The following is a 56719-nucleotide window of genomic DNA, read 5'->3' as shown; positions in this document are numbered from 1 at the left end:
CAAAGAACCCGCCCGTCACGGCCCGCAATCCGCCCCTTACTGTCGCCGCCGGAAAGTTCGATCGACATCGCCCGCAGGCAGAGGAGTAGGACCCTGGTATGACGCGGCCGGGAAGTCGTCGTTCCTCAGAACGAGGAGGAACGGTACCGCAGGCGGGAGCGGGGGACGGGGGCTGGCACTACCGTCAAAAGGACACGATTTTCCTAGACTGAGCAGGCGCGGACCCCACCGCGGCGAGGAGACCAGGAAACCCGTCCGTCCGATCCTGAAGGAGCGACCGTGACCGCCACCCCCTACGCGACCGCCGATCCGCCCAAGGCCGGGCCGCCCGCGCCCATCACCAAGGCCGAGCGGTCGCTCGCGCCCGACATCGCGCGCGGCGGCATGCTGCTGTTCATCGCCCTCGCGAACGTCCCGATCCACCTGTGGGGCATGGGCGTCGACAGGTACGGCCACAACACCGGCCAGTCGGCCGCCGACCACATCGCGCTGTTCGTCGAGCAGCTCCTCATCGCCGACCGCTCGCGCCCGATGTTCGCGATCCTCTACGGCTTCGGCATCGCCGTCATGGCCTCGCGCATGTTCGCGCGCGGCATGGAGACCAAGGCCGTCCGCAAGATCCTGCGCCGCCGCTCGTGGTGGCTGCTCGCGTTCGGGTTCCTGCATGCAGTCCTCCTGTTCATGGGCGACATCCTCGCCCCCTACGGCGCCATGGGCCTCATCGCCCTGTTCTTCGTGCACCTCTCCGACAAGTCGCTGAAGAAGTGGCTGTGGGCGAGCATCGCGTACGTGGTGCTCATCGGGAACGTGCTGATGGCGTACGTCTTCACCATCGGCGAGTCGTCCGGGCCGACGCCCGCCGACCCCGGCCTGCCCCCGTACGTGGAGCAGATGATCCTGGGCGCGCTCGCCTCCCCCGTCGGCGTGCTCGCGCTCATCGCGACCGGCACGTTCTTCCCGCTCATCATCGCGGGCATGATGCTCCAGCGCGCGGGCTGGCTGAATCACCCCGAAGACCACCTGCCGCAGCTGAAGCGGGTCTTCCTCTCCGGCATGGCGGTGAACATCCTCTCCTCGCTCCCCGTGGCGCTCATCGCGATCGGCGCCTGGGAGCCCGCGACGCCCATGTGGCGCGCCGCGGTCTACCTGGAGCTCCTCGGCGGGATGTACGCCGGGCTCGGCTACATCTGCGGGTTCGCGCTCCTGGCGCACAAGCTCCGCGGCTACGGCCGCAAGGGCGTCCCCGGGGCGCTCGCCGCGGTCGGCGAGCGGTCGCTCACCAGCTACCTGCTCCAGTCGTTCATCATGGCGCCGCTGCTCACCGCATGGGGCATCGGCCTCGGCGAGGACCTCGGGTACCTGGGGGCGTTCGGGGTCGCGTTCGGCACCTGGGCGGCCACCGTGCTCATCGCGGTGCTCATGGACAAGGCCGGGATGCGCGGGCCGTTCGAGGTGCTCCTGCGGCGCCTCACCTACGGCCGCAAGCGGTCCTGATCCTCGGACCGCGGAGACGCCCCCGTGTCGGATGGCCGACGCGGGGGCGTCCGCGCGTCCGGGCCCGTGACACAATACGGCCGTGCAGATGAGCTGGGCTCCGATCCGAGCGCTGCGGGCCGCCGTGTTCGCAGCGGTCTCGGGCTCGGCGTCGCTCCTGCTGCACCTGTGGAGCGGCGGGCACGCGCCCGGCCCGCTCCAGTCGGCCGCCGCGTTCGCGCTGGTCTTCGCCGCCGCGTACGCCGCCGGAGGCCGCCAGCGCGGCTTCCTCGTCCTCGCGCCGCTGTGCCTCGCGGCCCAGTGGGGCCTGCACGAGCTGTTCCAGGCCGGGGCTGTCGAGGCGCTGCACGTGCACGGCTCGGGTGTGTCTATGTGGCTGGTCCACATCGCCGCGGCCCTGGCGCAGGCGTCATGGCTCGCGCGCGGTGAAGCCGCGACGGCGGCGCTGCTCGACCTGCTGACGCTGTACGCCGCGCGCCTGGTGCGCGTGGCGTCCGCCGAATCCCCGGTCGCGGTGCGGCCGCGGTGGCTCACGCCGCGGACGCGGGCGCCGCGTCCGGCCCCGGTCGCTGCGGCGGCCATCTCGCGGCGGGGTCCGCCGCGGTTCGCTTTCTGATTCCCGTTGTCCCCGAGCGCCGTTCGGCGCTTCCCCCTGCCCTGGGTGCGGTGCGCGCTCCGGGCCGCTCAGAAAGCGAACCATGTCCAGAATTCCGGCTGCCCTGCGGCAGCTGCTGCTCCGGCTGCATTTCTACGCCGGCATATTGATCGCCCCGTTCCTGCTCGTGTCGGCCCTGACGGGGCTGGCGTATGCGCTCTCGTACCCGTTGGAGGACTACCTCTACCAAGATCTGAAGACCGTCGATCCCGGCGGCGAGTCGTTGACGCTCGCGGACCAGGTCGCGGCCGTCTCGGCCGCGCATCCGGACTGGACGGTGACTGCGGTGCGGCCTCCGGCTGAGGCCGGGGACTCGACGGGGGTGCTCGTCGACGACGGCGCGGTCCGCGAGTCGGGCGCGGTCGCGATCGTCTACGTGGACCCGTACACCGGGGAGGTGCTCGGGGACTCGACGACGTACGGGTCGTCGCAGGCCGGGCCGGTGCGCGAGTGGATCTCGACGCTCCACCGCAGCCTGCACCTGGGCGAGCCGGGGCGGCTCTACTCGGAGCTGGCGGCGTCGTGGCTGTGGGTCGTGGCACTGGGCGGGCTGGTCCTGTGGATCGCCCGCAAACGGAGGGACGGCGGTTTCTGGCTGCCGAAGCCGGAGGGCCGGGGCCGCGGGCGGACGCTCGCGTGGCACGGCCCGGTGGGCCTGTGGCTCGTGATCGTGCTGCTGTTCCTGTCGGTGACGGGCCTGACGTGGTCGCGGTACGCCGGAGAGCACGTCTCGGAGCTGCGGGAGGCGCTGGACTGGACGACGCCGTCGCTCACCGTGGCCGAGGGCGGCTCTGATGCGCATGCGGAGCATCAGCATTCAGGTGCTTCGGGGTCGTCGGTGTTCGCGGTGACGCTCCTCGACGGCGTCTACGCTGCGGCGCTCGATGCGGGCATGTCGGGGCCGGTGCAGATCGCGCTGCCGTCGGGTTCGGGCACGGAGTACCTGGTGACGGGCCAGCAGCGGTCATTGCCGTTGCAGCAGGATCAGGTGGTGGTCGACACCGTTTCGGGCGCACCGGAAGTGACGGAGGAGCTGCGGTTCGCGGACTGGCCGGTGATGGCGCAGGCGACGAACGTCGCGATCGCGCTGCACATGGGCCTCCTGTTCGGGCTGGCGAACCAACTGCTGCTCGCAGTGGCGATGATCGCGCTGGTGTGCATGATCGTGTGGGGCTACCGGATGTGGTGGCAGCGGCGCCCGCGCGGCGCGCTCGTCGGCCGCCCGTACCCGCGCGGGGGCCTGCGGCGGCTGCCGTGGCCGCTCATCGCAGTGGTCGTCGCGGTCGCGGCGGGCGTCGGGTGGTTCTTTCCGCTGTTGGGGATCTCGTTGGCGGTCTTCGTGATCGCGGATGTCGCGGTCGGGCTGTGGAAGCGGGCCGAGCGTCCGCCCGCGGACGGCGACGACGAGCCGTCGGTGACGCGTCGGACGGCCCTGGCGACGGCGACCCTCGCGGCCGCGGTCGGCGCGGGCGTCGGAAAGGCCCTCGGATCCGGGGGCCACGACGACGGCGAGGCCGGGCACGAGCACGAGGCGTCGGCCGTGGAGCCGTTCTTCGGGGAGCGGCAGGCGGGGATCGCGACCCCGGCGCAGGCGCACGCGCTGTTCGCGTCGTTCGACCTGGCCGCGACGGACCTCGCCTCGGGCGAGACACTCGATGCGGCCGCGGTCGCGGCGAACCTCGAAGCGCTGCTTCGGGACTGGTCGGCGACGGCCGCGGCGCTGGCGGCGGGCGAGGCGCCGCCGAAAGCCGCGATCGACGGCCCGGACCAGTTCGACGCGGAGGCGGTCGCGGCGGGCCTGGACCCGGCGCGGCTGACGGTGACGTTCGGGATCGGCCCGGCGGCGTTCGCGAAGGCGGGCCTGGAGTCGGCGCGGCCCTCGAAGCTCGCGGAGCTGCCCGAGTTCGACGGCGACAAGTTGAATCCGGCGTGGTCGGGCGGGGACCTGCTGCTCCAGATCTGCGGCGACGACCAGCAGGTGGTGTCGGGCGCGTTCCTGGAGCTGCGCAAGCGCGCGGTCGGCCTGGGGACGCTGCTGTGGATGCAGCAGGGGTTCTCGTCGGCGCCGTCTGGCGGCACGCCGCGGAACCTCATGGGGTTCAAGGACGGCAGCGCGAACCCGGAGGCGGGCGGCGCGCTGTTCGACGAGCGCGTGTGGGCGGTCGATTCGGAGCCGTCGTGGTTCGAGGGCGGCACGTACCAGGTGTTCCGCAAGATCCGGATGCGCCTGCCGGACTGGTCGGTGCTGTCGGCGGAGGACCAGAACCTGACGTTCGGGCGGGACCGGGACTCGGGGGCGCCGCTGAGCGGCGGCGGCGAGCTCGACCACCCGGACTTCGAGGTCCTGGACGCCTCGGGCCTGCCCGCGGTCCCGGCCGATTCGCATGTGGCGGTGGTCCACGACGCGGCGATGGTGCGGCGCGGCTTCAACTACGACTACGGGTTCCTGACCCAGGGCGACGTCAGCTCCGACGCGGCCGGCGACGGGCACCTCGACGGCCACATGCACGCCGAGCACCCGTATGACGCGGGCCTGCTGTTCGTGTCGTTCCAGGCCGACCCGCAGGTGTTCATCGACGCGCAGGAGAAGATGGCGGCCGGGGACCGGCTCACGGAGTTCATCACCGCGGAGGGCTCGGGCGTGTACGCGGTGCCGCCGGGCGCGTCTGACGGCGGCTTCGTCGGCGAGGGTTTGTTCAGGTCGTAGGGAAAAGGGGCGGGCGCCCATTAGCGCCCGCCCCTCTCACGTTCGTGTCACTGCCAGCGCCGACCGGTGAGCAGCTCGTACGCCTCGATGTAGCGCGCGCGGGTGGCCTCGACGATGTCGGCGGGGATCTCGGGGGCCTCGGCGTCGTCAGGCTTCCAGCCGGTGGACCGGGCCCAGTCGCGCACGAACTGCTTGTCGAAGGACGGCTGCGTCTGGCCGGGCTTCCAGCCCTTCGCGTCCCAGAAGCGGGAGGAGTCGGAGGTGAGGACCTCGTCGGCGAGGGTGAGGACGCCGTCCTCGTCGAGGCCGAACTCCAGTTTCGTGTCGGCGATGATGATGCCCTTGTCGAGGGCGATCTCGGCGCCGCGGCGGTACACGTCGAGGGTGAGGTCGCGGACGCGGGAGGCGAGGTCGGGGCCGAGGCGGGCGGCGGTCTGCTCGTACGTCTCGGGCGCGTCGTGCTCGCCGACGTCGGCCTTGGTGGTCGGGGTGTAGACGGGCTCGGGGAGCTTCGAGCCGTCTTCGAGGCCCGCGGGGAGGGCGACGCCGTTGACGGTGCCGGTCGCGCGGTAGTCGTTGAGGACGGACCCGGTGAGGTAGCCGCGGACGACCGCTTCGACCTTGACCATGTCGAGGCGCTTGACGCGGACGGCGCGCCCGGCGAACTCGGTGGGCACGTCGTCGGCCGAGATCACGTGGTTGGGGACGATGTCGGCGAGGCGCTCGAACCACCACAGGCTCAGGGCGGTGAGGAGGGCGCCTTTGCCGGGGATCTCGGTGGGGAGGATGACGTCGTAGACGGAGACGCGGTTGGAGGCGACGAGGATGAGGTCGCCGCGGTCGGCGTAGACGTCGCGGACCTTGCCCTGGTGAATGAGTTCCACTGCTGTCCCCTCATGGTGTGCGCCCCGGCGGTGCCGCGTCGATTACACCAGCGGCGACGTCATCCTACGTTTGACGCGGCGGGCCGCTGTGCCGAGCGACACCTGCCGGTGCGCGGTGTCGCGGCGTAGGCTGGGGCGGTGACTTCCGTACAGCCTGAAGGACGCCGGATGCTGCGCCTCGAAGTGCGCAACGCCCAGACCCCGATCGAGAAGAAACCCTCCTGGATCAAGGTCAAGGCCAAGACCGGACCGGAGTACACCGAGCTGCGGGGCCTCGTCAAGAGCGAGGGGCTGCACACGGTGTGCCAGGAGGCCGGGTGCCCCAACATCTACGAGTGCTGGGAGGACCGCGAGGCGACGTTCCTCATCGGCGGCTCCCAGTGCACGCGGCGCTGCGACTTCTGCCAGATCGACACCGGCAAGCCCGGCCCGCTCGACCGCCTGGAGCCGATGAAGGTCGCCGAGTCGGTCAAGACGATGGGCCTGAAGTACGCCACGGTCACGGGCGTGGCCCGCGACGACCTGGACGACGGCGGGGCGTGGCTCTACGCCGAGACCGTGCGCCAGATCCACGCGGCGATCCCCGGGTGCGGCGTCGAGCTGCTCATCCCGGACTTCAACGCCGAGCCCGACCAGCTCGCCGAGGTGTTCTCCTCGCGTCCGGAGGTGCTCGCGCACAACGTGGAGACGGTGCCGCGGATCTTCAAGCGCATCCGCCCCGCGTTCCGCTACGAGCGGTCGCTCGACGTGATCACGCAGGCCCGCGCGGCCGGCCTGGTCACGAAGTCGAACCTGATCCTCGGCATGGGCGAGACCCGTGAGGAGATCTCGCAGGCCCTGCAGGACCTGCACGCGGCCGGGTGCGAGCTCATCACGATCACGCAGTACCTGCGCCCGACGAAGCGCCACCACCCGGTGGACCGCTGGGTCAAGCCCGAGGAGTTCGTGGAGCTGTCGGCCGAGGCCGAGGAGATCGGCTTCGCGGGCGTCATGAGCGGCCCGCTGGTGCGGTCCTCCTACCGGGCCGGGCGCCTGTACCGACAGGCGATCGAAGCCCGCAGTGAAGCCCACAGCGAAGTGCTCGCGTAACACGCCGGTAGAATCGAGTCCATGGCAAAGCAGCAGGAAAAAGAGACGTTCGGGTCGCGCCTGAAGACGATCGGGATGGCGATCAAGTTCACCAACCAGCGGGACAAGCTGTTCCTGCCGTTGGAGGCCGCCGCGATCCTGCTGCCGTTCGTCATCGTGACCGCGCTGGTCGTGTTCGCGCGGTTCTCGCTGCTGTGGTACATCTCGGCCCTGTTCGTGGCGCTCCTGGCGGGCCTGATCGTGCTGAACATGCGCACGAGCAAGGTCGTGAACGCGGAGGCCGTGGGCAAGCCGGGCGCGGCGTACGCGCTCATCGACGGCATCCGCGGCTGGACCGTGACGCCCGGCGTCGCGGCCCTCTCGGAGACCCAGATGGTGCACCGCGCGGTCGGCAAGGCCGGCGTGGTGCTCCTGGGCGAGGGCGGGCCGAAGACCCGCAAGCTCCTCGGCCAGGAGAAGAAGCGCATCTCGCGGGTCGTCGGCTCCACGCCGGTGTACACGTTCCTCGTCGGCGAGGCCGCGGGCGACGACTTCTCGGTGACCGAGGTCCGCAAGCGCCTCATGAAGCTCCCGAAGAACATCGACTCCAAGGACGCCAACCACATCGCCAAGCGCCTCGACGCCCTCGGCATCGGCATGGCCATCCCGAAGGGCCCCATCCCGACCAGCGTCAACCAGGGCCGCGCCGCCCGCCGCGCGATGCTCCGCGGCCGCTAGCCGCAGCGCTGCCGCCGAACATCGGAACGGCCCGACGGGATCTCCCGTCGGGCCGTTCCGCTACCTGCTGAACGCCATGCCTGTAAGCAATGTCCGGGCACGCGAAGACGGGCCCGCCATTGAGGCGCGGCCCGTCGCTCGCGTGCGCTTATCGGATGCAGGTCAGAAGATGTCGCCGTTGTCGCGGCGGCGGCGCCAGCGCTCTTCCATGCGGGAGGTGAAGCCGCCGGGCTTGGCGTTCTTGGAGCCGCCGGTCGACCGCGTGGTGCCCTTGCCGTCGACGGCCTTGAGCTTCACGTTGGTGCCGCGGCGCTGGGCCCACAGGCCCAGGATGAGGCCGCCGAACATGAGGACCGCACCGATCGGGGCGCCCCACTTGGCGACGTTCCCGCCGGCGATCACCGTGCCGATGACGGCGGCGATGCCGATGACCGTGACGACCCCGGCCAGGATGAGCCTGCGCCGGGTCACGTGCGCCGGGTCGTGGGCGCGCACCGCATTGGCGAACTGCGGGTCTTCAGACAAGGACTGCTCGATTTGCTCGAACAGACGTTGCTCGTGGTCGGAGAGCGGCACGACACTCCTCCTGCACTAGTCTCGACGGAGCCTGTCGAGGCCCCGGTGCTTGATAGTCCAAGTCTACGAGGCTTTCGCCCGAGGCGGAAGGCAGTTCGTCCTTGAATCGGTGCGTTCTGGCCTCGGAACCCCAGGCGGGGACCCCCGGTGCGGCGGCGCTCACCTGCCGGGGTTCCCAGCGTCGCGGGTGTCTACACGCGAGTCACGCCGCGCCAGCCTCCCCGCGGACCCGACGGCCCCCTTCCCGAACTTCTCCCGCGCCTTGTCCATCACCGTTTCGATGTCGCGCCAACCGTGTTCGGGCTCGCCGAGCGCCACTTGGCGGCCGACCGCGGCGGACTCCACAAGGTGGTCGAGCTTCACGCCGATGAGCCGCACCGGCGCCGTCGCGGCCGCGTCGGCCATCTCGCGGGCCGCCTCGTAGATCTCCCGGCCCACGTCCGTGGGCGCCGCGAGCATGCGCGAGCGCGTGATGGTGCGGAAGTCCCCGAACCGGATCTTCACGGTCACCCCGCGCCCGGCCCAGCCCGCCGCCCTCGCCCGCGACGCGACCTTCCGCGACAGCTCCAGCAGCACCGGCCCCCACACGGCGCCGTCGGGCGCGTCGTGCCCGAACGTGGTCTCGTTGCTGATGGACTTCTCGATGCGCTCGGGGCTCACGGGCCGCGGGTCGATGTTCCGGGAAAGCGCGTACAGGTGTTCGGCGCTGGCCGTGCCCACGGACGAGGCGAGACTGTCGACATCGAGCCGCGCCAGGTCCCCCACCGTGCGCATGCCGAGGCGCTGGAGCTTCTCGGCGGTCTTCTCGCCGATCCCCCACACGGCGCGGATCGGCAGCCGGTGCAGGAACTCCAGCTCCGTCTCGACCGGGACGACGCCGAGGCCGTCCGGTTTGACCGCTTCCGAGGCGAGCTTCGACAGGAACTTCGTGGAGGCGATCCCGACGGTGCAGGTGATCCCGTGCTCGGCGCGGACGCGCTCGCGGATCGCGCGGGCGATCTGGACGGGCGAGCCGATGAGGCGGCGGGCCCCGGCGACGTCGAGGAACGCCTCGTCGACCGAGATCGGCTGCACATGGGGCGTGTACTCGCGGAAGACCGCCATGATCTGCCGCGACACCTCCCCGTACGAGGTCGTGGGCGTCATGAACACCCCGTGCGGGCAGCGGCGGCGCGCGATCACCATCGGCAGCGCCGAATGCACCCCGAACTTGCGGGCCTCGTACGACGCGGCGGCGACGACCCCGCGCGGGCCGAGCCCGCCGACGATCACCGGCTTCCCGCGCAGCGACGGGTCGCGCGCGACCTCGACGGACGCGAAGAAAGCGTCCATGTCAACGTGAAGGATTGACACTTCGTCATCGGACAGGTCGGGCCCGATGAAGCGATCGACGTCACTGGTCACAGCCGAATCGTAACCAGCAGGACCGACAGTTCGTTCTTCTCAGTGCTGAGCGCTCCGTCTCCTCGCCGCCGCGAGGATGAGCCCGAAGCTTCCATCTCGATGTGCATGACGCCGAGTTTCGCCCCGCTACCGCGGGGATTTCCGGGTGGCGGGGCGCTCAGCCCGCCCGGTAGGTCCACAGCGGGACGGCCATCTCCGCGGCCGTGAGGCCTCCGTGCTGGCCGATGAGGCGCGCGACGTGCGGCGGCTCGCCTTCGACGCCGACGACCGCGAACGTGCCCTTGCAGGCCACGACCAGGTCGCCGACGCGCTCGCGGGCCGCGTCGGTGACCTTCGGGCCGAACCAGCCGCGGTCGACGGCCTCGTCGCGGTCGATGAGCTCAGCGCGGTCCCCCACCGCGGCGGCCCACGCGGCGCGCACGTCCTCGACCGCGCCCGGCAGCGCGTACAGGTACCGCATTCGGCCGTCGCCGCCGATGACGTCGACCCCTTGGAGCAGGTCGGGCCGCTGGTCGACGTGGAGGCGGTCGGTCACGTTGACCATGCCGTGGTCGGCGGTCACGAACAGGGCCGCGTCCCGCGGGAGGCCGGTGAGGATGCCGTCGATCGCCTCGCTGACCTCGGCGACCGCTTCGAGCCAGTCCGGGGATCCGATGCCGTGGAAGTGCCCGGCCGTGTCGACGTCCGGCAAGTAGGCGTAGACGAGGCTCCGGTCGGCGCGCGCCAGCCCGGCCACCGTGCCCTCGGCAACCTCGCGGGGGCTGATCGCCGGGAGCCAGTCGGCGCCGCGGTAGATCGCGCGGGTCAGGCCGGTGTCGCGGAACGCGCCGTTGGAGACGATCGTGCAGGCCACGCCGTCGGCGCTGGCGCGCTCGAACGCGGTCGGGCCCGGCTGCCAGGCCTCCGGGTCGGGGCTGGAGCCGTCCCAGCGGATGTGGGTGACCAGGTCGCCGGTGTCGGGGACGCGGACGGTGAACCCGATGATGCCGTGCTCGCCGGGAGGGAGGCCGCAGGCGAGGGACGCGAGGCTGATCGGGGTGGAGGAGGGGACGGTCGCGGTGATGGGGGTGAGAGTGCCGAGTTCGCCGTGGTGGACGGCGCCGATGGTGGCGCTGGCTTGGGCGGCCTGGCCGAGGAGGTGGTAGCCGAAGCCGTCGAGGAGGAGGACCGCGATGCGGCGGACGCCGTCGAGCTCGCCGCCCCTGCCGCCGGTGCCGCCGCCGCGCAGGAGGGCCGCGGCGCTGCCCGCTGGCTGCGGAACCCCAAGGGCCGCAAGGGCGGTGGGCATGACATCGGCGAGGGTGCCGGTGCCGTAGGCGGGTCGGGTGTCCGCCAGGTACGGGCTCGAAGGCATGGCAAGAGGCTAGCCGGTTTCGTGTCGTTTCGGCCACAAGCGGGTCCGGTATACCGGAATGGCGGCGCGAGTGGACGAGAACGGGCGGGGACCGTCTAGGACAGGCCCTAGGTCTCGGGGATGTCGAGGCCCGAGCGGTAGGCGATGGCGACGAGGCCGGCGCGGTCGCGGGCGCCGAGCTTCGCGAGGAGCTTGCCCACGTGGGTGCGGACGGTGGCGGGGCTGATGAACAGGCGCTCGCCGATCTCGTCGTTGGGCAGGCCGGTGGCGACCCAGCGGAGGATCTCCTGCTCGCGTTCGGTGAGGTCGCCGAGGTTGGGGTGGGGGCGGGCGCCGCCGGTGCCGCGCTCGGCGTAGGCGTCGATCACCTTGCGGGTGACGTCGGGGCTGAGGAGGGAGTCCCCGGCGGCGGCGAGGCGCACGGCGCGCAGGAGGTCCTCGGGCGGGGCGTCCTTCATGATGAACCCGGCGGCGCCGCCCGCGAGGGCCTCGAAGATGTACTCGTCGATCTCGAAGGTCGTGATCATGACGACGCGGGTGCCGGACAGCGACGGGTCCTTCCCGATGCGGCGCAGCACTTCGAGGCCGTCGAGGCCGGGCATGCGGATGTCGAGGAGGGCGACGTCGGGCTTGATGCGGCGGATGACCTCCCAGGCTTCGCGGCCGTCCTCGGCCTCGGCGGCGACGTGGATGTCGTCCTCGTCCTTGTAGAGGTTGCGCAGGGCCATCCTGATGAGGCTCTGGTCGTCGGCGATCACGAGTTCGATCATCGCGCTTCCTTACGGTCGTAAGGGATGTGGGCTTTCACGGCGAAGCCGCCGCCGGGCCGGGGCGCCGCGGTGAAGGCGCCGCCGCCGGCCTGGACGCGCTCCATCATGCCGGTGACGCCCTGGCCCATCCGGTCGGGGTGGAGGGGGCCGCCGCGGCCGTCGTCGAGGATGTGGACGCGCAGGGCCTCGGGGTCGCAGGCGATCTGGACGACGGCCTTGGTGGCGCCGGAGTGGCGGATGACGTTGGTGAGGGACTCCTGGACGACGCGGTAGGCGGTGGCGGCGACGTTCACGGGGACGGCGGCGGGGTCGCCGGTGAGCTGGTACTCGACGGGCAGGCCGCCTTTGCGCACGCCGTCGACGAGCGCGGCGATGTCGCTGATCGCGCCGGTGGGCCGCAGTTCGGGGGCCTGGCCGCGGCGCAGGGGCGCGAGGGTCGCGCGGAGGTCCTGGAGGGCGAGGTTGGAGGCCTCGCGGATGGCGCGGAGGTTCTCGACGACGCCTTCGGGGGTGCCCGCGTGCTTCTCGGCGGTGTGGAGGGCGACCCCGGCGTTCATGGAGACGACGGCGAGGGAGTGGCCGACGACGTCGTGGATCTCGCGGGCCATCTCGACGCGCTCGTCGGCGCGGTAGCGCTCGCGTTCGGCCTCGCGCTCGCGGGCCCGGGCGCGGCGGGCCTCGCGGGCGATGCGGCCGCCGACGGCAGGGATCGCGAGCCACAGGAGCGCGATGGTGGCGATGAACCACAGGCTGCGGCCGGGTTCGACGGCCTGGTGGAAGGCGACCGTGTAGACGTAGAGGACGCCGAGCGCGATGGCGAGGGCGCGTACTGACCTGGTGAACGCGTAGAAGAACACGGCGACGGCCGGGAGCATGAACACCGGGCCGGGCGGCAGGTCGAGGTACAGGTAGACCGAGAGGCCCGCGACGGTGCCCGCGAGGGCGGCCTCGGGCGAGAGGCGGCGGACCGCGAGGAACGCGGCCATGGCCCAGATGAGCGCGAACGCGACGGGCTCGGGCCGGTGGCCGTCGTTGGCGCCGACGGTTCCGCCGGAGGCGAGGAGCGCGAGGAGGACCGCCAGGCCGATGTCGAAGACGGGGGCCGGGAGGCGGGGCCGGGTCGCGTTGGTGGTGGTCACAGGCTCAAGGCTACGGTCCCGGTGCCGCGGCGGCGTGGTCCCGGCGGCGTAATCGCCTCTACGTCGCTGAGCGTAGGCGCCGAGCCCGGCGGCTCCGGTCAGCGCATGGGCTTGCGGGCGAGCAGGTGGATGCGGGTGGCCATGTCGCGGAAGGGGACGCGGGCGGCGGTGGCGAGCTCGAACTCGCGCAGGGCCTCGCCGGTGGCGTTCTCGGGGACCTGGACGAGGTCGCCGACGACGCCGACGCCGTGGACCTGCTCGGTGACGAGCCCGGAGCCGCCGACGAGCGCGGTGAGCGTGGCGGTCTCGAAGCGGCGCTTGAGGGTGTCGCGGCCCTCGGCGACGCCGTCGATGTCGGTGAGGAGGTCGAGGGCGGTCCCGAACTGGCCGGAGAGGGCCTTGCCGAGGACGGCGGCGATGCGGTTGGCGACGAGCACGGAGACGGCGCCGCCGGGGGCGCAGACCTTCGCGAGGGCGTCGAGCGCGGTGTCGGGGTAGTCGACCATCTCCAGGACGTTGTGGCACAGGACGAGGTCGGCGGAGGCGGGCTCGGCGACGTCGGGGAGCTCGTCGGCGTCGGCCTGGACGGCGATGAGCCGGTCGGTGACGCCCGCGTCGGCGGCCCGCTGGCGGAGGGAGGCGAGGGCGTTGGCGCTGGGCTCGACGACGGTGACGTCGTGGCCGAGCTCGGCGAGGGGCACGGCGAAGCCGCCGGAGCCGCCGCCGACGTCGAGGATGCGCATGGTCGCGCCGGTCCCGGCGGCGAAGCGCTCGATCTCGGCCGACAGGACGGACCACACGACGGCGATGCGGGGGTGGCGGGGCGCCTTGGCGCTCTCTTTCGGCATGTTGTCGACCATGCGGCACAGCCTAGCGCCGACCGTGCGGGAGGGTCAGGCGAGCAGGCGGGTGAGAAACGTGAACGGAGGGTCCCGGCAAATCGGACATCGCTGGGCCCCCGGTCAAAACCCTGGCACGGGGGTACGACATGGTCGCTGGACGGCATCGCCGCCCGGCCCTGTCGGGGCCGGACGGCGATCAGGTGTCGTCTAGTCGCGCAGGAACGGCGGGCGCTTGCGGATCTGGCGCAGGTAGGCCGGGTTGTTCTGGAAGTACCTGCGCCACAGGCGCTTCGGTTCCTTAGTGAGGCGGTAGAACCATTCGAGGCCGTTGCGCTGCATCCACGGGGGGGCCTGCGGGACGAGGCCGGCGTGGAAGTCGAAGGCGGCGCCGACGCCGAAGAGGGCGGGGGCGTTGAGGCGGTCGCGGTGGGCGGCCATCCAGCGCTCCTGCTTCGGGGTGGACAGGCCCACCCACACGAGCTGGGCGCCGGAGTCGTTGATGCGCTTCACGATCGCCTCGTCCTCCTCCTCGGTGAGGGGGCGGAACGGCGGCGAGTACATCCCGGCGAACTTGACGCCGGGGATGCGCTCGGCGAGCTTCTCGGCGAGGAGCTCGGGGACGCCGTCCTTGCCGCCGTAGAGGAACGAGGACCAGCCGCGCTCGGCGGCGCGGGCGAGGACGTTGAGCATCAGGTCGGGCCCGTAGACGCGGTCCATCCAGTCGGCCCCGGCCTTGTGCCCGGCCCACACCATCGGCATGCCGTCGGGCGTGGTCAGCCCGGAGGCGTTGTGGATGGCGAGGAGCTCGGGGTCCCGCTGGGACTCCATGACGCCGTGGACGCCGGTGACGCACACGTAGTGGCGCTCGCCCTCGTCGACCCAGCGGGTGACCTCGTCGAGGGCCATGGCCTGGTCGACGGTGGAGACGCCGACGCCGAGGACGTCGACGCGGCGGAGCCTCGGCTGTGCTTTCTCAGCTGCCATTACGCGGCGAGCTTGGCCTTGACCTGGTCGTAGACCCACGCGTAGGTCTTCGCCATGCCCTCGCGCAGGGAGATCGAGGGCTCCCAGCCGTAGTACTTCTGGATGAGCGTGTTGTCCGAGTTGCGGCCGCGCACGCCCAGGGGGCCGTCGATGTGCTTGAGCTCGATGTCGATCCCGGCGATGTCGGCGACCAGGTAGTACAGGTTGTTGATCGTGGTCAGCTCGGAGGAGCCGAGGTTGAGCGGCTCGGTGACGTCGCCGCGGGTGAACATCTTCGTGCCGTGGACGCAGTCGTCGATGTACGTGAACGAGCGGGTCTGCTCGCCGTCGCCCCAGATCTCCACTTCCTTCTGCCCGGTGAGCGCCGCGACGGCGATCTTCCGGCAGGTCGCGGCGGGGGCCTTCTCGCGGCCGCCGTCCCACGTGCCCTCGGGGCCGTAGATGTTGTGGTAGCGGGCGATGCGGGTCTGGAGGCCGAAGTCCTCGCGGAAGTGGCGGCACATGCGCTCGGAGAACAGCTTCTCCCAGCCGTAGCCGTCCTCGGCGTCCGCGGGGTAGGCGTCCTCCTCCTTCAGGGGCGCGATGTTCGCCTCGGTCTGCTTGTACCCGGCGTACACGCACGCGGAGGAGGAGTAGAAGAAGCGCCCGACCTCGGCGTCCTTGGACGCCATGAGCATGTGAGTCGAGGGCAGGACCGAGAGCATGCACAGGGCCTTGTTGTTCTCGATGAAGCCCATGCCGCCCATGTTGCACGCGAGGTTGTAGACCTCGGCGGCGCCGTCGCCGACGGCTTCGCGGCAGTTCGCGAGGTCGGCGAGGTCGCGCTGGAGGTTCTCGACTTCGCCGTGGACCTGGTACCACTCGTCGAGGGGCTTCACGTCGACGGCACGGACGGTCTTGCCCTCGGCGAGGAGGCTCGCCACCAGGTGCCCGCCGATGAACCCACCGGCTCCCGCCACTACCGCGTCCACGCTTGCCGCCATCGTCACTCCTCATGATTCCGGGTACGGGGAAGAATTGCTTCAGCCTACCCGCCGCGTTTCCGCGCCCACCAGCCGGGAAATGGGGTGTAAGTCACCGTCATGGCTGGATTCGGACACCTCGTCACCGGCGGTCGCGAGGAGCGCCGGGGACGTGACGACGCTCAGCCCCGGGTCCGCGTCCCCGGCGATGACCGGCTCGAAGCGCGAGGCCACGCAGTACAGGTGCACGGGCGGATCGCCGAGGAGCCGCTTGACGTAGCGCAGGCGCTTGAGCTGGCGTTCGACCATGCGGAAGCGCCAGCGGACGGTCCCGAGCGCGAGCGCCTCGCCCTTCTCGTCCCAGGTGGCGAGCTCCAGGGTCCGCATCTGGCGGAACCGCGGGTCGGGGACGGTGATGCGCGTCGCCGTCGCGGCGCCGGTGGCCTCGCGGGCCCATTCCCGGGTGAGGTTGAGGAACTCGGGGCGGCCGACGTACCGGTCGAAGCGGGCGCGGTTGCGGCGCCACAGCGGCTCCGCGATGCGGCCCCGGCGCCACCGGTCCAGGTGCGGGCGCAGGACCGCGTAGTGGAAGCGCGCCAAGCGGTCCGTGAACATCCAGAAGGGATTGTCCGGGTCGAGGGGGTTCGCGGCGGGCGCGATGAGCCCGGCCGCTTCGAGGCGCGGCAGGAGCGCGGTCAGGTCGGCCTCGCTCAGCCGGGTGCCGGTCCGCAGGTCGTACAGGGTGCGGGGGCGGACCACGACGAGCGAGAGGACGGCGTCCTCGGCCTCGTCGGGGGCCTCCCCGAGCGCGGCGGCGGGGGCGCCGTCGACGGCCGCGAAGTGCGGGGTCTCGGGCGTGAGGAAGCCCTGCATGAGCCAGCCGTCGACCTGCTCGAAGCGCTGCGGGAGCGGCGCCGGGGACTGGAGCAGGACGGGGTCGGCCCCGGTGAGGGCGTGGACGGCGACCGCGGTCTCGGGGTCGGCGATTCCCAGGGAGCGAATCGACTCGCGCAGTTCGTTCATGGTGAGAGCGATGCTACTCGGAGGCCGCGAAGGTCACAGCTCGCGGAACATGAGGTGCATGTCGACCAGGCCCTTCGACGGGTGCCGGAACGTCGCGGGCAGCAGCGCGAGCGTGCGGAAGCCCAGGGAGTGCCACAGCTCGACGGCGGCGGTGTTCGTGGCGACGACGGCGTTGAACTGCATCGCGGCGAACCCGTCGGCCTTCGCGCGGGCCAGGGCGGCCTCGCCGAGGGCCCGGCCGAGGCCCCGGCCGCGCACGGCCGGGTCGACCATGAAGCCCGCGTTGGCGATGTGCGCGCCGCGGCCGGGCTGGTTCGGGTGGATCTCGGCGATCCCGGCGACGCGGCCGTCCGCTTCGGCGACGAGCGCGCTCGCGGGCGGCTCCTTCTCGATCCAGTAGGCGCGCAGGCGGTCCTCGGGGGTGCCCGGCTCCCACACGAAGTGCTCGCCGGACTCGATCACGGGCCGGGCGAAGGCCCACACGGCGGGCCAGTCCTCGGGGCGGGCGTCGCGGATCTCCATGGGCACCAACCTATCGGGTCAGCGGGGCGGCTGCCAGTCGGCGAGGGACGCGGCCTGGCTCTGCACCCACGAGTCGGGGACGGCCCGCAGGAGCCCGCGGGTGACGCCGCGCCCGCCCGAGGCGATCGTGTGGACCCGGCGCGAGAGCCGCGCGACGCGCTTGATGCGCGGCAGGCGGGCCCGGTCGTAGGAGGCGAGCGCGTCGGGGATCGACTCGGGGGTGCGGCGCAGCGCCCAGCCGAGGGTCACGGCGTCTTCGAGGGCGAGGCTGCCGCCCTGGGCGAGGATGGGCGCGACACCGTGCGCGGCGTCGCCCATGAGGACGAGGCCGCCGTTCCCGGCGCTCTGGTGGAGCCTGGACGGCACGGGCCAGACGTAGCGGACGGACTGCTGCGTCAGCTCCGAGGGCCGGGTGGCGGCGATGTACTTGCCGACGGGCGGGGGCCAGTCGGCGAACCAGCGGTTGATCAGCTCGTGCTGGATCTGCGGGGACTCCGGGCGCATCCCGCCGGGGACCGTGGCCCACCAGCAGGCACCGGCGTGGCCGAGGTCGCCGTAGCCGAAGCGGCGGCGGTCGGGGCCGTAGATCTCGACGGCCTCGGCGCCCCGCTCGGGGGCGCGGTGGGCGGGGATGGTGCCGCGGAAGACCACCACTCCGGCGTCCACTGTGGGCGACCCGGGGGCGATGAGGGGGCGGGTCGGGGAGTCGATGCCGTCGGCGGCGACGACGAGGTCGGCGTCCCAGCGGCGGGCCTTGTCCCCCGCGGCGGGGTCGACCATGTCGATCCGGTCGACCTGGACCGCGGGGTGGACCTCGACGGAGTCGCCGAGGCGCGACACGAGCGCCTCGTAGAGCATCGCGTTGTGGACCATGACGGACGGGGTGCCGTCGTCGGCGCCGAGCATGGCCCCGGCGAACGACGAGGACAGGCGCTCCTCGTTGCGGATCTCGAAGCGGTCCACGGGGGTCCCGGCGGCGTCGAGGGTCGCGTCGACCCCGAGCGCGCGCAGGGCGCGCACGCCCGAGGCCCACAGGATCATCCCGAGGTCGTCGCCTTTGAGGCGCTCGCGCCGCTCCAGCAGCGCCACCCGCCAGCCGAGCTTCGACAGCACGATCGCGCTGGCGAGCCCGGCGACGCCGGCGCCGACGACTACGGCTCTACGGTTGTGCATCTGGACCTGCCCGGGGGGAAGCGGTATCGGTCAGCCGTCGTCGCGGGTCTTGCCCGCTTCGGCCTGGGGTTCGTCGGACGGCTCGTCGGCGACGCCGTCCTCCTCGGGTCGAGTGTCCTCGGTTTCGTCGGATTCGGGGGTCCCGGCGTCGTCGGCGCCGGCGGGCGGGGCGAGCAGGACGCCCTTGGGGAGGGCGCCGTCGACGTACCCGGCCTCCTTCGCGGCCTCGGAGTTCCAGGCGACGGCGATGCGCTCGGCGCCTTCGTAGACGAAGACCTGGCGGGTGCCGCGGGCGATGAGCAGGTAGGCGACGGCGGCGACGACCACGATGATGCTCATCCACTGGTTCAGGCGCAGCCCGAACATGGCTTCGGCGGGGTCGATGCGCAGGCCCTCGATCCAGAAGCGGCCGATGCCGTAGAGGGCGACGTAGAGGGCGACGGCGCGCCCGGCGCCGAACTTGAAGCGGCGGTCGGCGAGCCACACGACGAGGGCCACGCCGAGGTTCCAGAGGAGTTCGTAGAGGAACGTGGGGTGGAACGTCGAGTAGTTCTCGTACCCGTCGACGCGGTGGCCCAGGTCGATCTGCACGGCCCACCAGGCGTCGAGGGGCCTGCCGTACAGCTCCTGGTTGAACCAGTTGCCGAGGCGGCCGATCGCCTGGGCGACGGGGATGCCGACGATGATGGCGTCGGCGACCATGGTGAACGGGAGCTTGAGCTGGCGGCAGCCGAGCCACACGCCGACGCCGCCGAGGAGGATCGCGCCGGGGATGCCGAGGCCGCCCTCCCAGACCGCGAGGATCTTCCACGGGTCGCCTTCGGGCCCGAAGTAGGCGTCGGGGCTGGTGAAGACGTGGTAGAGGCGGCCGCCGACGATGCCGAAGGGCACCGCCCACACGGCGAGGTCGAGGACGGCCCACTCGGGGGCGCCGCGGCGGCGCATGCGCGCCTCGGCGATCCAGCAGGCGACGACGATGCCCGCGATGAGGCAGAGGGCGTAGGCCCGGATGGGGACGGGGCCGAGGTGCCAGACCGACTCGGACGGGCTCGGGATAGAAGCAAGGTCCACGGGCATAAACCTAACGGGTGAGGGCGGCAGGGCCGGACGCGGGCATAGAGCGGCCCCGCAGGCTGTGCCTGCGGGGCCGGTGCGGTCTAGCGGCGGACGCCTTCGGCGAGGTCCGCGGTGAGGTCCGCGAGGCGCTGGTGGCCTGCGGGGATGTCGTCGGCGTCGAGGTAGCAGTTGACGATCGCGGAGCCGACGATGACGGCGTCCCCGTAGGACGCGATCTCGGCGGCCTGGTCGCCCGAGCGGACCCCGAGGCCCACGCCGATCGGCAGGTCGGTGTGGGCGCGGGTGCGGCGCACCAGTTCCGGCGCGGCAGCGGAGGTCGCGGCGCGGGCGCCGGTGACGCCCATGACCGACTGCGCGTACACGAAGCCGCGGCAGGCCTCCACCGTGGACGCGATGCGCTCCTCGGTGGAGGAGGGCGCGACGAGGAAGACCCGGTCGAGGTCGTGCTCGTCGGACGCGGCGATCCACTCCTGTGCCTCGTCGGGGATGAGGTCGGGCGTGATGAGCCCGGCCCCGCCCGCGGCCTTGAAGTCGCGCGCGAACCGGTCGACCCCGTAGCGCTCCACGAGGTTCCAGTAGGTCATGACGAGGATCGGGACGCGCCCGGAGACGGCCTCGGTGACCTCGAAGACCTGCCGGGTGCGGAAGCCCTGCGCGAGCGCCTGGTCGGCGGCCCGCTGGATCGCGGGGCCGTCCATGACCGGGTCGGAGTAGGGCAGGCCCAGCTCGATGATGTCGGCGCCGTGGTCGATCATGATCTCGACGGCCTTGATGGAGTCGGCGAGGGTCGGGAACCCGGCCGGGAGGTAGCCGACGAGCGCGGCGCGGCCCTCGGCCTTCGACTTCGCGAACGCTTCGGCGGCGCGCATCTACTGTGCTCCCTGCTCTTGAAAGGCACCGTCGTAGCCGTAGTACTCGACGACGTTGCCCATGTCCTTGTCGCCGCGGCCCGAGAGGTTCACCAGAACGCGGGCGCCCGGCTCCAGGCCCTTCGCGAGGCGCAGCGCCCCGGCGAGGCCGTGCGCGGACTCGATCGCGCAGATGATGCCCTCGGTGCGGGCGAGCTTCTCCAAGGCGGCCATGGCCTCGGCGTCGTCGACGGGCTCGTAGTGCGCGCGGCCCGTGGCGGCCAGGTGCGCGTGCTCGGGGCCGACGCCCGGGTAGTCCAGGCCCGCGGAGATCGAGTGCGACTCGATGGTCTGACCGTCCTCGTTCTGGAGGACGAACGTGCGGGCGCCGTGGAGGACGCCGATCTGCCCGGCGGTGATGGTCGCGGCGTGGCGGCCGGTGTCGTAGCCGTCGCCGCCGGCCTCGAAGCCGTACAGCTTCACATCGTCGTCGAGGAACGCGGTGAAGATCCCCATCGCGTTCGAGCCGCCGCCGACGCACGCGGCGACGACGTCGGGGAGGGCCCCGGTGCGCTCCAGGAACTGGGCGCGGGCCTCGTCGCCGATGCCGCGGCAGTAGTCGCGCACGAGCATCGGGAACGGGTGCGGGCCGCCGACCGAGCCGATGAGGTAGTGGGTGCCGTCGACGGTGGCGACCCATTCGCGCAGGGCCTCGTTCATGGCGTCCTTGAGGGTCCGCGACCCGGTCGTGACGGGCACGACCTCCGCGCCGAGGAGCCGCATCCGGGCCACGTTCAGGGCCTGGCGGCGGGTGTCCTCCTCCCCCATGTACACGGTGCATTCGAGGCCGAAGTAGGCGGCTGCGGTCGCGGAGGCGACGCCGTGCTGGCCCGCGCCGGTCTCGGCGATGATGCGGGTCTTGCCCATGCGCTTGGTCAGGAGCGCCTGGCCGAGCACGTTGCGGATCTTGTGCGCGCCGGTGTGGTTGAGGTCCTCGCGCTTGAGCCAGACCTCCACGCCCGCCTCTTCCGAGAGCCGCTCGGCGAGGTACAGCGGGGACGGCAGGTTGCCGTACTCGCGGCCGAGCTTGTCGAGTTCCGCGAGGAACCCGGGGTCGGCCATCGCGGAGGCGTGGGCCGATTCGAGCTCGTCGAGCGCGGCGATGAGCGCTTCGGGGACGAACCGCCCGCCGAATTCGCCCCAGTGGCCGCCGGGATCTGGATTGGGCAAGGTTCTCCCCTTCGCGTGCTAGATGGGTCTGGGCGTCGCCGGGTGCGAGCCGGCGGTGACCAGCTCGCGGACGGCGTCGCGCGGGCTCTTCTGCTTGACGACCCCCTCGCCGACGAGCACGGCGTCGGCGCCGGCGCTCGCGTAGCGGATGAGGTCCCGGGTGCCGCGGACGCCGGACTCGGCGACCTTCACGACGTCCCGGGGCAGGCCCGGCGCGATCCGCTCGAACACCGAGCGGTCCACTTCGAGCGTAGTCAGGTCGCGCGCGTTCACGCCAATGACTTTGGCGCCCGCGCGCATCGCCCGGTCGGCCTCGTACTCGGTGTGGACCTCGACGAGCGCGGTCATGCCGAGCCCGGTGATCCGCTCGTGCAGGGACACGAGCGTGTCCTGGTCGAGCGCGGCCACGATGAGCAGGACCAGGTCCGCGCCGTGGGCGCGGGCCTCCAGGACCTGGTAGGGGGAGACCACGAAGTCCTTGCGCAGCACCGGGATCTGGACCTTCGCGCGCACCGCGTCGAGGTCGTCGAGGCTGCCCTTGAAGTAGGACTGCTCGGTGAGCACGGAGATGACCGAGGCGCCGCCCGCGGCGTACTCGGCGGCCAGGACGGCCGGGTCGGGGATGTCGGCGAGCGCGCCCTTCGAGGGCGAGGCCCGCTTCACTTCGGCGATGACGCTCACGCCGCCGGTCTTGAGGGCCGCGTACCCGTCGAGCGGGGCCCGCGCGGCCTCGGCGCGCTCGCGGATCGCCTCGATGGGGGTCTCGGCCTCGCGCCGTTCGAGATCGGCGCGGACTTCGGTGATGATCTGCTCCAGCACGTTCATCTACGCGGTCCTTTCTGCGGCGCCGATGCCGTGATATTAGGCGACGAGGGGTCCCGGCCCGAGTCGAGGGCGTTCCACAGCGACACGGGGTCCTCTGCTATGGCCTGGTCTCCGGAGCCGTCCCCGGCGGTCTCGTACCGGTCGGTCGCGGGCCAGCCGCCCGCCCGGGCGGTGGTCCACGCGCCCGCGGCGGCGAGGACCAGGGCCGCGGCGGCGAGCGTGATCGGCCACGCGCCGGACGTCAGGTGCAGGATGCCGCCGAGCGCGGCGGCGAGCCCGGCGAGCGCGGCGACGGCGCCGAGGACGCGGCGGGCGCGGTTCCCGGTGGCGAGCATCGCGAGGAACGCGGCGCCGCCCGCGAGCGCGCACGGCAGCGCCCACGAGGCGAGGTCGGTCCCGGACTGGACGGTGGTGGCGGTGATCCCGGCGTGCCCGGTGTCGGCGGTGGAGGTCCAGCCGCGGGAGGCGGCGAGGGCCCCGAGGGCGGCGGCGAGGATGCCGGCGAGGATCACGCGGGTGCGCTCGGCGGCGCGGTCGGGCGCGCCGGAGGCTTCGGCTTCGGGGGTCTCGGGCGCGTCGCTCATGCGATCTCCCTCCCGGTGAAGCAGGTGCGGGTGCCGGTGTGGCAGGCCGGGCCGGTCTGGTCGACCTGGAGGAGGACGGTGTCGCCGTCGCAGTCGGCGGCGACGGAGAGGACCGCCTGGTGGTGCCCGGAGGTCTCGCCCTTGACCCAGTACTCGCCGCGGCTGCGCGACCAGTACGTGGCCTTGCCGGTGGCGAGGGTGCGCCGCAGCGCCTCCGCGTCCATCCACGCGAGCATGAGGACTTCGCCCGTGTCGTGCTGCTGCGCGATCGCGGGCACGAGCCCCTCGGCGTTGAACGCCAGGCCCTCCAGGGCCGCTTCTCGACCTTCCACGGTTATCGATTGTGATCGCACCGCGGCGCGCGGTGCCACCCGGGCCCGTCGGGGAGTGAATCGTGGGATTCTCGGGGGCATGGAGCGCCCGTATGTCATCCTTTCGGCCGCCGTGAGCCTCGACGGGTTCCTCGACGACGACTCGCCCGAGCGGCTCATCCTGTCGAACGCCGAGGACTTCGACCGGGTCGACGCGGTACGCGCGGAGGTGGACGCGATCGCGGTCGGGGCCGGGACGGTGCGCGCGGACGACCCGCGGCTGCTGGTGCGCTCGCCGCAGCGGCGGGCGGCGCGGGCCGCGGCGGGGCGGCGCGAGTCGCCGCTGCGGGTCGTGTTCTCGCCTTCGGGGGAGCTGGACCCGGGGGCGCGGCTGTTCGCGGCCGGGGACCCGGTCGTGGTGTACACGTCGGCGGCGGGGGCCGCGGTGTTCGCGGTGGGCCCGGAGGCGGCCGAGGCGGTGGCGACCGGGGACCGGGAGGTGGACCTGCGCGCGGCGCTCGCGGACCTCGCCTCGCGCGGGGTGGCGCGGCTGCTGGTGGAGGGCGGGGGGACGGTGCACACGGCGTTCCTGTCGGCGGACGTGGTGGACGAGCTGCACGTGGCGGTGGCGCCGTTCCTGCTCGGCGAGCGGGGGGCGGCGCGGTTCACGTACCCGGCGCGCTTCCCGCAGTCCCCGGCGCGGCCGCTGCGGCTGGTGGAGGCGCGGCCGCTCGGGTCGGTGGCGCTGCTGGTGTACCGGCGCGATTGAACCCCCGGCGCAGGCGATTCGGCCGGATCAGACTGATTGGTCCCTTATGGTGGCTTGAGTCCCCGTTCGATCCGAGAGGAGCGCGCCATGTCCGCGAGCGACACGCCGACCGATCCCGAGCACGTCGAACCGGAGGAGGCGCCGCCGCCGGAGCGCCCGATCGAGGACGAGGAGCGGCAGGCGACGCTCCCGGTGGACAAGCCGGTGTTCTGGACGGGCGCGATCGTGACGCTCGCGGTGATCGTGGTCGGCGCGGTCTTCCCGAAGCAGTTCGAGGACGGTTCGACGGCGGCGCTGAACTGGGTCATCTCGAACTTCGGGTGGCTGTTCATCATCGCCGCGAACATCTTCGTGGTGCTGGCGATCTACATCGCGGCGAGCCGGTACGGGAACATCAAGCTCGCGGCGTCCTCCGACGAGGAGCCCGAGTTCGGGACGCTCCCGTGGATCTCCATGATGTTCGCCGCCGGGATGGGCATCGGCCTCATGTTCTACGGCGTGGCCGAGCCGCTGTCGCACTACGTGGACCCGCCGCCGCCGCTCCAGCTCAACCCCGACAACCCGTTCTACACCGACCAGCTCCAAGAGGGCGCGCTGGTCTACTCGTTCTTCCACTGGGGCCTGCACCCGTGGGCGATCTACGCCGTGGCCGGGCTGGCGCTGGGCTACTCCACGTTCCGCAAGGGCCGCGGCAACAACATGAGCGACGCGTTCGAGCCGCTGACGGGCGGCAGGCGGTGGGGCCCGGCAGTGGGCCGCACCGTGGACCTCCTCGCGGTGTTCGCGACCGTGTTCGGGACCGCCGCGAGCCTGGGCCTGGGCGCGCTCCAGGTCGCGGTGGGGCTGGGGATCGTCGCGGGCGTGGAGGACTCGAAGTTCCTGGAGATCATCGTGATCGTGGCGCTGACGGCGGCGTTCGTCGCGTCGGCGTTCTCGGGCGTGCACCGCGGCGTCAAGTGGCTGTCGACGACGAACATGGTCATGGCGCTGTTCCTCATCGTGTTCGTGTTCTTCGCGGGCCCGACCCTGTTCATCCTCGACGCGTGGCCGAACGCGGTCGGCGGGTACCTGGCGAGCCTGACGAACCTCTCCAGCGTCACCGGCGCGTTCGGCGGCGCGGACTGGATGGCCGCGTGGACGATCTTCTACTGGGCGTGGTGGCTGTCGTGGGCGCCGTTCGTCGGCACCTTCATCGCGCGCATCTCGCGGGGCCGCACGATCCGCCAGTTCATCGTCGGGGTGCTGCTCATCCCCTCGACCGCCTCGACGGTGTGGTTCGCGATCCTCGGCGGCACCGCGCTGTGGAAGCAGGGCAACGGGACCGACTACAGCGACTCGCTCGGCAAGGGCGAGGAGTACGCGCTGTTCGCGCTCCTCGACTCCCTGCCGCTGTACAGCCTCATGTCGGGCCTGTCGATGGTCCTCGTCGCGATCTACTTCGTGACCGGCGCCGACTCGGCGTCGCTCGTCCTCGGGTCGCTGTCGAGCCGCGGCTCGCTCGCGCCGAAGAAGCCGCTCGTCGTGTTCTGGGGCTCCACGATCGGCGCGGTCGCGGCCGTGCTGCTCCTGTCGGGCGGCCTGGAGGGGCTCAAGAACGCGACGATCATCGTGGCGCTGCCCTTCGCGATCGTCATGCTCGCGCTGTGCGTCTCGCTCATGAAGGAGCTGACGACCGACCCGGCCGCGAACGTCCTGCGCCACCACATGCGCCAGAAGGGCTTCCGCGACGCCATCCGCCGCATCGTGGGCGAGGAGGTCGACACCCGCACGGCCGTGCGCAACCCGTGGGGCCGGGCCCGCATGAAGTACGGGGTCGGCGGACGCCGGACCGGACCGGAGGAATAGGACAGGGAGCCGCTAAGTTATGGGAGAACCTGCGGCGGAAGGAAACCTCATGAAGGCGATCGTGGTCGAGCGGACCGGCGGGCCGGGCGTGATGGCGACCCTGACGGCGAGGACCCGGGCCCGCGGCCCGGCCAGATCGCCGTCAGGGTCGCCGCGGCCGGCGTCAACTTCATCGACGTGTACCACCGCACCGGCGCCTACGGGCTGCCGCTGCCGTTCACGCCGGGCCTCGAAGGCGGCGGGTACGTCGCCGCGCTCGGCGAGGGCGTCACCGGCTTCGCCGTCGGCGACGAGGTCGCCTGGAAGAGCGTCCCCGGGTCCTACGCCGACCTCGTCGTCGCCGACGCGAACGAGTTCGTGCCCGTCCCGGAGAAAGTGGCGGTCGAGACCGCCGCGGCCGTCATGCTCCAGGGCCTCACCGCGCATTACCTGTGCAACAGCGTCTACGACGTGCAGGAGGGCGACACGGTCATCGTCCACGCCGCCGCGGGCGGCGTCGGCCTGCTCCTGACGCAGATGGTGAAGTACAAGGGCGGCAAGGTCATCGGCACCGTCTCCACCGACGCGAAGGCCGAACTGGCCCGCCAGAACGGCACCGACCACGTGCTGCGGTACGAGGGCTTCGGCGCCAAGGCCCGCGAGCTCACCGGCGGCGAGGGCGTCGCCGCCGTCTACGACGGCGTCGGCAAGACCACCTTCGACGAGGGCCTCGAAGCGCTCCGGCCCCGCGGCGTCATGGCCCTGTTCGGCCAGGCCAGCGGCCCCGTCCCGCCCGTCGACCCGCAGCGGCTCCACAAAGGCGGGTCGCTCGTCCTCACCCGCCCGACCCTCGGCGACTTCACACGCACCCGCGAGGAGTACCTCGCCCGCGCCGCCGACGTCTTCCAGATGATCGAGGACGACAACCTTCTCGTCCGCGTCGGCGAGACCTTCCGCCTCGAAGAGGCCCCCGAGGCCCACGAGCTGCTCCAGGCCCGCAAGACCACCGCGAAGCTCCTGCTCATCCCGTAGCGGCGTTCTCCCGGAACGTGCGGCGGTAGGCCGAAGGCGAGACGCCGAGGACGGCGCGCAGGTGCTGGCGCAGCGACACGCCCGTGCCCAGGCCCGAGCGCCGCGCGATCTGGTCCACCGTCAGGTCGGTGGCCTCCAGGAGGTGCCGGGCGTGCTCGACGCGCTGGCGGTTGAGCCAGTGCAGCGGGCTCTCGCCGGTCTCGTCGCGGAACCGGCGCGTGAACGAGCGGCGGCTCATCGCAGCCTGCGCGGCGAGGTCGTCGATGCCGATCGGCCGGTCCAGGTGGGCGAGCGCCCACGCGCGGGCCCCGGCCGTGCCCGCGTCCCGCTCCTCGGGGACGGGCCGCTCGATGAACTGCGCCTGCCCGCCCTCGCGCCACGGCGGGACCACGCAGCGGCGGGCGACCGCGTTCGCCACGCGCGCGCCGTAGTCGAGGCGCACCAGGTGCAGGCACAGGTCGACGGCCGCGCCCGCCCCGGCGGAGGTGAGGATGCGGCCTTCGTCGACGAACAGCACGTCGGGGTCGACGCGGATCTTCGGGAAGCGGCGCTGCAACCGGTCGGTGAGGACCCAGTGCGTCGTCGCGGCCTTCCCGTCGAGGAGGCCGAGCTCGGCGAGCACGAACGCCGCCGAGCAGAACGAGACGATGCGCGCCTCGGGCCGGATCGTCGCGAACGCCTCGGCGAGGCCCTCGGGGAGCTCGCGCACGTCGCACACGGGGCCGTCGGGCTGGATCGTGGCGACGACGACCGTGTCGGCCCACGCGAGTGCCTCCGGGCCGTGGTCCACTGTGACCGTGAACCCGCCGGAGGCCCTGACGGGGCCGCCGTCGAGGGAGCAGACCCGCACGTCGTAGCGGTGCGTGAGGTCGTCGCGGACCGCGGCCTTGAAGATCCGGTCGGGGACGCCGAGCTCGAACGCCATCACGTGGTCGAGCGCGAGGACCGCGACGCGGTGCGCAGCTGTCATGGCCCGATTGTTTCACATCATGGCCCTCGGGCCACTTTCCGGCGATCGCCTTGCGGCACAGAATGGGACGCGTACACCGATGGAGAGGAACCGAACATGGCCGTAATGCGAGCAGTGGTCCAGGACGAACTGGGCGGACCGGAGGTGCTGCACCTCGCCGAGGTCGAGCGCCCCGAACCGGGCCCCACCGAGATCCTCGTGCGAGTCCATGCGGCGGGCGTCAACCCGACCGACTGGAAGTCCCGCGAATCCGGCGGCCTCACCGGCCTGAAGCCGCCCTTCATCCTCGGATGGGACGTCTCCGGGACCGTGGAGGCCGTCGGCGCCAGCGTGCGGCTGTACGCGCCCGGCGACGAGGTCTACGGGATGCCGCGCTTCCCGCACCAGGCGGGCGGCTACGGGCAGTACGTGACCGCCCCGGCCCGCCACTTCGACTTCAAGCCGCAGTCGCTGACGCACGTGGAGGCCGCGGCGGTCCCGCTCACGGGCCTCACGGCGTACCAGGCGCTCGTCGACAACGCGGGCGTGCGCGAAGGCCAGCGCGTCCTGGTCCACGCCGCCGCGGGCGGCGTCGGCCACCTCGCGGTCCAGATCGCGAAGGCCCGCGGCGCGTACGTGATCGGCACGGCGAGCGAGGCGAAGCACGGGTTCCTGCGCTCGATCGGGGTTGACGAGGCGATCGACTACCGGTCCACGGACTTCGCGGCCGCAGTCTCGGACATCGACATCGTGGTGGACCCGATCGGCGGCGAGTACACCGCGAAGTCCGCCTCGGTCCTCAAGGACGGCGGCTTCCTCATGTCGGTCATCCCAGGCGACCTGCCCGACTCCGAGCGGGAGCGCCTGCACACCGGCTTCGTCCTGGTGGAACCCGACTGGAGCGGCATGCGCGCCCTCTCCGCGCTCATCAACGAGGGCAGGCTCCGCCCCACGATCGCCGAGACCTACCCCCTGGAGGAGGTCGCCAAGGCCCACGAGTCGCTCCAGACGGGCCGCACGGCCGGCAAGATCGTCCTCACCGTCGACTGACGCCGCGTCGTTTTCCGGCCAGCAGGGCCGGCGCGGGGCGGGTTCCATTGGGGCATGCATGTGAACACGCCGTTGAAGGTCCACTACTACGGGAGCGCCGTGGTGCTCCTGGGCACCCGGGACGAGGAGGGGCGACCGAACGTCGCGCCGATGTCGTCGGCGTGGTGGCTGGGGCAGTCCGCGATGCTCGGGATGGGCGACCGGTCGCAGACCGCAAGGAACATGCGGGCGGTGCGGGAGTGCACGATCAACCTGGTGCCGAGCGCGCTCGCGGACGCGGTGGACCGGCTGGCGGACCTGACCGCGACCGACCCGGTCCCGGAGGCGAAGGCCGCCAAGGGGTACCGGTTCGAGGCCGACAAGTTCGGGGCGGCCGGGCTCACCGCGCAGGCGGGCGAGCTGGTCGGGGCGCCGCGGGTCGCGGAGTGCCCGATCCAGCTCGAATGCCGGATCACCGCGGTCCACCCGTTCGGGAAGGGCTGCTCGGCGTTCGAGGCCGAGATCCTGCGGTCCCATGTGGATGAATCGCTGCTGGTGCCGGGCACCGCGTACGTGGACCCGCTCGCGTGGGACCCGCTGGTGATGAAGTTCTGCGACTACTTCGGGGAGGCCCGGAACCTGCGGGAGTCCACGCTCGCGCGGAACTGGCGGATGCCGCGCGGCCGCCTCGGCCGAGCCGCCTGACGCGACGGCATATCCGAGACGACTGCGCCTCCGAGACGACAGCGGGCCCGCTCGGCGACCGGGCGGGCCCGCAATGCGTCATCGTGCGTCAGCTGGAGCGGGTCTGCTCCACCCACGAGCCGTGGAGTCCCGCGTAGACCGAGCCGGCCTCGGCGGCGAGCTCGGCGTGGGGGCCGTGCTGGACGAGGTTCCCGGCGTCGAAGACCAGGACCTCGTCGGAGGTCTCGGCGGTCGAGAGGCGGTGGGCGATGATGACGGTGGTGCGGCCGCGGGTGACGGCGTCGAGGGCCGCAGAGAGGCGCAGCTCCGTCGCCGGGTCGACCGCGCTCGTGGCCTCGTCGAGGACGAGCAGGTCAGGGTCGGTCACATACGCGCGCACCAGGGACACGAGCTGGCGCTCCCCCACCGACAGGTTCGCGCCGCCCTCGCCCAGCTCGGTGTCGAGGCCCGCGGGGAGCGTCTCGACCCACTCGGTGAGCCCGAGTTCGGCGAACGCCACGTAGATCTCCGCGTCAGTGAGCTCGGGGCGGGCGAAGCGCACGTTGCGGGCGAGCGTGCCGTTGAACAGGAAGCCCTCCTGCGGGACCATCGTCACCCGGCCGCGCAGGGACGCGAATGTGACGCCCGTGAGATCCGCGCCGCCGAGGAGGACCCGCCCGGAGGTCGGGTCCATGAGCCGCGTCAGGAGCTTCGCGAACGTGGTCTTGCCCGAGCCGGTCTCGCCGACCACCGCGACCTTCGAATGCGCGCGGATCTCCACGTCGATGCCGTGCAGGACCTCCGCGCCGCCCGGGTACGCGAACCGCACGCCCTCGAAGCGGACCCCGAGGGGCCCTTCGGGAAGCGCGACGCCGTCGACCGGGTCGGCCACGTCGGGCTCGGTGTCGATGATGTCGAGGACCCGCCGCCAGCCCGAGACCGCGTTCTGCGCCTCGTTGAGCGTCTCGGTGCCGATGACCACCGGCTGCGTGAACAGCACGACCAGGAACAGGAACGCCGTCAGCTCCCCGACGGTCATCTGCCCGCCCGCGACGAGGAACGCGCCGAGGACCACCACGACCGCGTTGACGCCGAGGTACACGAGCTCGCCCGCGCCGAAGGAGAGGGCGGAGCGGCTGATCGCGCGGGTCTGGTCGCGCCGGTGCTCCTCGATCGACTCGTCCAGGCGCTCGCTCGTGCGCGCCCCGACCCCGTACGCGCGCACCGTGCCCGCGCCGACCACCGACTCGGCCACGGCCGACAGCATCTTCGACACCGAGCGCCGCACGCTCGTGTACGCCGACGCGAGGTGCTTCTGGAGCCACTTGATGAGCCACGTGACGGGGATGAACACGATCCACACGGCGATCGCGAGCTGCCACGAGTAGAACACCATGACCACGGTGGCGACGATGATCTGCGCCGTCGAGGTCACCAGGACCATGCCGCCCTGCTGGAGGAACTGGCTGATCTGGTCGATGTCGGTCGTCACCCGCGCGGTGAGCGCGCCGCGGCGCTCGGACTGCTGGTGCAGCATCGACAGGTCGTGGATGTGCCGGAACGTCTTGCGCCGCAACGCGGCGAGCGCGTGCTCGGAGACGACGAACAGGCGCCGGTTCATGACGTAGTTCGCGGCGGTGGTCACCAGGAGCGCGGCGGTGCCGAGCGCGGCGACGGCGAACACGTACGGCAGGTCGGGCCCGCCGGAGCCGAGGAGGCCCTCGTCGAGGATCTTCTGCGCGCCCACGGGCACGACGAGCCGCCCGAGCGCGGTGACGGCGGCGAGGAACACGGTGAAGCCGATGCCGCGCCGCAGCTCGGGGGAGAGCTGGAGGCCGCGCTTGACGGTCTCCCACGGGCCGGTCTGGGTCTGGTCCTCGGCGGTCACGCCGCACTCTCCTCATCGAATTCGCGTTCGGCCTCGGCCCGCTCGTAGGCGGTGACGAGGTCGGCGTAGGGCTGGTGGGTGCGCAGCAGCTCGGCGTGCGGGCCGCGGGCGGTGATGCGGCCGCCTTCGAGGAAGACGACCTCGTCGGCGAGCGCGATGGTCGCGCGCCGGTAGGCGACGACGAGGACGCTGACGGCCTCGGCGGAGTCCTTGAGCCCGGCGAGGATCTGCGACTCGACCTTCGGGTCGACGGCGCTGGTGGCGTCGTCGAGGACGAGCAGGCGCGGCTCGCCGGCGAGGGCGCGGGCGAGGGTGAGGCGCTGGCGCTGGCCGCCGGAGAGGCTGGTGCCGCGCTCGCCGACCTCGGTGTCGAGGCCGTCGTCGAGGTTCGCGATGAACTTCTCGGCTCCGGCGGCGGCGAGGGCGGCCCAGAGGCGCTCGTCGGCGTCGGGCCCGGTGTCGAGGCCGGGGCGGCCGAGGCCGATGTTGGCGCGGATCGTGTCGTCGAAGACGAAGGGGATCTGCTGGACGAGCGCGGTGGTGCGGGCGAGGCTCGCGTGGGTGAGGCCGCGGAGGTCCTCGCCGTCGACGCGGACGGTCCCGCGGGTGGGGTCGACGAGGCGGGCGGCGAGGTGGGCGAGGGTGGACTTGCCGGAGCCGGTGGCGCCGACGAGGGCGACGGTGGTGCCGGGCTCGACGGTGAAGGTGACTTCGCGGAGGGCCTCGTGGCCGTCGGGGTAGGCGTAGGCGACGGCGTCGAGTTCGAGCCGGGCGGGAGCGCCGGTCTCGGGGAGTTCCTTGTCGCCGTATGCCATGTCGCCGGTGGCGGAGAGGACGTGGTCGACGCGGGCGCGGCCGACGACGGACCCGGGGAGGTCGCCGAGGACCCAGCCGATGGCGCGGACGGGGAAGGCGAGCACGGAGAACATGAAGGAGACCGTGACGAGCTGTTCGAGGTCGATCGCGCCCGCTTCGAAGCGGGCGAGGCCGACGAGGAGCGCGATGAGCACGGCGATCTCGGGGAGCCCGGAGATGGCGGGATCGAAGGCGGCGCGCAGGCGCCCGACGCCGATCATGGCGTCGCGCAGCTCGGTGGCGGAGCCGCTGAAGCGCTCGGTCTCGGCGGCTTCGCGGCCCATGGCCTTGACGACGAGGGCGCCGTCGAAGGACTCGTGGCCGACCGCGGAGACTTCGGCGCGCAGCTCCTGGGCGCGCTTGGCGCGGGGGGCCATCTTGGTGGCGAAGACGGCGTTGAGGGCGAACAGGGCGGGGAACATGCCGAGGGCGACGAGCGCGACGGCCCAGTCGATGGTGAAGAACGCGATCATCGCGATGACGACCATGAAGAGGGTGCCGCACGCGAAGGGGAGGGGCGCGAGGGGGCGGGTGGCGGCCTCGACGTCGGCGTTCGCGTTGGACAGGAGCGTGCCGGTGGGGTGCTTCTGGTGCCAGGAGACGGGGAGGGCGAGGTAGCGGCGGGTGATCTGGCGGCGCCAGATGGCCTGGACGCCGAACTGCATGACGCCTGCGCCGATGCGCCTGGCGCACATGGAGGAGAAGCGGACGATGGAGGTGCCGAGGAGCGCGGCGACGCCGAGGAGGACGGTGCCGAGGGCGACTTCGCCGTTCTCGTAGGCGGGGACGGCGATCCCGGCGACGACCCAGCCCACGACGTAGGACAGCAGGAGGGTCATGCCGGTGTTGATCATGGCCCCGGCCGCGCCGACGGCGAAGGGCTTGGGGGCGAGCCGGATCATGTCGCCGATGTTCTTGAGGCCGCGGGCGAGGATGCGCTCGTCCGCGCCGGCGGCTAGGTCGTCGGGTGCGGTGGCGGCGCCGGTGGGCAGCGTCATTGGGTCTCCGGTCAGGTGGGTGCGCCAGCGTGGTGTTGCGAGGCGGTCGCTAGCCGGGCGGCAAGCGTCCGGTGGCAATGATGCCTCGCTCCTCCGACAGTCGCCAACCCTTATCGGAGCGGCGGCCTACCGCACCGGGTGCCCGGCGGCCTTGAGCTCCTGCTTGACCTCGCCGATGGCGACGTCGCCGAAGTGGAAGATCGAGGCGGCGAGGACCGCGTCAGCGCCCGCGGCGACCGCGGGCGGGAAGTGGGCGGCGGCGCCCGCGCCGCCGGAGGCGATGAGGGGCACGTCGACCGCGGCGCGGACCGCGGCGATGAGCGGCAGGTCGAACCCGGCCTTGGTGCCGTCGGCGTCGATCGAGTTGAGGAGGATCTCCCCCGCGCCGAGCCCCGCGGCCCGCGCGCACCACTCGACCGCGTCGATGCCGGTGCGCCGCCGCCCGCCGTGCGTGGTGACCTCCCACCCCGAATCCGTCTCTGCGCCCGAGGCGACGTCCGCCGAGAGCACGAGCACCTGGTTGCCGAAGCGGTCGGCGATCTCGGCGATGACCTCGGGCCGGGCGATGGCCGCGGTGTTGACGCCGACCTTGTCGGCGCCCGCGCGCAGGAGCCGGTCGACGTCGTCGGGGGTGCGGACCCCGCCGCCGACGGTGAGCGGGATGAACACCTGCTCGGCGGTGCGCGCGACGACGTCCATCATCGTGCCGCGGTCGTCGGAGGACGCGGTCACGTCGAGGAACGTCAGCTCGTCGGCCCCGGCCGCGTCGTAGGCGGCGGCCAGCTCGACCGGGTCGCCCGCGTCGCGCAGGTTCTCGAAGTTGACGCCCTTGACGACCCGCCCCGCGTCCACGTCCAGGCAGGGGATCACACGCACCGCAACAGTCACGCCGGAAAGCCTACCGGCAGCGGCGTCGCGTGGCGTCGGCCATATTTCAGCATGCGGTCTTGAACATGTTCAAGAAGCTGCGTAGCGTGGAATCAGAAGTTGAACATGTTCAACTCATGACCCCCAGAGAACGGAGCACCGCCATGGACATGACGGTCGTCGCCTACACCGCCTACCTGCTCGTCGCCGTCCCGCTCACCGTCTGGGTCGCCCGGACCCTGGGCGCCAACGGCTTCCACTTCATCAAGGACGTCTTCGACGGCGACGAGCAGCTCGCCCAGGCCGTCAACCGGCTCCTCCAGGTCGGCTTCTACCTGCTCAACTTCGGGTTCGTGGCCCTGTGGCTGCGCACCGGGACCGACATCGCCACCGCCCGCGGGGTCTTCGAGACCGTCGCCGTCAAGATCGGCGCCGTGCTCCTGGTCCTCGGCGTCCTGCACGTGCTCAACGTCATCGTCCTCAACGGCTTCCGCAGGCGCGGCCGCGTCGTGGACGCCCGCGCCCTCGGCGCGATGGAGCCGCCGCGCCCGCGGCCGGGTCAGTACGGCCCTCAGCCCCAGTAGGATCGCCTTTGTGAGCGCCTCTGCTTCCGAACCCGATCAGGCCGACGCGTCCGCCCGCCCCTCCAGCAAGGGCGAGCGGACGCGGCAGCGCATCATCGACACCGCCCTCGACATGTTCGCCGAGCGCGGCTACGACAAGACGACGATGCGGGCGATCGCGGCCGAGGCCGGGGTGTCCGTGGGGAACGCGTACTACTACTTCAAGTCCAAGGAGCACCTGATCCAGGGCTTCTACGAGCAGGCCACGAACCGGCACGCCGAGCTGACGCCGACGATGCTGGAGGGCAAGGAGACGCTCGCGGAGCGGATCGAGGCGGCGCTCCTGGCGTGGCTCGACATCGCCGGGCCCTACCACGCGTTCGCGGGCCAGTTCTTCCGCAACGCGGCCGACCCGTCGAGCCCGCTGAGTCCGTTCTCGGAGGACTCCGGCGAGAGCCGCGACCGGGACATCGCGCTCTACCGGGAGGTCCTGGAGGGCTCGAAGACCAAGGTGCCCAAGGACATGGCCGACATCCTCCCCGAGATGCTGTGGCTGCACCAGATGGTGGTGGTCCTGCACTGGGTGTACGACAACTCCCCCGGCCAGGAGAAGTCGAAGGAGCTGGCGCGGCGCACCGCGCCGCTGGCCGCCCGCGTCGTGGCGCTGTCGCGGCTGAAGATCCTGCGGCCCCTGGTGAAGCAGGGCGAGGAGCTGGTGCGGGACTTCCTCATCACGCGGCGCCCCGGGCACTACGGCGCGCAGCCCGAGGACGGGGCCGAGGGCGGGCCCGCGTAGCCCGAAGGGCCGCCCGGACGCCGTTGTCCTTGCGGCCCTTCGGTGGTGCGGTACGTCGTCGGCGGTGCGCCGCTAGCAGTCCTTCAGCTCGGGCGACTGGTTGAGCAGCTGCCCGCGCGGCGAGGTGAACTTGCGGTAGGTGTCCGAGTCGACCTCGGAGACCGGGAACGCCGCGATGCGGTGGCAGTTCTGGAAGGCGAACTTGACGCCGTGGTGGCGCTCCAGCGCGGCCCGCATCGAGTCCGAGGCGAGGGCCCGCAGGAGCTGGCCGCGGGCCTGCTCGTCCGGCGGCGGCGTGGTGTTGTCCGCGAACTGGGTCGACCCGGAGGACGAGACGACCCCGTTCTTCAGGTCGTCGGCGACCTTCGCGAAGAGGTCCCACGCGAACGGCAGGGACTGCTTGATGCAGTCCAGGAACTCCGCGTCGGTCACCTCCCCCGCTTCGGCCTTGCTGAGCAGGTCTTCAGAGACGTCAAGGGACATGCGTACTCCTCTCGGTTCGGAATCGGTTCATTGTGCTGGCGCCCGTGCCCTTCCGCTGTCGGGTACTCGACGCAGACGGGTCCGGCGCCCCCGGGCGTCCAGAAGGGGCCCGGGCGCGGTCTGGGGCGGCCCTAGTGGACGGGCGCGTTCAGGAGGTGCTCGCCGAGGACGAAGTCCGGGACGATCTGGTCGGCGAGGTTCACCCCGGCGCGGTCGTTGCCCCAGGCGAGGGCGGCCTTGCGGTGGAACTCGTGGGCCTGGCGGGTGAACTTGGCCCAGTCCTTGCCCGCGGCCGCGGCCCGCTCGCGTGCGGCGTCCACGACGGCGAGGTTCTCCGGTTCGAGGTCGGCGACGGGGCCGACGCTGCCGCGCTCGGCGGCCTTGACGTACTTCGAGCGCGCACACCAGCCCAGGAGCGCGTCCCCGACGTGCTCGCGCAGGAACGCCACATCGTACTCGTCGTCGATCTTGTTGCCGATCACCGAGATCCGCACGTCGTAGTCCTCGGCGTAGCCCAGGTACTGCTTGTAGACGCCCACGGAGCGCAGCGTCGGCTCGCACACCAGGAACGTGTGGTCGAAGCGGGTGAACATGCCCGAGGCGAAGGCCTCGGCGCCCGCGACCATGTCGACCACGACGAACTCGTCGGTGCGGTCCACGAGGTGGTTGAGCAGCAGCTCGACCGCGCCGACCTTCGAGTGGTAGCAGGACACGCCGAGGTCGTCCTCGACGAAGCCGCCGGTGGCGGCGAAGCGGATGCCGTCGTGCTCGGTGAACAGGTCGTCGAACAGCGGGTTCGACTCGCGCACGGTGACCAGGCGCGAGCCGGGCCCCGGCGGCGTGGTCTTGAGCATGAGGTCGGCCGAGGGCACGAGCGGGTTGGTGCCGCGCAGGTAGTCCTTGATGTCGGCCAGGCGCTCCCCCAGCACCGGGCCCATCGCGGCGGCCTCGGCGTCGAGGCCGAGCGCCGCGGCCAGGTGCTGGTTGATGTCGGCGTCAATGGCCAGCACCGGGTGGCCCAGCGCGGCGGCGCGCCGCGCGAACAGCGAGGCCATCGTGGTCTTGCCCGAGCCGCCCTTGCCGACGAAGGCGAGTTTCATCGTTCCGGTCCCCCACCAATTGAAAATGGTTGTTGATTTCAAGAGGGAGCCTAGCAGGCCGCGAAAACGACTGTCGCTCATACGGAAGGGCCCCGCCTGCCGGAGCAGACGGGGCCCTCTCGGGTCGTGCGAACGGGATATCAGACGACGGTGCCGGCGGTGCCGCCGGCGACCACCGATTCCAGCTGCGCGGCGGCCTTGGGGGCCGCGGTCTTCTTGCGCATGCGCCGCTCGGCGAAGACCACCACCTTCGAGAGCGCGTACGCCATCGCGAAGTAGATGAGCGCCGCGATGATGAGCGCCTGGAGGAAGGAGTTGCTGTAGTCGCGGCCGATGATGTTGGCCGAGTGCAGCAGCTCGGGGTAGGTGATCACGTAGCCCAGCGAGGTGTCCTTGAGGAGGATCACCAGCTGCGCGAGGACCGCCGGGAGCATGTTCCGCAGCACCTGGGGCAGCACGATGAGGCGCTGCACCTGCCCGTGGCGCAGGCCGATCGCCTGGCCCGCCATCGCCTGGCCCGGGGGCAGGGCGTTGACGCCGGCACGGAGGATCTCGGCGAGGATCGCGGCGTTGTAGATGCCGAGGCCCAAGACCAGGAAGGTCAGGCGCCGGGCCTCGCCGCTCCATCCGAGCGTGTCGGTGGTGAACCCGAAGTGCCCGTCGATGGTGAAGGAGACCCAGATCAGGAGCACCAGCGGCAGCGACCGGAAGAACTGCACGTAGACCGTGGAGGCCGCGCGCGTCGGCAGGAACCTGGAGATCCGGCCGAAGCCGATGAAGACACCGAGCACGAGGGCGACCAGCGAGCCCAGGGCGAACGCCACGAGCGTGTTGACGATCGCCGGAATCCAGGTGGTCTCCACGACGAGCGCGTCGAGCGGGTTGACCCAGCGGGAGGACTCGAAGAAGCCCTCGCCGTAGAGCACGTAGGCGACCCAGCCGAGCACGCCGAGGATGACGACCGCCGAGGCGATCGCGGCGATGTTCGCGTTGCGCCGCCCCTTGGGGCCGAGCGCGTCGAACAGGACGGTGGTCTCGTTCTTGCTGTTCACGATTCGGCCCCTCTCACCGGACGAAAGCGGTGCGCTTCTCAGCGATCCGCACGAGGTAGCTGAGGACGAAGGCGATCAGCAGGTAGCCGACCGTCACGCAGATGATGACCCCCCAGAGGTCGAAGCGGCTCTGGGTGTCCTCGATGAGCCGCCGCGACCGGGCGGTGAGTTCGGGGACGCCGATGGCGAGCACCAGCGCGCTGTTCTTGACCAGGGCGATCAGGAGCGAGCCGAGCGGCGGGATGACCGCGCGCACGGACTGCGGCAGGATCACCGAGCTCAGGGACTGCCCGAAGGTGAGCCCCAGCGAGCGGGCGGCCTCTGACTGGCCGAGCGGGATCGAGTTGATGCCCGAGCGCATGGTCTCGCCGACGAACGCGCCGGTGTACATGCCGAGGCCGAGCAGGGCCCAGACCCAGTTGTCCGCCACGATGCCGACCTTGGGCAGGCCGAAGTACATGATGAACAGGACGGCGAGCAGCGGCACGTTGCGGAACAGCTGCGTGTAGGCGTTGGCGGCCCAGCGCGCGGGGAAGGCGGGGCTGACGTGCATGACCACGAGGACCATGCCGATGACGAGCGCGATGGCGTAGCTGGTGAGGGTGACCCACACGGTGGTCCACATACCGGCACCGAGGGCCTCGATCATCAGGTCGAAATTGTCGAACAAGCGGACTCCTCCATAAGGCGGGCGGCGGCGGCCGACTGCGCGGCCGCCGCCGCCTCACCGAACGGTTGCGAAGGGACCTAGTACCGGTTCGGGGCCGGCAGCGGGTCCGGGACCGGCATGCCGGCGGCGCCGAAGGTCAGGTCGAACGCCTTCTGCCAGTCGCCGTTGGCCAGGATCTCGTCGATCATGTCGTTGACGAAGCTGCGCGCGTCGGTCTCGCCGAGCGGCATGGCCACACCGTAGGGCTCGTCGGTGAAGATGTTCGACGAGTCGAGGACGCGGAAGGCGTCGGGCTTGTCGACGGTGAAGCCGTAGAGGATGGTCTCGTCGGTGCTGACGGCGTCGGTCTGGCCGTTCTCCAGGGCCTCGGCGCAGGCGGCGTAGTCGGCGAGCGGCGTGATGACGGCGTCGGGGTTCTCGGCCTCCAGGTTCGCGATCGAGCCGGAGCCCTCGGCGATGCACACGTTCTTGCCGGCGAGGTCGGCCACCGAGTTGATGTCCGTGTTGTCGGCGGCGACCATGACGTTCTGGCCGGTCTGGAAGTACGGGCCGGCGAACTCGAACTGGGTCAGGCGGTCGGGGTACATGGAGTACGAGGCGATGACCGCGTCGACGGTGCCGTCGTTGATGTACGTCTCGCGGTTCTGCGAGGTGGTCTCGACGAAGACCAGGTTCGCGTCGTCGCCCTCTTCGACGACCTCGCCGAAGATGTAGGTGGCGAGGAGGCGGGCCATCTCGGCGTCGAAGCCCTCGATCTTGCCGGTGGCGGTGTTCTTCTGGCCGATGAGCGGCTGGTCGAACTTGACGCCGACGGTGAGCACGCCCTTGTCCTGGATGTCCTGGATATAGCCGGCGGGGATCTCCGCGGCCTGCTCCAGGGAGTACGAGCCGACTGACTCCTCCAGGGACTCCTGCTCCTCGGCGTCCTGGCTGGCCTCGCCGGAGCAGGCGGCCAGGGACAGCAGGCCGGCGGCCGCAATCGCGGCGGCGGCCTTGCGGAATGCGCGCATGGCTGTTTCCTTCCTTATGGGTGGGGCTGACAGTGTGGTGTTCGGGTGCGGCTCAGTGGGACATGACCTTGGCGAGGAAGTCCTGCGCGCGAGCGGTCTTCGGGTCGTCGAAGAACTCGTCGGGCGGCGCGACCTCCACGATCTGGCCGTCGGCCATGAACACGACGCGGTTGGCGGCGCGGCGGGCGAAGCCCATCTCGTGGGTCACCACGACCATGGTCATGCCCTCGCGGGCGAGGTCCTGCATGACGTCGAGGACCTCGTTGATCATCTCGGGGTCGAGCGCGGAGGTCGGCTCGTCGAACATCATGAGCTTGGGGTCCATGGCGAGGCCGCGGGCGATGGCCACGCGCTGCTGCTGGCCGCCGGAGAGCTGCGAGGGGAAGGCGTCGGCCTTGTCGGCCAGGCCCACCCGCTGCAGGAGCTGGCGGGCGCGCTCCTCGGCCTTGGCCTTCGGCGTGCGGCGCACCTTGATCGGGCCCAGGGTGATGTTCTGGAGGACCGTGAGGTGCGCGAAGAGGTTGAAGTGCTGGAACACCATGCCGACGTCGGCGCGCAGGTTGGCGAGCGCGCGGCCCTCGGCGGGGAGGGGCTTGCCGTTCACGGTGATCGAGCCGGCGTCGACGGTTTCGAGGCGGTTGATGGTCCGGCACAGCGTCGACTTGCCGGAACCGGAGGGTCCGATGAGGACCACGACCTCGCCGTCGTCCACGGTCAGGTCGATGTCCTTGAGCGCGTGGAGGTTTCCGAAGTGCTTGTTCACTCCTTGGATGGAGACCATCGGAGCCTTCGGCGTTGCTTCCATTCGTATCCCTGTGGTCGTGTGGAACCCTCGACTGGCGCGGGGCGAGCGGATTGGGCTTTAAATACCTTAGGAATAGTAGTGTGACAGCTCACGCCGGGTCACCGGGGCGGCCGTGGGCCGCAACTAGTCGGCAATTAAGTAACGGCATCATAAACGAGGACCTGCCCATAACGGGCACGACGCACGCCTGGAACAACCGTGACGCACGCGGCTGAAGCTGGCCGCCGGGGCGCGCGGAGGACTAGGGTCGGATGATGACCGCATCAGTGGGAGCCGGCGGCGTCGACACCGCCGGGACCAGCACGATCAGCACCGTTGAAGGCATCACGGTGGAGCAGCGCGGCCTCATGGACTACCAGGAGGCGTGGGACTACCAGAAGGAGCTCCAGCAGCGGCGGATCGACGACGAGATCGGCGACACCGTGCTGCTGCTCCAGCACCCGAGCGTGTACACGGCGGGGCGGCGCACCGAGACGTGGGCGCTGCCGCAGGACGGGACGCCCGTGGTCACGACCGATCGCGGCGGCCAGATCACCTGGCACGGGCCGGGCCAGATCGTCGGGTACCCGATCATGAAGATGCGCAACAAGGTCGACGTGGTCGGCTACGTGCGCCGGGTCGAGGACATGATCTCGGCGGTGTGCCACGAGATGGGCGTGTCGTCGGCGCGCGGGCGCCTGCGCGACCGCACGGGCGTGTGGCTGCCGGAGGACGACAAGGGCCCGGAGCGGAAGATCTGCGCGATCGGCGTGCGGGTCCGCTGGGCGACGACGATGCACGGCTTCGCGCTCAACTGCAACCCGGACATGAGCTACTGGGACCGGATCGCGCCGTGCGCGATCACCGACGCGGACGTCACGAGCCTCTCGCGGGAGCTGGGCCGGGACGTGACCGTGGACGAGGTGCTGCCGGTCGTGAAGAAGCACCTGGGGCTGCTGCTCGAACGCGACTAGCGGACGGACATTCAGGAACGGGCGCGGCCGGTGGCCGCGCCCGTTTCCGCGTCTCGCGTTCCGGCGGCCTAGGAGCAGGCGTCGTTCGGCACGGGCTGCTCGTCGGCGAGCTGCGGGTCGCCGCCGAGGAGGACCTGGAGGATGTTGTTCCAGGCGTCCCCTTCGGGGTAGAAGACCTCGGAGTGGGAGTGGACGCCTTCGATGGTCTTCCCGGCGATGCCCTGGTCGGCGAGGCTCCTGCCGTAGTCGTCGACCGCGCCGGGGGCGTCGGAGAGGCTGCCGGTGGCGAGGGTCTGCACGCCTGGGAAGTCGTCGGGGTCGGCGCCGTGGCCCAGGAGCGGGACGTACGGCATGCCCTGCACGTAGGAGATCGGGTCGCCGGGCGCGGTGATGGAGTAGCGGGTGCGGCACGGCTCGGAGTAGTCCTCGGGGCTGTACACGTCGTTGCCCATGCCCGCGGAGGCGATGTGGAGGACCTGGTCGGCTTCGAGGTCGTAGGTCTCGGCGTAGCCGATGACGGCGCCGCCGTAGGAGTGGCCCATGAGGGTTAGGGGGCGGTCGCCGATCTGGTTGCGCAGGTCGAACGTGAAGGACGCGAGGCTCTCGGCGGCGACCTGCGACCAGGACGCCCAGGACTCCTCGACCCACCCGGAGGGCCAGGAGGCGGCGGCCCACACGACGATCGCGAGCTCCCCGTCGGAGGCGTCCACGAAGGACTTCGCGCGGTGGTAGTAGAGGTCGAAGTTCTCGCTGGAGAGGACCGCGGAGCCGCCGGGGACGAGGACCGCGACGTTCGCGGCGGTGTCGAGGTCGCCGACGACCTCGATCCAGGAGCCGTCGCCCGCGTTGTTGTACGGGTCGAGGTAGAGGAACTGGCGGCCGGAGCCGATGAGGCGCTGGAGCTCCTCGCGGGGCGGGCGCTCGGCGTCGCCGGTCCAGGGGCGGTCGGGGCTGGCGTACGCGGTGGAGGCGGCGGTGGTCGCTTCGAGGACGATCTGGTTGGCGGCCATGCGGGCGTGGAAGGGCGCGCCGGGCATCTCGGCGATCGCGGAGGGGTAGAGGACCGCGAGCCACGCGGTCTGCTCCTCGCCGAGGCCGGTGAAGAAGTCGTTGACTTCGAGCGGGTCGAGGCCGCCGCCCGCGTCGTAGAGGGCGGCGAGCGCGGCGCCGAGTTCGCCGGAGGCGGCGGTGGGGACGGCCGCGACGAGCTCGGCGGCGGTCGCGGGGTCGGCGAGCGCGGCGTCGAGCGCGGCCTGCGGGTCGTCGCCGCCGACGGGTGCGCTCGTGCGCATGGCGGCGAGCTCGGCGGTGGGGTCGGCGGCGAGCACGGGCACCGCGTGGAGCTGCTCCGCTTCGGCTTCGCCGAGGCGGGTCAGTCCGGCGAGGTACACGAGCGCCAAAACGGCGACGGCCGTCAGGACCGTCGCACGCCACCACCGGAATCTCACCGGCTCAGCGTAGCCGAGCCGGGCGCGGGGCGGCGAACGCTGCGCGTGTGAGAACGGCCCGGTGAGTCAGGCGGCGGTGGCGGTGAAGCGGTTGCCGTTGGCGGTGAGGGTCAGGGGGAGGCCGAAGGCTTTGGAGAGGGTCTCGGAGGTGAGGGCCTCGGCGATCGGGCCCGCCGCGATGACGCCGCCGTTGGAGAGGACCAGGGCGTGGGTGAAGCCCGGGGGGATCTCCTCGACGTGGTGGGTGACGAGGACGAGCGCGGGGGCGGCCTCGTCGCGGGCGAGGCCCGCGAGGGTGGCGACGAGCGCTTCGCGGGCGCCGAGGTCGAGTCCGGCGGCGGGCTCGTCGAGGAGGAGCAGCTCGGGGTCGGTCATGAGCGCGCGGGCGATGAGGACGCGCTTGCGCTCGCCCTCCGACAGCGTTCCGAACAGGCGGTCGCTGAGCTGGGCGACGCCGAGCCAGCGCATGAGCGAGGCGGCGCGCTCGTCGTCCTGCGGGTCGTACTCCTCGCGCCAGCGGCCCATCATGCCCCAGGCGGCGGTGCGGACCACGTCGAACGCCTTCTCGTCGCGCGGGATCGCGTCGGCGACCTGCGTCGTGGTGAGGCCGATGCGCGGGCGCAGCTCGAACACGTCGACGCGGCCGAGGCGCTCGCCGAGGATCTGGACGACGCCGGAGGTGGGGTGGTTGCGGGCTGCCGCTAGGTTGAGCAGCGTCGTCTTCCCCGCACCGTTGGGGCCGAGGACGACCCACCGCTGGTCGGCGTCGACTTGCCAGTCGACGCCGTCGAGGAGCTGGTTGCCGCCGCGTCGCACGGTGACGCCGGACAGGTCGAGGACGCGTTCAGACTGAGCCACGGGTCAATGAAACCACGCGCCCCCGACGGCCGGGCACAGGCGGGCCTTGAGGTGGGAGTAGGACACACGGGCGAGCCCTCCCACCGACCGGGCGGACCCGCGGCGTTCCGGCGGCCGTGCAACGGCACGGCCTCCGGCGGCGTCTCTTGTACGTGCATTGCACGCCGCCGCGCCCGCGGCGGCGCCGACCCCCGACTGGAAACGAGTTCATGCCCCCCATCATCGAGATATCGGGGCTGCGGAAGACGTATCGACGGAGCTTCCGCCAGCCGCACAACGCGTTGGACGGCCTCGACCTTGAGGTCGCCGCGGGCCAGGTGCACGGTTTCCTGGGCCCCAACGGGTCCGGGAAGACGACGACGCTGCGGGCCCTGCTCGGGCTCATCCGCGTCGACGGCGGGACCATGCGGATCTTCGGCCAGGAGGTGCCGCACCGGCTCCCGGAGGTCGTGGGTCGCATCGGCGCGGTCGTGGAGTCCCCGCAGTTCTTCAAGCACTTCTCGGGGCGGCTGACGCTCCAGCTCCTCGCCGAGAGCGCCGGGGTCCCGAAGGAGCGCGTCGAAGCGGTCCTGGAGCAGACGGGCCTGCGCGACGCCGCGAAGTCGGCCGTCAAGGGCTACTCGCTGGGCATGCGCCAGCGCCTCGCGGTCGCGCAGGCGCTGCTGAAGCAGCCCGAGCTGCTGATCCTCGACGAGCCCGCGAACGGCCTGGACCCGGCGGGCATCCACCACATGCGCGAGCTGCTCCAGTGGCTCGCGCACGAGCAGGGCGTCACGGTCGTGGTGTCCTCGCACCTCCTGTCGGAGGTGCAGCAGCTGTGCGACTCGATGACGATCGTGTCCCGCGGGCGGCGGATCGTCGACGGCTCGGTGGCCGAGATCATCGCGGGCCACTCGGGGGCGTCGCTGAGCGTGCGGTTCCCGGACGCGGCGTCGCTGCCGGAGGCCGCTGATGCGCTGGTGAACGCGAAGCCGGAGGTCGGCGCGGTCGTGGAGCGCGACCGCCTGGTCGTGACGGGCGCGCCGGAGGCGGCGTGGGTGACGCGGACGCTCGCCGACGCGGGGATCTACCTGTCGGAGCTGGTGACGCAGACGAAGAACCTGGAGTCGGTGTTCCTGGAGCTGACGGGGACCGCCCCGCAGCCGGGGCAGACCGTCCAGGTCGGGCAGTCGGTGGCGGTGCCGCAGACGGCGGCGCCGATCGAGGTGCCGGTCGCAGTGACGCCCGACGCCGGGCCCCAAGCCGGAACCGAAGCCGAGGAGGCGCAGCGGTGAACCTGTTCAAAGCGGAGCTGCGGCGCATCGCGCGCCGGCGCCTGACCCTGGTGTTCGGAATCCTCCTGCTCGCCGGCGTGGTGGGCCTCGCGGTGATCCTGGCGTCCATCTCAACGGAGGGCCCCGACGAGGCGGCCCTCGCGGAGGCGCAGGCGCAGGCCGACGAGATGAACGAGCAGAACCCCGACTACCTGGACTGCGTCGAGGACGAGTCCTACTTCGAGGACAACGAGATGTACGGCTGGGTCGAGACCGACCCGGAGTACGAGGGCATGAGCCACAAAGAGGCCTGCGAGCACGCCGTGGGCGGCTGGTGGGCGGAGGACTTCCTCTGGACGTACACGTTCGACTTCGCAGATGAGGGGCCGTTCCTCATCGTCGGAGTCATGATCGTGGCCGGTCTGGTCATGATGCTCCTCGGGTCGTCGGCGATCGGCGCCGAGTGGTCGAGCGGCGGCATGTCGAACCTGATGGTGTGGCACCCGAACCGGATGCGGCTGTGGGGCGCCAAGCTCGGCGCGGCGCTGACGGCGTGCGCGGCGGGGGTGGTCGTCCTGGCGGCGCTCGCGTTCGGTCTGCTGGTGCTGGTGGCCTCGCTGCGCGGCGAGGTCGGCGTGCTCAACGGCGTGTGGTGGGAGGACACGCTGGAGCTGGTGCTGCGGACGGGCGTGCTCGCCCTGGGCATGACTCTCCTCGGCGCGTCGCTGGCGATGCTCGGGCGGCACACGGCCATCGCGGGCGGCGTCATCGCGGGCTACCTGATCATCGGGGAGCTGATCGTGAACATGGTGTCGATGAACCTGTCGATGGACTTCCCCGAACGCCTGTCGCTGTACACGTGGGTGGGCGCGTGGATCACCGGTCGGATCGAGTTGGTCGGCGGATACACCGGTTTCAACGACATGACCCCGGACGTCATGGTCATCACCTGGAGCGACGCCGGGGCCCTCCTCGGCGGCATCGTCCTGCTGTTCGCCGCACTGGCGACCTGGTCCTTCCAGCGCCGCGACGCGGCTTAGCCGAAACGCACGACCGCCCCGCCGCATTCGCGGCGGGGCGGTTTCGTCTGCGGCTCAGTCGAAGAGGCTCTCTCGCACCGCATCCAGGCCGTGGAGGATCGCGCCGCGCATGATCGGCTCCTCGACCACCGTCCCGGCGACGACGCTCGGCGTGACCGGGGCGAGCTGAGAGGTCTGGGCCGCAACCCTTCCCGCGAGTTCGAGCCCGCCCGCGTAGCCGACCGGGCCGCCGAGGACGACCACCGTCGGGTCGAGCAGCACGCACACCGCGACGATGCCGAGCGCGATCCCGCGCGCGATCTCGTCGAGGCACGACGCGCCCTCCGGCCCAGCCGCCAGGGCCGCGGTCAACACGTCTTCCGGCTCCGCGGCGTCGAAGCCGTGCTTCGCGCCGATGTCGAGGACCGCGTCGCCGCCGATGACCCGCTGGTACGAGCCCTTCGACAGCCGGGTCACGACGCCGCCCGTGGGCAGGTCGCCGCCGGGCACCGGCAGGAAGCCGATCTCGCCCGCCGCACCGGAAGCGCCGCGGTAGAGCCCGCCGTTCAGGATGACGCCGAGACCCAGGCCGCCGCCGAACCACGCGTACACGAAGTCCGAGGCGCCGCCCGCACCTCCGGAGCGCTGCTCGGCGATCGTCGCCAGGTTCACGTCGTTCTCGATCGCGACCGCGGGCGCGAACTCCTCGTTCAGCGCCGTCCGCAGGCCGCGGTGCCAGGCCGGGAGGTTCCACGAGAAGCCGATGTCGCCGCTCGCGGGGTCGATGACGCCGGGCGTGCCGAGCGTGATCCGCCCGACCTTGCCCATCTCGATCCCGGCGTCCGCGACCGAGTCGGTCACGACGCGGCGCACGACCGCGACCGGGTCCGTCGACCCCTCCACGTCGATCTCCGCGCGGCCGACGATCCGGCCGGTGAAGTCCGCGCAGGCGCCCTTCGTCGTCACGGGTCCGACCTCAACGCCCACAACGTAAGTGAACGTGGGCACGGCCGCGTACAGCGAGGCGTTCGGCCCGCGCCCGCCGGACTTGGAGCCGACGACCTCGACGAGGCCGCGGGTCTGGAGGCGCTCCATCATCTGCGAGGCGGTGACCTTCGACATGGAGGTGCGCTCGGCGAGCTGGGCGCGGGTCTGCGGCCCGTCCTCCAGCAGCAGCTTCAGCGCGGCCTGGTCGTTGAGGACGCGCAGCAGTTTGGGCACCCCGGGGGTGTGGCTCTTCGGCATTCGTACTTCCTTCTCCTCCGAGCCCACATTATCCACGGGGTCCCCACACGCCACCGGCGCGTGTGAGCGGTCAATCGCCGTCGGTCTCCACGAGGCCGCGGATCTGCCTGAGCGACACCGACAGGACCGCGAGCTTCTCATCCGAGCGCTCGGCTTCCTCGGTGGCCTCGTGCACGGACGCGATCGCGGCGGCGTTGCGCTCGGCCCACGAGTCGACGGCTTCGGCCGGGTCGGTCCCGGGCTTCGCCTGGAGGACGCTCGCGGTCAGGCCCGCCATGGCGCCGTACAGGTCGTAGCGCAGCGCCGACCGGGCGAGGGTCTGCCACCGGTTCGTGCGCGGCAGCGCCGAGATCTGGTTGAGGATCTCGTCGAGGTGCACGCGAGCGGCGATCCCGTAGTAGACCTTCGCGGTCGTCTCCAGGTCCGTCTCCAGGAGGCGCGCGCATTCGACGACGTCGACGAGCCCGAACCCGAAGATCGGCGCTGAAGCGTCGCGGGCGATCTCGGCGGGCATGCCCTGGTCTTCGAGCTGGTCCACGAACTCCTCGAACCCGACGGCCTCGGAGTCGGTGAGCAGCACCGGGAGCAGCGGCTGGAGGACGGCGAGCCCGGGGCGGAGCCGCTCGGTCTCGGCGGTCACGTCGAGGTGCCCGCGCCGGTGCTGCACGAGCCAGCGCACGCCGCGGTCGAGGAGCCGCCGGATGACGAGCATGGCCGCGACCTGGGCCTCCTGCGGCACCTGGTTGTCGAGCGCTTCGATGCGGCGCCACAGGTCGGGCAGGCCGAAGGCGTCGCGGATGATGACGTACGCGCGGAGGACGTCGACGACGTCGGCGCCGGTCTCGTCGGCGATGCGGAAGAAGAACGTGGTGCCGCCGCGGTTGACGGCCTCGCCGACGACCGCGGTGGTGACGATCTCGCGGTGCAGCGGATGCTCGGCCATGAGGTCGGCGTACCGCTCGCGCAGCGGCGCGGGGAAGTACTCGCGCAGGACCGGCGCGGTCCAGTCCTCGGTCGGCAGGTCGGAGTCGAGGACGGCGCGCTTGGCCCAGATCTTCACGTACGACAGCAGGACCGAGAGCTCGGGCTCGGTGAGCCCGGACCCGGCGGCGGCGCGCTCCTTGAGCTGCTTGTCGCTGGGGAGGCCCTCGATCTCGCGGTCGAGGCCGACGGTCTTCTCCAGGTGCTTCATGAGTCTGGAGTGGACGGGCAGGAGCCGCCGGTTGAGGCGGATCGCGTTGGCGAGGGCCATGTTCTGGCCGTAGTTGTCGGCGAGCACGGCGTCGGCGACCGCGTCGGACATGTCCATGAACAGCCTGTCGCGGCTCGCCGGGTCGATGCGGCCCGTCAAGGTGGCGGAGCGGAGCAGGATCTTGATGTTGACCTCGTGGTCGGAGGTGTCGACGCCCGCGGAGTTGTCGATGAAGTCGGTGTTCATGCGCCCGCCGGTGCCCTCGGGGCCGCCGGACTGGGAGTACTCGATGCGCCCGAGCTGCGTGAACCCGAGGTTCCCGCCTTCGCCGACGACGCGGCAGCGCAGGTCCTCGCCGTTGACGCGCACCGGGTCGTTCGACTTGTCCCCCGCGTCGGCGTCGGACTGGAGGGAGGACTTCACGTACGTGCCGATGCCGCCGTTCCACAGCAGGTCGACGGGCGCGGTGAGGATCGCGCGGATGAGCTCGGGCGGGGTCATGTCCTTGACGTCGGCGTCGATGCCGAGCGCGGCCCGCACCTCGTCGGAGACCGGGATGGACTTCGCGGCCCGCTCCCACACGCCGCCGCCGGCCGAGATGAGCGACTTGTCGTAGTCGGCCCACGTGGACCGGGGCAGGTCGAACAGGCGGCGCCGCTCCGCGAACGAGACGGCGGCGACCGGGTTCGGGTCGATGAAGATGTGCATGTGGTTGAACGCGGCGACGAGCCGGATGTGCTCGGAGAGCAGCATCCCGTTGCCGAACACGTCCCCGGCCATGTCGCCGATGCCGACGACGGTGAAGTCCTGCGTCTGCGTGTCGAGTCCCTCGGCGCGGAAGTGCCGCTTGACCGATTCCCAAGCGCCCCTTGCGGTGATGCCCATCTTCTTGTGGTCGTAGCCGACGGACCCGCCGGAGGCGAACGCGTCGCCGAGCCAGAACCCGTACTCGGCGGCCACGGAGTTCGCGATGTCGGAGAACGTCGCGGTGCCCTTGTCGGCGGCGACGACCAGGTACGGGTCGTCGGGGTCGTGGCGCACGACGTTCGGCGGCGGCACGACCGTGTTGTCGGCGTCGCGGTTGTCGGTGATGTCGAGCAGCGCCGAGATGAACTCGCGGTACCGGGCGACGCCTTCGGCCTGGAACGCGGCCCGGTCGGCGAACGACTCCTTCTTGAGGACGAACCCGCCCTTAGCGCCCACGGGCGTGATGACGGTGTTCTTGACCTCCTGGGCCTTCACGAGCCCGAGGATCTCGGTACGGAAGTCCTCGCGCCGGTCCGACCAGCGCAGGCCGCCGCGCGCGACCTTCCCGTACCGCATGTGGACGCCCTCGAAGTTCGGGGAGTACACGAACACCTCGACCATCGGCCGCGGCTTGGGCAGGAAGTCGATCGCGCGCGCGTCGAACTTGAACGCCACGTACTCCTTCGGGCGTCCCGCGTGGCCGCGCTGGAAGTACGAGGTGCGCAGCGTCGAGCGGATGAGCGTCAGGAACGCGCGCAGGATCCGGTCGGCGTCGAGCGAGGGGACCCCGGCGAGGCCCTCGGCGAGCGCCTCGTCGATGCGGGCGACGGCGGCGCCGCGGTCGGCGCCCACGCGCGGGTCGAAGCGGGCCTCGAAGAGCCGCACCAGGTTCGCGGCGATCTCCGGGTGCGCGCCGAGCGTCGCGGCGATGAACTCCTGCGAGAACACGAACCCGCACTGGCGCAGGTACTTCGCGAGCGCGCGCAGCACCACGACCTGCCGCCAGGTGAGCCCGGCGTGGATGACGAGCTCGTTGAGCCGGTCGGACTCGGCCTCCCCGGCCCAGGCGGCGCGGAACGCGTTCTCGAAGCGGATGCGCAGCTGCGGCACCGATTCGGCGGCGTTGCCGGGCAGCTCCAGGCCGAAGTCGTGGAGGTGGATGGTGCCGTCGGCGCGCTTGATGTGGTACGGCCGCTCTTCGGCGACGCGCACGCCGAGGTCGCGCAGGACCGGAAGGGCCTCGGAGAGGCCGACGGGCTGGTCGAAGGCGTACAGCTTGAAGTGGACGTCGGCGTCGTCGCCGCCGCGGCGGAACAGCTGGAGCTCCATGTCGCCGGCCTCGCGGAGCAGTTCGAGCTTCGCGATGTCCTTGGCGGCGTCGATGGGCGAGTGCTCGGCCTTGTACGCGGGCGGGTACGCGTTCGCGTACTGCTTGTAGAGGGTGCGGGCCTGGCCCTCGCCGACGTGGTGGTCGAGCTGGAGGGCGAGGTCGGCGTCCCAGGAGCGGGTGGCGTCGGCGAGCTCGGCCTGGATCGACTCGACGTCGACCGGGGGGTGCTCGGCGAACGGGTCGATGCGCACGACGAAGTGGAGGCGCGCGAGCACCGACTCGGTGACGCGGGCGTCGTAGTCGACGGCCTTGCCGTGGAGGCGGCGGCGCAGGATCGCCTCGATCTTCTGCCGGTTCTCGGTGTTGTATCGGTCGCGCGGCAGGTAGACGAGGCAGGAGTAGAAGCGGCCGTAGACGTCGCGGCGCGCGAACAGGCGCAGGCGGCGGCGCCCGGCCAGGCGCAGCACGCCCATCGACGTCGAGTACAGGTCGTCGGTGCGGGCCTGGAACAGCTCGTCGCGCGGGTAGGTCTCCAGGGCGGTGACGAGGTCCTTCCCGGAGTGGGAGGAGAGGGTCACGCCCGAGCGCTCCAGCACGTCCTGGACTTTCCGCTTGACGACGGGCAGGTCGGTCACGGACGAGAGGTACGCGGCGGAGGTGAACAGGCCGAGGAAGCGCAGCTCGCCGTCGGGCACGCCGTCGGCGTCGAAGGTCTTCACGCCGATGTAGTCCATGAAGGACGTGCGGTGGACGGTGGAGCGGGCGTTCGACTTGGTGATGACCAGGAGCCGCTTCGTGCCGATCTGGGCGCGCGCGTCGGCGTTGAACGACGACAGCGGCCGCGGCGAGGCGGGGGCCTTGCGCAGCAGGCCCAGGCCGGTCTCGGCGAGCGGGGCGAGGGCCTGGTCGTCGCCTTCGCCGGTGAGCTTGTACTGCCGGAACCCCAGGAACGTGAACTTGTCGTCCGCGAGCCACCGCAGCAGCTCCACGGTGTCGTCGATGTCCTTGGGCGGCACGGGGAGCGGGTTCGAGCCCGCGGTGCCGGAGGCGGCGCCTTCGAGGTCGGCGGCGATGTCGAGGGCCTTGGCGCGCATGGCCTGCCAGTCGGCGACGCACGCGGCGACGTCGGAGAGGACCACTTCGATCTCGGCTTCGAGCCGCTCGATGTCCTCGGCGTCGGAGAGCCGCTGGACCTCGATGTGCATCCACGACTCGGCGTGCCCGCCCGCGGCGGGGGCCTCCTGGAGGTTCCCGTCGGCGTCGCGGCGGACCGGGACGATCGGGTGCACGAACACGGCGATGTCGATGCCGTGCCGGTTGAACAGGCCCGTCAGCGAGTCCACCAGGAACGGGGAGTCGTCGCAGACGAGGTCGACGCGCGTCGAGGAGGCCGCGTCGGGGCCCTCGGCGTCGTCGGGGCAGTCGATCTCCAGGCACACCTGCCCGCGGGCGCGGACCTCGGCCATGCGGCGGTGGTGCGCAGTGGTCTCCAGCAGCTGCTGGGCGGAGCGGCCGACGAGGTCGTCGTCGGAGACGAGGCTCCAGTACAGCTCGACCAGCCGGGCGAGCGATTCGTCGGATCCGGCCAGTCGGGCCGCCTCGGTCAGCAGTTCCTCCCGGTCGGGGAGGGTTTCGCGGAACTCTTCGTCTCCGATGAACGCCAACACGTCTCGACACTCCAGTCCGAATCACGTCAGACCCACATCATTGTGAGCCGCTTCCAGGCTAGATCGTAGGTTCCCCACATGGCGCACGGGTGACACCGGTGTTGCCGACGCGACGGTAGAGTGATCGAAGGAACCATCCCGCCACCGAAGCACCCCCCGAAACGCGAAGGCAGCACCATGATCTGGGTCGTCCTCATCATCATCGCCCTGGCCGCCCTCGGATGGTGGCTCTGGCGCAGGAACACCCGCAAGGACGAACCCGTCGCCGCCCGCGGGCCGGTCGACCCGTTCGCCGACGCCGACACCGACGTCCTCCGCGGCGACCCCCGCCGCCTCAAGGCCGCCGACCTCGTCGAGCTGTACGGCAAGACCCTCGCCGTCCGCGGCTCGCTGCGCCTCTCCGAGGGCGACTACCGCTGGTCGGAGCACTTCCTCGACACCGGGACCGGCGTGAAGCGCTGGCTGTCGGTGGAGGCCGACCCCGACCTGGAGGTCGTCCTCTGGGAGGAGATCACCGACACGGACCTGAAGCCCGGGCCGCGTGAACTCAGTCACGAGGGCGTCTCGTACCGGTCCGACGAGAAGGGCACCGCGCGGTACACGTCCGAGGCCACCACCGGGCTCGCGCCGACCGGGTCGGTCAAGTACCACGACTACGCCGGGCCCGACGGGCAGAAGCTCTCGTTCGAGTCGTTCGGCGACGGCGCCAAGTGGGAGCTCGCCAAGGGCCTCACCCTGGACCGCAACCAGATCACGATCTACCACCAGAGCGACGAGGCGTAAGCCCGTCCGCTCGCCGATCCCCATCCACCGGAGCACCCACTGATAGCGCACATCGAGGTGCCGTTCGCCGACGTCTCGGCCGCCTCGCTCACCTTCCGCCCCGACGCCCCGCCCATGCCGGTCCTCGACCGCATGGACCGGGACGCCGGGCCCCTCCGGCTGTCGCTGCGCCTCCTCGGCGCCAGCCACCAGGCGGTCGTCGCCACCCCCGACGGCCTCCTCGCCGAGACCCTCGCCTACCGCACCAACCTGGGCCCCGACCTGCCCGAGACGTTCAGCCAGCGCGTCGGCGCCTGGCGGCACCGCTACGAGTGCACCGTCGAGACCCTCACCGTCCCGCAGCTGCGCGCCCGCGTGCGGGCCCTGCGCGACCGGGCCGTGCAGCGCACCGCCGAACCGGACCTGCTCGTGGGCCTGTTCGGCGGCGACCCCGACGCGCTCACCGCGCTGGAGGTCGTGGGGACCGAGCCGCTGACGTGGCGCACGGTCCACACGTACCCGCAGTACGGCGAGGTCGTGACCACCGTCAGCAGCGTCGCCGCCGTAAGCTGACCCCGAACCCCGAGAGACCGCTGAGGACCGCCGATGACCGATGAGCAGCAGCCGCACACCCCCGCCTCCCGCGGCCTGAACTGGAAGCACTGGACCGCGATCGTCGTCGTGCTGGCGCTGTGCTGCGGCGGGGTGTTCCTGATGAACTCCAACTTCAACAACCCCACCGCCACGATCCGCGACCACTACGACCGGGCCTCGAACCTCGACGAGGGCGGCGGCAAGGCGTACACGTCGAGCCTGTCCCCCGCCACGGTCGCCGACCAGATCGACGACGACGCCGAGGCGCGCGAGGAGCGCTCGTCGGGCGGCGTCTACTACCTCCAGTACTCCAAGCACATCGTGGCCGTCTCCCCGTACCGCGGCGGCTCGAAGATCCTGCTGCACGACTACCGGTCCGGGTACAACCACTACTCGTCGGTGTTCATCCTGTGGGGCTGGTCGTCCTCGCCCCCGTCGCCGTTCCGCGGCGGCGGCCCCGGTTCCGGCAAGTAACGCACATGTACCGAAGCACTCCTGAAAGGCACGGCCTCCAATGATCGAAGAGCTCAGCCGCGACGTCCTCGGCCCCCTTGTCGGCGCCGTCGCCTACAGCGTCGTGGGCATCGCGCTCATGGTGCTCGGCTACCTCGTCACCGACTGGCTCACCCCCGGGAGGCTCGGCGAGCAGATCTGGACCGAGCGCAACAAGAACGCCGCGATCCTGCTGGCCTCCAACGTCATCGGCGTGGGCCTGATCGTCGTCGGCGCGATCTGGGCCTCTGAGGGCGGCGTGCTCCGCGGCGTGGTCTCCACGTTCGTGTACGGCGTGATCGGCTTGGGCGCCATGGCGATCGCGTTCCTGATCCTCGACTGGCTCACCCCCGGGAAGCTCGGCGAGACGCTCACCGAGGACGAGCTGCACCCGGCGGTGTTCGTGAACGCGGCGATGCACCTCGCGCTCGGCGGGGTCATCGCGATGGCACTGTCTTGATCGCGGCGTCCGACACCCCTCGGACGGCCGAACCGACGTTGAGCGCGCGCCGGGTCCGCCTGGCGCGCTTCGGGCTGCTCGCCACCGCGTTCGCGGTCTCGGCATGCGGCCTCGTGTACGAGCTGGCGCTCATCACCTTGGGCGCCTACCTGGTCGGGAACACCGCGAAGCAGGCGTCGATCGTCCTGGCGATCATGGTGTTCGCGATGGGGCTGGGGGCGTTGGCGGCGAAGCCGCTGCGGCGGTGGCCGGCGCTGGCGTTCGCGGCGGTGGAGCTGGTGCTGGCGCTGCTGGGCGGCTTCAGCGTGATGCTGCTGTACGCGGCGTTCGCGTGGACCGACCTGTACTCGCTGCCGCTGGTAGTTGTCGCGGCGGCGATCGGGCTGCTGATCGGCGCGGAGATCCCGCTGCTCATGGAACTGCTGCAACGCATCCGCGAGCAGGCCGCGGGCGCGGCCGTGGCGGACCTGAACGCGGCGGACTACCTGGGCGGGCTCATCGGCGGGCTCGCGTTCCCGTTCGTGCTGCTGCCGTTCTTCGGGCAGATCCAGGGCGCGCTCATCGTGGGCGCGGTGAACGCCGTCGCGGGCGTGCTCCTCATCTTCGTCCTGTTCCGCGGCGACCTGTCGAAGCTGGCGAAGCAGCTCCTCGGCCTGGTCGCGGGGCTGACGGCCCTCCTCCTGGTGGCCGCGTTCGCGTACACCGACAAGTTCGAGACCGATGCGCGCCAGGCGCTCTACGCGGCGCCGATCGTGTACTCGGAGGACTCGCAGTACCAGCAGATCGTCATGACCGAGTCGGCGTCGCCGTTCGGCGAGCAGGACCTACGGCTGTATCTGAACGGCGACCTGCAATTCTCCTCAGTGGACGAATACCGGTACCACGAGGCCCTGGTCCACCCGGCCATGAACGGCCCGCACGCGAACGTCCTCGTCCTCGGCGGCGGCGACGGCCTCGCCGTGCGCGAGATCCTGAAGTACGACGACGTCGAGACCGTCACGCTCGTGGACCTCGACGGCGCGGTCACCGACCTCGCGCAGGACTTCGGCGACCTGGTGGCGCTCAATGAAGACTCGCTGGACGACCCGAAGGTCACGGTGGTCAACGAGGACGCGTTCACCTGGCTGCGCCAGCAGACCGGCACCTGGGACGTGATCGTCGTCGACATGCCCGACCCGGACGCCACCGAGACCGCGAAGCTCTACTCGACCGAGTTCTACGGCCTCGCAGGCGACCACCTCGCCGAAGACGGCCGCATGGTCGTCCAGGGCGGCTCCCCCTACTTCGCCCCCAAGACCTACTGGACCATCGCCTCCACCCTCGAAGCCGCCGGGTACGAGCCCACCCCCTACTGGGTCTCGGTCCCCTCCTTCGGCGACTGGGGCTTCCACCTCGTCCAGGCCGACGGCGCCGCCCCCGAACTGGGCCTGGACACCTCCGTCGGCCCGTTCCAGTCCCTCACCCCCGAACTGCTCGACGCCGCCCAGGTGTTCCAGCCGGACCGCGACCGCATGGACATGCCCCCGTCGACCCTCATGCACCCGGTCATCCTCGACCTCGTCGAATCCGAATGGCAGAACTACTGACCGCCGATACGCGCGGCCTAGAATCGATGCATGTCGTCCTCTGAGATCCAGACGCTCGGGAGCCTGCTCCGCACCTGGCGGGAGCGCATGGACCCGAAGGACGCCGGGATGGCCGCGGGCGGCAGGCGCCGCGCCAAGGGCCTGCGCCGCGAAGAGCTCGCCGCGCTCGCAGGAGTGAGCGCCGACTACATCGTCAGGCTCGAACAGGGCCGCTTCCGGACCCCGTCCGCGCAGGTCGTCACCGCGCTCGCGCGGGCCCTGCGGCTCTCGGACAGCGAGACCGAGCTACTGTTCCGCGCCGCGAACCACCTGCCTCCCGGGCCCGGCACCGTGTCCGTCGAGGTCCCCGATGCCGCCCGCCGCATCGTCTCGCGCATCACCGGCCAGCCGCTCGCGGTCTTCACCGCGGACTGGACGCTGCTGTACGCGAACCGCCTGCTCTGCGCCCTGTTCGACCTGCCGTCCCCCGCCGAGGCCGTCGGGTCGAACCTGGTCGAGCGGACCTTCATCGAAGGCGCGTCGTCCCTGATCGCGACCCCGCACGGCGGCGGCGAGGTGTTCGAGCGCGC

At 71.5% G+C, this 56719-nt stretch carries 53 protein-coding genes and 1 pseudogene (2 of these 54 running past the window's edge); 22 read left to right on the top strand and 32 right to left on the bottom strand.

All coding sequences use genetic code 11. The annotated features are described in order from the left end of the window. The 4 genes from B0I28_RS03180 to B0I28_RS03165 form a co-directional block, all read left to right on the top strand. Positions 1–283 carry the 3' end of an HNH endonuclease signature motif containing protein gene (locus B0I28_RS03180; protein WP_106362338.1) on the top strand. 1259 nt of this gene lie to the left of the window's left edge, so only the last 283 of its 1542 coding nucleotides appear in the window; the start codon falls outside the window, past its left edge; it ends in the stop codon at positions 281–283. Continuing rightward, complete coding sequence (locus B0I28_RS03175; RefSeq protein ID WP_106362337.1) at positions 280–1494, top strand: DUF418 domain-containing protein; 1215 nt, start codon at positions 280–282, stop codon at positions 1492–1494. The genes B0I28_RS03180 and B0I28_RS03175 overlap by 4 nt, the downstream gene beginning before the upstream one ends. Before the next feature lie 82 nt (positions 1495–1576). Then, entirely contained in the window at positions 1577–2110 is a 534-nt protein-coding gene (locus B0I28_RS03170; protein WP_146147952.1) for a hypothetical protein, read from the top strand. Between the two features lie 82 nt (positions 2111–2192). Further along, positions 2193–4856, top strand: coding sequence for a Dyp-type peroxidase (locus B0I28_RS03165; RefSeq protein ID WP_106362335.1), 2664 nt, complete (start codon positions 2193–2195; stop codon positions 4854–4856). A gap of 47 nt (positions 4857–4903) precedes the next feature. On the opposite strand, the gene B0I28_RS03160 is transcribed toward B0I28_RS03165, so the two are convergent. After that, a complete protein-coding gene (locus B0I28_RS03160; protein ID WP_106362334.1) occupies positions 4904–5740 on the bottom strand; it encodes a phosphoribosylaminoimidazolesuccinocarboxamide synthase in 837 nt (278 codons plus the stop codon). A gap of 168 nt (positions 5741–5908) precedes the next feature. On the opposite strand from B0I28_RS03160, the gene lipA reads away from it, so the two are divergent. Then, the gene (gene lipA / locus B0I28_RS03155) at positions 5909–6829 is read left to right on the top strand and encodes a lipoyl synthase (protein WP_425433422.1); all 921 of its coding nucleotides are present in this window, start codon (positions 5909–5911) and stop codon (positions 6827–6829) included. Positions 6830–6850: 21 nt separating this feature from the next. Further along, complete coding sequence (locus B0I28_RS03150; RefSeq protein ID WP_106362332.1) at positions 6851–7546, top strand: DUF4191 family protein; 696 nt, start codon at positions 6851–6853, stop codon at positions 7544–7546. Positions 7547–7708: 162 nt separating this feature from the next. On the opposite strand, the gene B0I28_RS03145 is transcribed toward B0I28_RS03150, so the two are convergent. The 17 genes from B0I28_RS03145 to hisI form a co-directional block, all read right to left on the bottom strand. Then, entirely contained in the window at positions 7709–8122 is a 414-nt protein-coding gene (locus B0I28_RS03145; protein ID WP_106362331.1) for a DUF3040 domain-containing protein, read from the bottom strand. A gap of 159 nt (positions 8123–8281) precedes the next feature. Then, the gene (dinB, locus tag B0I28_RS03140; RefSeq protein WP_425433421.1) at positions 8282–9526 is read right to left on the bottom strand and encodes a DNA polymerase IV; all 1245 of its coding nucleotides are present in this window, start codon (positions 9524–9526) and stop codon (positions 8282–8284) included. 157 nt (positions 9527–9683) lie between these two features. Beyond that, positions 9684–10880 (bottom strand): alkaline phosphatase family protein, encoded by a 1197-nt coding sequence (locus tag B0I28_RS03135; RefSeq protein WP_106362330.1) that lies wholly within the window; start codon positions 10878–10880, stop codon positions 9684–9686. Positions 10881–10987: 107 nt separating this feature from the next. Further along, positions 10988–11650, bottom strand: coding sequence for a response regulator (locus B0I28_RS03130; protein ID WP_106362329.1), 663 nt, complete (start codon positions 11648–11650; stop codon positions 10988–10990). Continuing rightward, a complete protein-coding gene (locus B0I28_RS03125; RefSeq protein WP_106362328.1) occupies positions 11647–12789 on the bottom strand; it encodes a sensor histidine kinase in 1143 nt (380 codons plus the stop codon). The genes B0I28_RS03130 and B0I28_RS03125 overlap by 4 nt, the downstream gene beginning before the upstream one ends. Before the next feature lie 98 nt (positions 12790–12887). Beyond that, positions 12888–13649, bottom strand: a complete 762-nt coding sequence (locus tag B0I28_RS03120; RefSeq protein ID WP_181245614.1) for a class I SAM-dependent methyltransferase — start codon at positions 13647–13649, stop codon at positions 12888–12890. Positions 13650–13838: 189 nt separating this feature from the next. Next, positions 13839–14615, bottom strand: a complete 777-nt coding sequence (locus B0I28_RS03115; RefSeq protein WP_106362327.1) for a WecB/TagA/CpsF family glycosyltransferase — start codon at positions 14613–14615, stop codon at positions 13839–13841. Then, positions 14615–15598, bottom strand: a complete 984-nt coding sequence (locus B0I28_RS03110) for an NAD-dependent epimerase/dehydratase family protein (protein WP_106362326.1) — start codon at positions 15596–15598, stop codon at positions 14615–14617. The genes B0I28_RS03115 and B0I28_RS03110 overlap by 1 nt, the downstream gene beginning before the upstream one ends. Positions 15599–15637: 39 nt before the next feature. Beyond that, positions 15638–16600, bottom strand: a complete 963-nt coding sequence (locus tag B0I28_RS03105) for a hypothetical protein (RefSeq protein ID WP_106362325.1) — start codon at positions 16598–16600, stop codon at positions 15638–15640. A gap of 33 nt (positions 16601–16633) precedes the next feature. Then, complete coding sequence (locus B0I28_RS03100) at positions 16634–17122, bottom strand: GNAT family N-acetyltransferase (protein ID WP_106362324.1); 489 nt, start codon at positions 17120–17122, stop codon at positions 16634–16636. A gap of 18 nt (positions 17123–17140) precedes the next feature. Further along, entirely contained in the window at positions 17141–18295 is a 1155-nt protein-coding gene (locus B0I28_RS03095) for an FAD-dependent oxidoreductase (RefSeq protein WP_106362323.1), read from the bottom strand. Between the two features lie 30 nt (positions 18296–18325). Then, a complete protein-coding gene (gene lgt, locus B0I28_RS03090; RefSeq protein ID WP_342761184.1) occupies positions 18326–19372 on the bottom strand; it encodes a prolipoprotein diacylglyceryl transferase in 1047 nt (348 codons plus the stop codon). Positions 19373–19452: 80 nt separating this feature from the next. Then, positions 19453–20241 (bottom strand): tryptophan synthase subunit alpha, encoded by a 789-nt coding sequence (gene trpA / locus B0I28_RS03085; protein ID WP_106362321.1) that lies wholly within the window; start codon positions 20239–20241, stop codon positions 19453–19455. Next, complete coding sequence (gene trpB, locus B0I28_RS03080) at positions 20242–21450, bottom strand: tryptophan synthase subunit beta (protein ID WP_106362320.1); 1209 nt, start codon at positions 21448–21450, stop codon at positions 20242–20244. A gap of 18 nt (positions 21451–21468) precedes the next feature. Continuing rightward, positions 21469–22275 carry an indole-3-glycerol phosphate synthase TrpC gene (trpC, locus tag B0I28_RS03075; RefSeq protein WP_106362319.1) on the bottom strand — a complete coding sequence of 269 codons (807 nt, stop codon included), beginning with the start codon at positions 22273–22275 and terminating at the stop codon, positions 21469–21471. Continuing rightward, positions 22272–22859 carry a Trp biosynthesis-associated membrane protein gene (locus B0I28_RS03070; RefSeq protein ID WP_106362318.1) on the bottom strand — a complete coding sequence of 196 codons (588 nt, stop codon included), beginning with the start codon at positions 22857–22859 and terminating at the stop codon, positions 22272–22274. The genes trpC and B0I28_RS03070 overlap by 4 nt, the downstream gene beginning before the upstream one ends. Then, the gene (gene hisI / locus B0I28_RS03065) at positions 22856–23272 is read right to left on the bottom strand and encodes a phosphoribosyl-AMP cyclohydrolase (RefSeq protein ID WP_106362317.1); all 417 of its coding nucleotides are present in this window, start codon (positions 23270–23272) and stop codon (positions 22856–22858) included. Before hisI ends, B0I28_RS03070 begins: the two co-directional genes overlap by 4 nt. On the opposite strand from hisI, the gene B0I28_RS03060 reads away from it, so the two are divergent. The 3 genes and pseudogenes from B0I28_RS03060 (at position 23271) to B0I28_RS03050 (ending at position 26795) form a co-directional block, all read left to right on the top strand. After that, complete coding sequence (locus tag B0I28_RS03060) at positions 23271–23939, top strand: RibD family protein (RefSeq protein ID WP_106362316.1); 669 nt, start codon at positions 23271–23273, stop codon at positions 23937–23939. The two genes, hisI and B0I28_RS03060, sit on opposite strands and share 2 nt — an antisense overlap. An 87-nt stretch (positions 23940–24026) precedes the next feature. After that, entirely contained in the window at positions 24027–25784 is a 1758-nt protein-coding gene (locus B0I28_RS03055) for a BCCT family transporter (RefSeq protein ID WP_106362315.1), read from the top strand. A 49-nt stretch (positions 25785–25833) separates the two neighbouring features. Then, positions 25834–26795 (top strand): annotated as a pseudogene (locus B0I28_RS03050) (quinone oxidoreductase family protein). Here the strand turns inward: B0I28_RS03050 and B0I28_RS03045 are convergent. Beyond that, complete coding sequence (locus B0I28_RS03045) at positions 26785–27765, bottom strand: GlxA family transcriptional regulator (protein ID WP_106362314.1); 981 nt, start codon at positions 27763–27765, stop codon at positions 26785–26787. The pseudogene B0I28_RS03050 and the gene B0I28_RS03045 sit on opposite strands and share 11 nt — an antisense overlap. A 105-nt stretch (positions 27766–27870) precedes the next feature. Here B0I28_RS03045 and B0I28_RS03040 point away from each other — a divergent pair, with 105 nt between their 5' ends. Together B0I28_RS03040 and B0I28_RS03035 are read left to right on the top strand one after the other, a co-directional pair. Next, a complete protein-coding gene (locus tag B0I28_RS03040; protein WP_106362313.1) occupies positions 27871–28794 on the top strand; it encodes a zinc-binding dehydrogenase in 924 nt (307 codons plus the stop codon). A gap of 54 nt (positions 28795–28848) precedes the next feature. Continuing rightward, entirely contained in the window at positions 28849–29478 is a 630-nt protein-coding gene (locus tag B0I28_RS03035; protein ID WP_106362312.1) for a flavin reductase family protein, read from the top strand. Positions 29479–29566: 88 nt separating this feature from the next. Here B0I28_RS03035 and B0I28_RS03030 read toward each other — a convergent pair whose 3' ends face one another. The 3 genes from B0I28_RS03030 to hisF form a co-directional block, all read right to left on the bottom strand. Then, positions 29567–31345: an ABC transporter ATP-binding protein gene (locus tag B0I28_RS03030; protein WP_106362311.1), complete on the bottom strand. Its 1779-nt coding sequence runs from the start codon at positions 31343–31345 to the stop codon at positions 29567–29569. Continuing rightward, complete coding sequence (locus tag B0I28_RS03025) at positions 31342–33135, bottom strand: ABC transporter ATP-binding protein (RefSeq protein WP_342761192.1); 1794 nt, start codon at positions 33133–33135, stop codon at positions 31342–31344. Before B0I28_RS03025 ends, B0I28_RS03030 begins: the two co-directional genes overlap by 4 nt. A gap of 189 nt (positions 33136–33324) precedes the next feature. Next, positions 33325–34086, bottom strand: a complete 762-nt coding sequence (hisF, locus tag B0I28_RS03020; protein ID WP_106362309.1) for an imidazole glycerol phosphate synthase subunit HisF — start codon at positions 34084–34086, stop codon at positions 33325–33327. Between the two features lie 143 nt (positions 34087–34229). On the opposite strand from hisF, the gene B0I28_RS03015 reads away from it, so the two are divergent. Next, positions 34230–34649 carry a hypothetical protein gene (locus tag B0I28_RS03015; RefSeq protein WP_106362308.1) on the top strand — a complete coding sequence of 140 codons (420 nt, stop codon included), beginning with the start codon at positions 34230–34232 and terminating at the stop codon, positions 34647–34649. Positions 34650–34659: 10 nt separating this feature from the next. Continuing rightward, complete coding sequence (locus tag B0I28_RS03010; protein WP_219926517.1) at positions 34660–35424, top strand: TetR/AcrR family transcriptional regulator; 765 nt, start codon at positions 34660–34662, stop codon at positions 35422–35424. Between the two features lie 72 nt (positions 35425–35496). Here B0I28_RS03010 and B0I28_RS03005 read toward each other — a convergent pair whose 3' ends face one another. From B0I28_RS03005 to B0I28_RS02980, 6 genes are all read right to left on the bottom strand, one after another. Continuing rightward, a complete protein-coding gene (locus B0I28_RS03005) occupies positions 35497–35907 on the bottom strand; it encodes an SCO5389 family protein (protein ID WP_106362306.1) in 411 nt (136 codons plus the stop codon). Between the two features lie 131 nt (positions 35908–36038). Further along, complete coding sequence (locus B0I28_RS03000) at positions 36039–37007, bottom strand: ATP-binding protein (protein ID WP_106362305.1); 969 nt, start codon at positions 37005–37007, stop codon at positions 36039–36041. Positions 37008–37147: 140 nt separating this feature from the next. Next, complete coding sequence (locus tag B0I28_RS02995; protein WP_181245613.1) at positions 37148–38059, bottom strand: amino acid ABC transporter permease; 912 nt, start codon at positions 38057–38059, stop codon at positions 37148–37150. Between the two features lie 13 nt (positions 38060–38072). After that, the gene (locus B0I28_RS02990) at positions 38073–38729 is read right to left on the bottom strand and encodes an amino acid ABC transporter permease (protein ID WP_106362303.1); all 657 of its coding nucleotides are present in this window, start codon (positions 38727–38729) and stop codon (positions 38073–38075) included. A 77-nt stretch (positions 38730–38806) separates the two neighbouring features. Then, the gene (locus tag B0I28_RS02985; protein WP_106362302.1) at positions 38807–39739 is read right to left on the bottom strand and encodes a glutamate ABC transporter substrate-binding protein; all 933 of its coding nucleotides are present in this window, start codon (positions 39737–39739) and stop codon (positions 38807–38809) included. Between the two features lie 52 nt (positions 39740–39791). Continuing rightward, positions 39792–40544 carry an ATP-binding cassette domain-containing protein gene (locus tag B0I28_RS02980; protein ID WP_106362301.1) on the bottom strand — a complete coding sequence of 251 codons (753 nt, stop codon included), beginning with the start codon at positions 40542–40544 and terminating at the stop codon, positions 39792–39794. Positions 40545–40798: 254 nt separating this feature from the next. Between B0I28_RS02980 and lipB the strand changes: the two genes are divergently transcribed. Further along, positions 40799–41497: a lipoyl(octanoyl) transferase LipB gene (lipB, locus tag B0I28_RS02975; RefSeq protein ID WP_106362622.1), complete on the top strand. Its 699-nt coding sequence runs from the start codon at positions 40799–40801 to the stop codon at positions 41495–41497. Between the two features lie 68 nt (positions 41498–41565). Here lipB and B0I28_RS02970 read toward each other — a convergent pair whose 3' ends face one another. Both B0I28_RS02970 and B0I28_RS28185 read right to left on the bottom strand, forming a co-directional pair. Continuing rightward, a complete protein-coding gene (locus B0I28_RS02970) occupies positions 41566–42945 on the bottom strand; it encodes an alpha/beta hydrolase (RefSeq protein ID WP_146147951.1) in 1380 nt (459 codons plus the stop codon). A gap of 66 nt (positions 42946–43011) precedes the next feature. Next, positions 43012–43803 carry an ABC transporter ATP-binding protein gene (locus B0I28_RS28185; RefSeq protein WP_106362299.1) on the bottom strand — a complete coding sequence of 264 codons (792 nt, stop codon included), beginning with the start codon at positions 43801–43803 and terminating at the stop codon, positions 43012–43014. A 209-nt stretch (positions 43804–44012) separates the two neighbouring features. On the opposite strand from B0I28_RS28185, the gene B0I28_RS02960 reads away from it, so the two are divergent. Next, the gene (locus B0I28_RS02960) at positions 44013–45077 is read left to right on the top strand and encodes an ABC transporter ATP-binding protein (RefSeq protein ID WP_106362298.1); all 1065 of its coding nucleotides are present in this window, start codon (positions 44013–44015) and stop codon (positions 45075–45077) included. Continuing rightward, positions 45074–46096 carry an ABC transporter permease subunit gene (locus B0I28_RS02955; protein WP_106362297.1) on the top strand — a complete coding sequence of 341 codons (1023 nt, stop codon included), beginning with the start codon at positions 45074–45076 and terminating at the stop codon, positions 46094–46096. Before B0I28_RS02960 ends, B0I28_RS02955 begins: the two co-directional genes overlap by 4 nt. Before the next feature lie 54 nt (positions 46097–46150). On the opposite strand, the gene B0I28_RS02950 is transcribed toward B0I28_RS02955, so the two are convergent. Together B0I28_RS02950 and B0I28_RS02945 are read right to left on the bottom strand one after the other, a co-directional pair. Then, positions 46151–47320, bottom strand: coding sequence for an ROK family transcriptional regulator (locus B0I28_RS02950; protein ID WP_106362296.1), 1170 nt, complete (start codon positions 47318–47320; stop codon positions 46151–46153). A gap of 70 nt (positions 47321–47390) precedes the next feature. Then, positions 47391–52256: an NAD-glutamate dehydrogenase gene (locus B0I28_RS02945; RefSeq protein WP_106362295.1), complete on the bottom strand. Its 4866-nt coding sequence runs from the start codon at positions 52254–52256 to the stop codon at positions 47391–47393. Positions 52257–52433: 177 nt separating this feature from the next. Here B0I28_RS02945 and B0I28_RS02940 point away from each other — a divergent pair, with 177 nt between their 5' ends. The 6 genes in view from B0I28_RS02940 to B0I28_RS02915 are tightly spaced (at most 57 nt apart) and all read left to right on the top strand, a layout consistent with a single transcriptional unit that may run on beyond the window. Beyond that, positions 52434–53039 (top strand): DUF4178 domain-containing protein, encoded by a 606-nt coding sequence (locus B0I28_RS02940; protein ID WP_106362294.1) that lies wholly within the window; start codon positions 52434–52436, stop codon positions 53037–53039. Between the two features lie 57 nt (positions 53040–53096). After that, positions 53097–53591 (top strand): DUF2617 family protein, encoded by a 495-nt coding sequence (locus B0I28_RS02935; protein ID WP_181245612.1) that lies wholly within the window; start codon positions 53097–53099, stop codon positions 53589–53591. Positions 53592–53624: 33 nt separating this feature from the next. Further along, positions 53625–54086, top strand: coding sequence for a DUF4247 domain-containing protein (locus tag B0I28_RS02930; RefSeq protein WP_106362292.1), 462 nt, complete (start codon positions 53625–53627; stop codon positions 54084–54086). 40 nt (positions 54087–54126) lie between these two features. Continuing rightward, positions 54127–54564, top strand: a complete 438-nt coding sequence (locus tag B0I28_RS02925) for a DUF350 domain-containing protein (RefSeq protein WP_106362291.1) — start codon at positions 54127–54129, stop codon at positions 54562–54564. A 38-nt stretch (positions 54565–54602) separates the two neighbouring features. After that, a complete protein-coding gene (locus tag B0I28_RS02920) occupies positions 54603–56150 on the top strand; it encodes a polyamine aminopropyltransferase (RefSeq protein WP_219926516.1) in 1548 nt (515 codons plus the stop codon). Positions 56151–56180: 30 nt separating this feature from the next. Further along, on the top strand, positions 56181–56719 hold the 5' portion of the coding sequence (locus B0I28_RS02915) for a helix-turn-helix domain-containing protein (protein WP_106362290.1). 319 nt of this gene lie beyond the right edge of the window; only the first 539 of its 858 coding nucleotides appear in the window; its start codon is at positions 56181–56183; the stop codon falls past the right edge of the window.

This window comes from Glycomyces artemisiae (assembly GCF_003002955.1).
Taxonomy (GTDB): domain Bacteria; phylum Actinomycetota; class Actinomycetes; order Mycobacteriales; family Micromonosporaceae; genus Glycomyces; species Glycomyces artemisiae.
The sequence above is the reverse complement of the archived record's forward strand: the minus strand, read 5'-3'. Positions and strand labels throughout refer to the sequence as shown.

Bases quoted from the DNA above. Each gene is read 5' to 3' on its own strand.
- B0I28_RS03165 (WP_106362335.1), top strand. From the start codon at position 2,193: ATGTCCAGAATTCCGGCTGCCCTGCGGCAGCTGCTGCTCCGGCTGCAT.
- lipA (WP_425433422.1), top strand. From the start codon at position 5,909: ATGCTGCGCCTCGAAGTGCGCAACGCCCAGACCCCGATCGAGAAGAAA.
- B0I28_RS03150 (WP_106362332.1), top strand. From the start codon at position 6,851: ATGGCAAAGCAGCAGGAAAAAGAGACGTTCGGGTCGCGCCTGAAGACG.
- B0I28_RS03135 (WP_106362330.1), bottom strand. From the start codon at position 10,880: ATGCCTTCGAGCCCGTACCTGGCGGACACCCGACCCGCCTACGGCACC.
- B0I28_RS03130 (WP_106362329.1), bottom strand. From the start codon at position 11,650: ATGATCGAACTCGTGATCGCCGACGACCAGAGCCTCATCAGGATGGCC.
- B0I28_RS03120 (WP_181245614.1), bottom strand. From the start codon at position 13,649: ATGGTCGACAACATGCCGAAAGAGAGCGCCAAGGCGCCCCGCCACCCC.
- B0I28_RS03115 (WP_106362327.1), bottom strand. From the start codon at position 14,615: ATGGCAGCTGAGAAAGCACAGCCGAGGCTCCGCCGCGTCGACGTCCTC.
- B0I28_RS03110 (WP_106362326.1), bottom strand. From the start codon at position 15,598: ATGGCGGCAAGCGTGGACGCGGTAGTGGCGGGAGCCGGTGGGTTCATC.
- B0I28_RS03105 (WP_106362325.1), bottom strand. From the start codon at position 16,600: ATGAACGAACTGCGCGAGTCGATTCGCTCCCTGGGAATCGCCGACCCC.
- B0I28_RS03100 (WP_106362324.1), bottom strand. From the start codon at position 17,122: ATGGAGATCCGCGACGCCCGCCCCGAGGACTGGCCCGCCGTGTGGGCC.
- B0I28_RS03095 (WP_106362323.1), bottom strand. From the start codon at position 18,295: ATGCACAACCGTAGAGCCGTAGTCGTCGGCGCCGGCGTCGCCGGGCTC.
- lgt (WP_342761184.1), bottom strand. From the start codon at position 19,372: ATGCCCGTGGACCTTGCTTCTATCCCGAGCCCGTCCGAGTCGGTCTGG.
- trpA (WP_106362321.1), bottom strand. From the start codon at position 20,241: ATGCGCGCCGCCGAAGCGTTCGCGAAGTCGAAGGCCGAGGGCCGCGCC.
- trpC (WP_106362319.1), bottom strand. From the start codon at position 22,275: ATGAACGTGCTGGAGCAGATCATCACCGAAGTCCGCGCCGATCTCGAA.
- B0I28_RS03070 (WP_106362318.1), bottom strand. From the start codon at position 22,859: ATGAGCGACGCGCCCGAGACCCCCGAAGCCGAAGCCTCCGGCGCGCCC.
- B0I28_RS03060 (WP_106362316.1), top strand. From the start codon at position 23,271: ATGGAGCGCCCGTATGTCATCCTTTCGGCCGCCGTGAGCCTCGACGGG.
- hisI (WP_106362317.1), bottom strand. From the start codon at position 23,272: ATGCCCCCGAGAATCCCACGATTCACTCCCCGACGGGCCCGGGTGGCA.
- B0I28_RS03055 (WP_106362315.1), top strand. From the start codon at position 24,027: ATGTCCGCGAGCGACACGCCGACCGATCCCGAGCACGTCGAACCGGAG.
- B0I28_RS03045 (WP_106362314.1), bottom strand. From the start codon at position 27,765: ATGACAGCTGCGCACCGCGTCGCGGTCCTCGCGCTCGACCACGTGATG.
- B0I28_RS03040 (WP_106362313.1), top strand. From the start codon at position 27,871: ATGCGAGCAGTGGTCCAGGACGAACTGGGCGGACCGGAGGTGCTGCAC.
- B0I28_RS03035 (WP_106362312.1), top strand. From the start codon at position 28,849: ATGCATGTGAACACGCCGTTGAAGGTCCACTACTACGGGAGCGCCGTG.
- B0I28_RS03015 (WP_106362308.1), top strand. From the start codon at position 34,230: ATGGACATGACGGTCGTCGCCTACACCGCCTACCTGCTCGTCGCCGTC.
- B0I28_RS03005 (WP_106362306.1), bottom strand. From the start codon at position 35,907: ATGTCCCTTGACGTCTCTGAAGACCTGCTCAGCAAGGCCGAAGCGGGG.
- B0I28_RS03000 (WP_106362305.1), bottom strand. From the start codon at position 37,007: ATGAAACTCGCCTTCGTCGGCAAGGGCGGCTCGGGCAAGACCACGATG.
- B0I28_RS02985 (WP_106362302.1), bottom strand. From the start codon at position 39,739: ATGCGCGCATTCCGCAAGGCCGCCGCCGCGATTGCGGCCGCCGGCCTG.
- B0I28_RS02980 (WP_106362301.1), bottom strand. From the start codon at position 40,544: ATGGAAGCAACGCCGAAGGCTCCGATGGTCTCCATCCAAGGAGTGAAC.
- lipB (WP_106362622.1), top strand. From the start codon at position 40,799: ATGACCGCATCAGTGGGAGCCGGCGGCGTCGACACCGCCGGGACCAGC.
- B0I28_RS02960 (WP_106362298.1), top strand. From the start codon at position 44,013: ATGCCCCCCATCATCGAGATATCGGGGCTGCGGAAGACGTATCGACGG.
- B0I28_RS02950 (WP_106362296.1), bottom strand. From the start codon at position 47,320: ATGCCGAAGAGCCACACCCCCGGGGTGCCCAAACTGCTGCGCGTCCTC.
- B0I28_RS02940 (WP_106362294.1), top strand. From the start codon at position 52,434: ATGATCTGGGTCGTCCTCATCATCATCGCCCTGGCCGCCCTCGGATGG.
- B0I28_RS02930 (WP_106362292.1), top strand. From the start codon at position 53,625: ATGACCGATGAGCAGCAGCCGCACACCCCCGCCTCCCGCGGCCTGAAC.
- B0I28_RS02925 (WP_106362291.1), top strand. From the start codon at position 54,127: ATGATCGAAGAGCTCAGCCGCGACGTCCTCGGCCCCCTTGTCGGCGCC.